The following is a 57,671-nucleotide window of genomic DNA, read 5'->3' as shown; positions in this document are numbered from 1 at the left end:
AACTTTTAGTGATGACTAAGGTGGCGATCGCCGCTGCTGTGAGTGTTGCAGGTTCCATAAACTAGCCCCGAAACCAAGATGACATTTAGTTATATCTACCACTTTATCTTGGAAGATTTCGGAAAATGACTAATAGGTTTGGAACCTCACCCTGCCCTGTCGGGCATCCCTCTCCTTGTTAAGGAGAGGGAAAGATTTTAGCGTAGCTAAAAGCGAGGGTGAGGTTCATAATTCGGAATATTTTTTATAAAAATCTGCTTTTTGTGGTATAAAAACCGTGCAAAAAGCAGATTTTGTTTCATAGGAAGGTCTTAGTGCAAGTTTTTCCAAACCACAAGTAACTACACCGTGGATAAGTACAGTTCCTGATATCGCAATCCTCTTTTTTTAGACCTTTATTAATGGTGATGCGTACTTAGTTTTCCCTTACACCCCTACAACGCCAGGTGCTTCAAGTCGGGAAACCCGCCCAACGCACTGGCTCCCCTTACCCCCTTACACCCTCCCACAACTGCTGGATCTCGTTGCGTAACTCCTGTATGTCATGCTGACAAGTTTGGCGGTAAAATTATCATCCATCCGGCATTTACCAACCTGTTGACGCCCATGCTTTGCGACTACCTTGTACAAATCCTGACTGCCCGCGTGTACGATGTTGCTCAAGAAACGCCCTTGGATTATGCTCCCAATCTATCCGCACGACTGAATAATAAACTCCTACTCAAGCGGGAAGATATGCAGTCAGTCTTTTCCTTTAAGCTGCGGGGTGCTTATAACAAGATGGCGCAACTACCGCCGGATTTACTGGTACAAGGTGTGATTGCTGCATCTGCGGGAAACCATGCCCAGGGCGTTGCTCTTGCTGCCCGTCACATCGGAACACGAGCAATTATTGTTATGCCGGTAACCACACCTCAGGTGAAGATAGATGCAGTCAGAGCTAGAGGTGGGGAGGTAGTATTGCATGGAGATACTTACGATGATGCCTATGCCTTAGCCCGTCAACTAGAGGCAGAAAAAGGTATGACTTTTATTCATCCCTTTGATGATCCGTATGTGATTGCTGGGCAGGGAACAATTGGGATGGAAATTCTGCGACAATATCAGCAACCCATCGACGCTATTTTTGTGGCGATTGGTGGAGGTGGACTGATTTCTGGGATTGCAGCATATGTGAAACGGTTGCGTCCTGAAATTAAAATTATTGGTGTTGAACCAGTGGATGCTGATGCTATGCATCAATCGCTGAAAGCAGGGAAGCGGGTGCGCTTACCTCAAGTAGGCTTATTTGCTGATGGGGTAGCAGTGCGGGAAGTCGGAGAAGAAACTTTCCGTTTGTGTCAGGAGTATGTGGATGACATCATTTTAGTTGATACAGATCATACTTGTGCTGCGATTAAAGACGTGTTTGAGGATACACGCTCGATTTTGGAACCAGCAGGTGCATTGGCGATCGCCGCTGCAAAAGCCTATGTCGAACGAGAACAAATCCAGGGACAAACGTTAATCGCCGTTGCCTGCGGTGCTAACATGAACTTTGATCGCCTCCGCTTTGTTGCTGAACGAGCAGAATTAGGTGAACGCCGCGAAGCCATTTTTGCTGTTGCGATTCCTGAAGAACGGGGCAGTCTTCGCAAGTTTTGTGAATGTATTGGCAGACGCAATCTAACTGAATTTAGCTATCGCATTGCTGGTGATAAAGAAGCACATATTTTTGTGGGAGTGCAAATTCAAAACCGTGCTGATGCAGCAAAGATGGTTAAAACCTTTGAAGCTAATGGGTTCAAAACCATAGACTTAACCGATGACGAACTGACAAAATTGCACTTGCGGCACATGGTTGGTGGACACTCTCACCTTGCTAAGAATGAGTTGCTCTACCGTTTTGAGTTTCCTGAACGTCCCGGTGCATTGATGAAATTCGTCAGTTCCATGAGTCCCGATTGGAATATCAGCCTCTTTCATTACCGCAACAATGGGGCAGATTACGGGCGAATTGTCGTGGGAATGCAGGTATCTCCCCACGAAATGGAGCAATGGCGAGCATTTCTTGATACGCTTGGTTACCGCTACTGGGATGAAAGCCAGAACCCAGCATACAAGTTGTTTTTGGGATAAGGCGATGCTCATCCTAAGTACACCACGCCCCATAACTAAGGGTTGAATATTAGAACTGTAATCTACTAAAATTAGATGAATCACAGGTAAAATTAACGAAAAATTATCTTAAATATTGTGTAAATAATCGCAAGGGAGTATTGCTATTTAAAAATTAGAAATAGGAGTATATTCGTGGTTTTGTAAGTACTTATTAACATTTAGATTGCTTGTTAATAAAAGGACAATAAACGTATCTGTAACATTGCAAATTATGAACAAGCTCACTTCATTTGTTCTATCAGCACTTTTGTTTAGTGGTGGTTTGACACAATTGACACAAGCATCCGCTAACAACAAAAAATGGCATACCAATCAGATTAGCATTACGCATATGGAAGATTTGTCGCCGGTTGACACTAAGGCTCCCACTATTGCTGGCAGAATTGTCCGCTATGATTCCCGTATTAACAGTATTGTTCCCGCTAATGCCAAATTAGAAAAATTGGCGGATGGATTTCGCTGGGCAGAAGGTCCCCTGTGGAATCGAAACGAGAATTATCTGCTGTTTTCGGATGTGCAAACCAATAAAATCTACAAATGGGAACCGGGGAAAGGGATCTCGACTTATTTGAGTCCCAGTGGATATACGGGGGACACTCCCTTTAACGGACTAGAACCCGGTTCTAATGGGTTAACCTTTGATAGCCAGGGGAGACTGGTGCTGTGTGAACATGGCGATCGTCGCGTTGCTCGGTTAGAGGACAGAGAGAACAACATCAAAACTACTCTGGCAGATCGGTATGACAATAAACGGTTGAACAGTCCCAATGACCTGGTTTACAAATCTAATGGGGACCTGTACTTTACCGATCCCCCCTATGGTTTGCCAACCCAAAGATTTGATGATCCACAGAAGGAACTCCCGTTCAGTGGCGTTTACCGCCTATCGTCCGATGGCAAGTTAACGCTATTGACTGATGAGATTCGTTCTCCCAATGGCATTGCATTTTCTCCAGATGAAAAGATTCTCTATATCGCCGATTCAACCACTAAACAATCGAGATGGCTGGCATACGACGTCGCACCGGACGGCACGCTTCAAAATGGTCGCACGTTTGCGGATGCCTGGAGATGGGAACGCAACCGCAAGGGTTTTGCCGATGGAATCAAGGTTGATCAGGCAGGTAATGTGTACGCTGCTGCACCCGAGGCAGTTTTCATTTTTGCTCCCGATGGGACGCTTCTGGGGAGTATTGAAACGGGTGATAAAACAAGCAATTTAGCCTGGGGAGAAGATGGTCACAGCCTCTTTATTACAGCCAACACAGCCATCTATCGCATTCGCTTGACTGCCACAGGCAAGGGATACGGGACTTAAGCAACTGGCACAAAGGGCGGGCGTGGCACAATCCCGCCCCACGGTAATTCAAATTACACCAAACACATATAAACGTCTGGATGTTTTAGTTGTTAATCTTAAACACAGATTCAACTGTTGATTTAATCGAATCCCCTGCGTCCTTTAGCCTTTGTACTATTGGCTGCTTACTCTGCAAAAAGACTCGCGCACAGTTGCGTCCTGGCATTCCTGAAATAGAACCGCCGGGATGAGTGCCTGCACCTGTCAAATACAAACCCGAAATAGGTGTTTGGTAGTTGGCAATCTCTGGCAAGGGACGGAAAAATACCATCTGATCTAAAGTCATATCAATATGGTAATAATTTCCTTTATACGCGCCTAATCTTTCTCCTAGTTCCGCTGGACTTTCCACACCACGGGCGATAATTGCGTCCTTCACATTTGGTGCGTAGTCTGCAAGCTTATCAATCACCTTGTCTGCGACTTTGTTTTTTAATTCATCAGTCCACCCTGTACCATTTAAACCAGTACCTTCTGCACCTGCGACTTGATACGGACAGAAAAACTCAATCCATGCGGTATGCTTACCAGGAGGTGCCATTGATGGATCTAGCACTGTTGGCACAACGACATACATTGAGGGGTCAGAATCTGGAATTTCTCCTAAACTACATCTGCTATGAGCCTGTTCTACATGAGTAACAGAATCTGCTATTAAAATAGACCCAATCAGGTATTCGTCCTTGTGTTCGTGGTGTTCAAACCGCAGTGGTTCGTTTAAAGCCAAGTCTATCTTGAGGATAGTTTCGTTGTTGTTGACAATGCGGCGTTCTAATCTTTCCCGTAAACCTGGATCAGCAGCATTTACATCGCTGGTATCCATTAATTGTAAAAATACACGCTTGGCATCAATGTTTGAAATCACTGCGTGCTTAGCACGGTATTCTATGCCATTAGCTACCCGCACACCAACAGCACGATTATCGTCAATCAAAATTTTCTTAACCTGCTGGTCTGTGAGGATAACGCCGCCTTTACTTGTCACCAAGTTTACCAAAGCTTGCGTTAATGCACCAGTACCGCCACGCGGTCTAGTCATCCCTGGATTATGACGCATTGCCATCATAATTGCACCAATACCAAGGGTTTTTTGGGAGGGAGGTGCACCAAGTTCTGATGCAAGTCTTGCCAGAGGTGCTTTGAGAAATTCTGAATCAAACCACTCGTTGACAATATCCTCACCGCTGGTTAGCATATTGCGAATAAAGTCCAGAGCCTTATTGGTAGAACCAATTACCGAAAATAAATCTTTCAGCTTTGTAATGTCGTAGTTGCCAAGAATATCTAAGACAGATTTGGGCGGTGCATTAAATATCGGAATCATTGCACCAATCGCCCGCTGCCAGTATTGTGTAAATTCTAGATATTTTTTGGCATCGCGTTCATTGTAACGCGCAATTTCGGCACTCGTTTTTTCTACTGATTTATGAGCTAAAAAATACTTGCCATCCGGATGCGGACAGAAAACAACAGGATCGCACTCCAGATATTGCAAACCGTATTTTTCCAGCTCTAATTCTTGTACAACTGGTCCTAGATGAATAAACTCGTGGTCAATAGCACACAAGTTAAACTTAAATCCAGGAGCTTCTTGTGGTAAATATTCTTCTGTTGTTGCTCCACCACCAGGAATAGGACGTTTTTCCAATAGTAGCACACTATAGCCAGCCTTGAGCAAATAAGCGGCACAAACTAAGCCGTTGTGTCCTGCTCCGATAATGACAACATCATACTCTTGCATAAATGAAAATTTGTGCCTATATGTTCCTTTACGAGGTTACAAATTATGACATCTAATTCCATCATTCGCCAGTTATAGAAATGAGAGAATAGAAACAAATTGGCTAACCACTAATTGTAAGAAAGAGGAGACAATTAGTAATTAGCTGTTGTATAATGTGCCCTATACTTTTACGATAGATCGTTATTCATAGAGTTTTTCTCAAGACTCGCTTGAAACCAAAGATTGTGCTTTGTGTGAACCTTTGGTTTCTGGTACCAACATCCAGAAAATAACAGTAGCAACAGCGGCGATCGCAGCCAAGCCCAAAAAAGCAGTATTGTAGCCAGCCTTTTCCACAACAAACCCAGCTATCAGATTACTCAGACCAGCACCTATACCAATAGCAGTATTTAATGCTCCTTGTGTGATATTAAACCGACCTGTGCCCTTAGTTAAATCCGCAACCATGAGTACAGAAAGTACTCCGAAAATACCGCCAGCAACTCCATCTAAAATCTGTACAGAAACCAAAAAATAAGGATTATCCGTTAGAGTATAAAGTACACCACGAATTGGCAACACAGCAAAGGCAAGCAAAAAGACAGGTTTTCTGGCAGTATGGGCCAAACGACCAGCCAAACTAGCAGAAGGAATCATCACCAACTGAGCTACGATGATGCAAGCTGACATATAAAGTGTAGCTCCTGTAGCTTTGCCTTCTGAGAGTCTTTGACCGACGAGTGGTAACATCGCCGCATTGGCAAAGTGAAACAGAATTACTGCAAGACAAAATAAAAGTATGCGGCGATCGCTAAACAACTGCATAAACCCAGAGACTTGATGCCCCTCTTTTTCTGGAGTGTCCTCATCCTCTGCTGCAGCCCCACGCGCTAATTCATGGTCAATTTCCTTTTCACGAATCCTCGAAACGGCGACTGCACTAGCCCCCGCCATTGCTGCAACCAGAAAAAAGATGCCTTTGCGAGTAATAAAATGACCTGCCACACCAGCCAAAACTGCTGCAAGTACATTACCCCCATGATTAAACGCCTCATTGCGACCAACTCGGCGATCAAATTTATTATGTCCTACTAGTCCTAAACTAATAGCGGCGATCGCCGGTGGAAACACAGCCGCTGCTAAACCAATTAAAATTTGACCACCAATAACTACCGGAAAACTCGGTAACAGTGCTATTACAATACAACCAATAGATACAAGCGTCGCACCCGCCACAATCAACATTCGTTTTTGACGCAATCTATCTACCAACCCACCTGCTGGTGTCTGTGCAATGACTGTTGCAACAGTTGAAGCGGACATTGCAATTCCAATATCGGCTGGATGCCAATTTTCTGAAGCTTTCAAAAAAATAGCTAAATATGGACCAACGCCATCACGTACATCTGATAGAAAAAGATTTAAGAAATCGAGTGCTTTTAAACTTTTCTGACTTGGTTCTCTACTTTTTTCATCCATAAATATAACTCGAGCAAACCAATCTTATTTCATCATTGAAATTTAGAGCTGTCTATATCTCTAAAAGTACACTTTTAGGTCTATTTTCCTATGCAGCAGTTAAGCAGATACAGCATATGCAAAGGTATTTACTTTTTACAACTTAGTTGATGTACGTCTTTTTCTGAATCAAAACTTCAAAAATATCAGAAGGATGGAATTGTTTTTAAACGAGCATCTACCAAAAGTATCATAATCTCTTTTTGTATTTCCATTTTTCTGATTTGTAACACGACATTTTCATATTTAAAACTTGGTAATTTTACCAATTCTTTCACTTTTTGCATTAACGCAACAACGACTTCAAGTGAAATTCCTTCTCCTTGAGTGCAGTTAAAATATTCTAAAATGATAGGTTTTTCGTCGGTACGTGGGGAATATTGTGCTGTAAAACTTAATGGACGAGTATTTCCATCCTCTGTTAATGTCACTTTTAACGCCACTGTCATTTTGTTATCCTCTAGTAGCTTCATTTGTATCTCCTCTGGATATAAAGATACAGTTTTACCATCGGCATTAAACTTAAAAGTTGGCATCTTGCTACGGATAAACTCGGAAATCATAGCACGGTTAATATCTTTTTCTGTCATGACAACACGAGTAGTGATATTAACTGGTTCATTCAGTTCAACTTGACCAAAGAGAACACTGAATGGATTAACTGCGACGTTATCTATTTGCAGCTTGATTTCCTGTATGCGAATATCTTGTTTGACCAGTCCCTGACCTTAAACAGAAACTCCATCTACCATACCCTGCAATAATTTCAGGAAATCAGTTTGTATATCTACGTCTATTTTGTCTGCTGTATCTAGCTGTTTAGAAAGTTGCTTCTCAGCTTCGCGGGAAAGCATTTTTTCTTCTATACGTTGATCTTCTGACATGAGTGAATGATTTCCTAGTATGGTGTCACTGCTTAATTCTGACGCCAACAACTGAGGAGTGTATCTACATCAGGATATAGAAGATATAAAAAAGCTGAATTTGCTAATTTTCGCTTAGGAGTTGCATTTGTCATCTGACATCAAATTGATATATTAGGAAGCCTGTTTGATTTTGTGAATTGATAAAGTGGAGGTATGCAAGGCTTAACACTTAACAGAAAATGTACCTAATTTTGTCAAAATTAAATATGAGTTCTATAGCAATCCGTCCAGAAGTTGTGAAATTACTCGTTGAGGTAGGAAACACTTAATAGAGAAGAATAATATACAAATGTACTTTCTTCTTTTTACAAGTGAAAGATTACTAATATATTTTTTACCTCAAAAGTTTAAAAAAACTATAATTTTATACTTATTTAGCTTCAGTTTCTACCAGATAATTATGATTGATAAATTCGATTCTAAATCGCCTGACGGGTGGTACTTCATTATCAAAGTAGTCTTCTAAAGGAGAGATAGCATTTAACCCAACAGCATCCTCGGAAAGTTCTGTTTTCGTAAGTGGCCATGGCATTGTACCAGGTGGATTTTCTTCATCGCGTCCACGTGCAACAATTAGTAACCTACCTTGCGGTCGAACAAAACTAGCTATTTTTTCTAGTGCAGATGTACGAATGTCAGGAGGTAAAACTTGTAAAGTATATGCTTCAATAACAAGATCAAACGACTGATTCCACTCAGTTGGAGGTTTAAGTAAATCTGCCGCAACATACTTCACTGATGATAATGGAAAGCGTTGCTGACACCACTTGATAGCCGTCAAAGAAATATCAAACGCAACTACATGACAACCAAGTTCAGCAAATTTTTCTGCATCATCTCCAAGTCCACATCCAACTACAAGAACTTGTAAACCCTGGAAAAAAGACGGTGCTTTTTTATCAATCCAAGCTAGTATATTCGGATTTGGCTTCATATCAGCCCAAGGAATTACATAAGGATTCTCATTAGCAGCTAAATATAGTGCTTCAAACCAACCTAAAGGATCACCACAATCAATGTAAATTTTCGCGAACTGTCTAGCGCTGTTTCTTGTTTCTGAAGGTTGATTATTCATGATGAGCTTAGGTTGGTACAAATCAAGTTAACGATGTTTTGGCAGTCATTAGTCATTTTCCTGGCGTCTTTTGGATTCCTTAACTTTTTTTAAGGAGCAACACCCACACTACGTTCATTCACCTTTAACGTAGTAGCTTTAATAACTTCCCCGTATTTATTGCGAGTACCAAAACCCTGCACTTGTACTTTGTCACCAACTTGAGCCGTATCAACAAGTTGATTGCCAATATGAGGTGGAAACTTCACTTGTACTCCTGAAGAGAGAATCACGCCATTGATTTCTCCTCGATGTCCAACCAACCATTTTTGGGCTTTTCCTTCGGCTGATAAACTGCTGTAATCAGTGGGAGTTGGTGCTGGGGGGGGTGCGTCAGCAATTGCTTTGTTTGTGATTGTCTGTTGGGTTTGACGATTCGTGATTTCCCTTGCTTTGATTTCTTGTCCAAAGGATGTGGACACGCCGGTTTTACCTGTGACGCTAATCTCAGTTCCTAGACTGACTTGTGCAACTAAATTTCTGTTCAGGTGTGGTGGAACTTTCACTTGCAGTCCATTGTTGAGCAATAACCCATCCACTCTACCTTCAGGGTTGAGGAGGTATTGCTGAATTTTACCTGTCAATGTGGTTGCATTATTGTCTAGAGGAACTGGTGGTGAATCTGGGGGCTGTGAAGTACTTGCAGTTAGCTGGTTAGCATTGCGAGGATTTGGTTGTACTGCATTGATTTCAGATGAGGTTGCACTCCAAGCTGGATTTCTAGTCATCGCAGTGTAAGCCCAGATACTACTGAGAGCAATCGCCACCCCCACAGCCCCACTACCAAGCATCAGCCGCAGCTTATCCCTTTGCGTCTGGTCTTCCATCTGTTTTGCCTGCATCAATTTTAATGCTTCCTGAAGAGCTTCTGGTGAAATATTTGCTTCTGCTGCTGCCTGCATCAATTCTGCAGTTGAGTAATCTTGATGTCGCTGCGCCTGCAACTTAGCAGCAAGAGCAAATGCATCAGCAGCCGTTTGACTAGATATACGATCATTGGGATGATTCATGGTAAAGTCTCCGTGAATAGATCAGAAGTGATTGTCAGGCATATATCTGCTACACAATGCCTGGTTCACAATTATGTTGTGCAAAAATCGTGCCAAAGATACAGGCTAGATGCATTTGAGTAAGGCAGGATAAGATATGTGACACTATTGACACAGATCACCCTTCAATGAACCCAATCTTTAATGAAACTCCGACGCTGGACATTGCGGCAACAGCTAACTATTTTAAGTATTCTATTTCTAGGTTTAAGCGGGGTGGCACTATTGCTGTTAGTGCAACTGTTTGAAAGTTTTGAAGGCGCAGTGGTGGCTCGTAATCAGCAAGAACTTGCCAGAGCCAACACGCATTTAATCAAACTGTTTTGGGAATCAGGTCTTTTTGAGATGGGAGTTCCCAAACGAAAAATAAATAGACCTTTACAAGAGCTTTCCACTGAAGTACTAGCGAACTTTGGGCGAGTTGAAGGTGGCTTTTACCTGTTAGAGCGAGATCAACTTCTGGGCTATGCTTATCCCACACACGGTGCACCTGTGCCCAAAAGCGATATTCCACCAGCAGAACGAGACACAATTCTCCAACTGGCACGACAGGCGACAAGTCAAGGATTGCCCCAAGAATTGGTGCTGCGTCCTAAGCTAGACGTTGTGCTGGTGCGCGCAGATCCTCTGTCAGCCTGGGGGGCAGTATGGACAATGAAACGGATACCTCGCACAAAAGACAGCCAGCAAAAAATTTTTAGCGTACCAGTTGTCTTGGGAATTTTGGTGGTGGGTTTTTGGACTTTTGCCATTGCGCTTCAGTTACAGTGGGGTGTGCAACGGCTACAACAAAGCATTAAGGCAATGGAAGCGAATCAGGCAAATGAAATTCCACCCCTACCTGCTGAGATGGGAATGTTGGGAGCGGCTATCAACACAATGCAAGCCCGTCGTCAAGAGTTGGAGCAGCGTTTGCATCGTGTAGAACGACTGGCTTCACTAGGACAGCTAGTCGCCGGTGTTGCTCACGAAATCCGCAATCCCCTTGCTAGTATGCGTCTCAATTTACAGTACACTGACCGTCAACTGCGAAAGCAAGGCTTAACCACATTGCCTATTGATAGTCTGCTAGAACAAGTAGACCGTCTGGAGCATCTTGTACAGAGACTGTTATATTTTGACAAAAATCAGCAGCAGGAAGCTTTAGTTCTGACATCCTTAGAAGAAATTGTCTTGGAATCCGTCTCGCTGTTGCGTCTCAAAGCCGAAGAACAAGGAGTAGATTTAGTCTACCAAACTCCCACTCACCCAATACCAGAAACTCCCTTGCGTCGCCGCGAACTCGGACAAGTGATGGTCAATTTGATTCTCAATGCCATTCAAGCTAGCCCTGAAGGACAACAAGTAACCGTGGGAGTGGAAAAGGAATCAGACGTTAAAAATCAGCAAAAAGATCGTTACTTTGTCGCTTGGGTAGAAGACAAAGGAGCAGGTTTACCACCACAAGAGCAAGAACGTATTTTTGATCCATTCTATTCCACCAAACCAGAAGGAACAGGACTGGGACTCTCAATCAGTCATGAGATTGTAACTCGACATGGGGGATACATCCAAGTGGAATCATCTCCAGGAAAAACACGATTTAGTATTTATTTACCTTAAAACTTACGCAAAAACTCTCTCAAACTTTTCTTTCTTTGCGTCCTTTGCGTCCTTCGCGGTTCGTTTTCTCTTCCAAATTTCTCAGCAAAATAGAAAATGGCTAAAATTCTGATTATTGATGATGAAAAAGCACTGCGGCAGGCGATCGCCCAAATTCTTCAAGACGAAGGCTATCAAGTCCTCCAAGCAGCAGATGGAGAACAGGGTTTAAAACTCCTCACTGACAACACAACTCATCCTGATTTAGTCTTCCTAGATTTAAAGATGCCCAAAACCCAAGGAATCACAGTCCTAAAAACTCTAGAACAAAGACTGTTTGAGTTACCTGTCATCGTCATGACTGCTTACGGTACAAGTCGTACAGCAATTGAAGCCATGCAGTTGGGTGCTTACGATTACCTAACCAAACCTTTTGATTTAGAAGACTTAGTTAATATCACCCAAAAGGCGCTTGCCCATCATCAAGAACCTGTGTATAAACTGGGAGAGTCAGACTTGCAGAGTTTGGATCAGTCGGATGAGTTATTGGGGCGATCGCCCGCCATGCAAGAAGTCTTCAAACTCATCGGACGCGTTGCTCCTGGAAACACCACTGTTCTTATCACCGGAGAGTCAGGCACTGGTAAAGAATTAGTCGCTTCCACACTCCATACTACCAGTCCCCGTCGTAAGGGACCATTGGTGAAAGTCAACTGTGCCGCCCTCCCAGAACATTTGCTAGAAGCTGAGTTATTCGGACATGAAAAAGGTGCTTTTACCGGAGCAAATCACCTGCGAATTGGTCGCTTTGAACAAGCAAACGGTGGTACAATCTTTCTGGATGAAGTCGGGGAGCTTAGCCCTGTGATTCAGGGTAAGTTGTTGCGTGTCTTACAAGACCACTCCTTTGAACGGCTGGGAAGTAACCAAACTCGTACTGTAGACGTGCGAATTCTCGCCGCTACTAATCGGAATTTAGAGCAGATGGTTAGGCATAACCAATTTCGCGAAGATTTATACTATCGTTTCAACGTAGTGCGGATTGATATGCCACCATTGCGCGATCGCCCTGAAGATCTGGAACAGCTAACCCAGTACTTTTTGAGCACCATTGCCTTACGTCGAGGACTCAAGCGTTTAGCACTCACAATAGCAGCAATGGAGAAACTCACAAGCTACCATTTTCCCGGAAATGTACGTGAATTGCAAAACACACTGGAACGTGCTGCAGTCCTTTCCGGTGGAAGAACAATATTACCAGATCATCTGATTTTGAGTCAAGAGTCACAACCACAATAGGAGCAGAAAATCATGTCTGCACTCATATCCACACCTTCGGTAGAAACCCACTTAGAGACTCAAGCAGTCCTTTATCCAAGCTTGCGCTATCTTGTGCATCTGCTGCCCTTGGATCATCGACGGGTTATTAAGCATGTTAGAAATGAAGTTGAACAAAATCCTTTTTTGCGCAGCACGACGAGTTCTGGCAATAAAGAAACTCTGGTGTCAGATGTTTTACCAGATTGGTACACTCCACCAGCGGCAGAACTTAGTCTTCAAGAACATCTGCAAGGACAAATTTCAGCCCTTAACCTATCTTCTCGGCAGCAAAAAGCCTTACTTTACTTGATTGAATGGTTATCTCCATCTGGCTACTTAGAAGAATCACCGCAAGTTTGGGCGGCGGGTAGTGGATTTTCTATTAGCGAACTAGAAGCCGTGATTCCTGATTTGCAAGGTTTGGATCCGCTGGGGATTGGTGCGCGATCGCTTCAAGAATGTCTCTTATTACAACTTCCAAATCAACCCGAAAATTTAGCAACACTATTAGTCAGGGATTACTTAGAGGAGATAGCAGCTTGTGTCAGCAATTCCACTGAGGCACAATGTCACCGAGAGGCGCTACTGCAAAAGCTGCGACAGACAAGATCTAGTCTTGATTCTGAAACACTCAAGAGTGCTATTCGCCAGATTCAAACGCTAGAACCTCGACCAGCCAGGAACTTTAGTCACAGCCCCGCACCAATTGTCACCCCCGATTTGAAAGCAGAACCTCATGCAGGCGGTTGGCAAGTTATGTTAGCTTACGAGGTGAGTCGAGATTTCTACCTGGATGAGGAAGCTGTTGCTGTTCTCAACCGCCCACATCGTAAAACCAAAGAAACTCAACGACTGGAAGTTCTGTTGCAGAAAGCTCGTTCTTTACTCACTGCATTGAACCAATGGCAAGATAATCTCTTGAAAGTGGGAGAGTTTTTGGTTGCTCGTCAGCAAGCTTTTCTTTCCAGTCGAGACGCGTTGGATCTTGTTCCTACACCACAACAAATGGTTGCTCAAGCGGTGGGACTCTCAAATGCAACTATCAGTCGGATTGTGCGCGAGCGATATCTGTTAATTGGTGGACAACCAAGCCAGATTGTACCGTTACAAAAGCTTTGCACACCTGCTCGTGTTGGTGGACACACCCCACAACAAATACAGCAGTTCATTCAGCAACTAATTCAAGAAGAATCTCCTGCAAAGCCTTATAGTGATGACCAATTGGCACAGTGGATTAAGTTGCGGTTTGGTCTACCCATCGCTCGCAGAACCGTGACCAAGTACCGCAAAATGGCAGGTGTTGATTCATCTAGTCGTCGTAAGATGCCCGTAGGGCAGGGTATAAGGGTGTAAGGGTGTAGGGGTCAAAATAGCTATCTGCGTGTCGCTCAGGGCTTGATACAAGGATTGATGGTATATTTTTATGTTCATTTCAGTAATTTTCCACTGAACACAAACCTAATTTAACCGGATAAGTTGGTTATAATCATGAATAATACGTAGAAATGCGATTATCTTGAATAAATACGATTGCTTATGCGCTCTCAAGAAATTAGCCGTCAACGATTAACTTCTCTTGAAGATATTTTAGAAATTTTATACGAAAAGCTTGGGGAATTTCAAAAGGAACTTGTTGTCACAGCCAGTACCCCTGCTAAAACCGAATTGAAGATGCGAATTAAACGAGAAATCTTACCGGATGTTCGCAAGTATGAGGTTGAATATGGAGAACTCCTTTATCAAAGGGCTGATGCTTATTTTATTTCGGATTTGCAAGCCGAAAATGCTTTGATGCGGGTTATGGAAGCTGTTGAACGTTTAGAAATGCAACGTTCAATTAACTACCCCGATGAGTTGCTGCGTTTGTTAACAGAAATTCGTACCAAGCTTGACGAACCAGGAAAAACGGCAAGTGCAAAGTTAAAAGTAGCTTTACCTATTGTTCCGGCTATTGCATCCTATGAGTTGGAAATGGATACAGAAGCTTTAATGGTTCGGTCATGGCAACAGGTAAAATCGCTGTTTAGAGGTAGAGGATGAAGCAAGAGGAGTTTGCTAGTTTAGAAAAAGCGCTTAATTCTTGGCGGGATAAGCGTGACTTTTTTGAGGTAGAAAAAGTTGAAACGGCAGACCCCGAACAAAAATATTCTCTTCACCGCAAGATTAAAGAATGTAATGAAAATATTAACAGATTAGAAGCAGAAATAAGCGAAAGGCAGAAAAAAGCTAATAATTCAACGTCTCTGCCTTTTCAAATACCTTTTATATTGCCACAAAAAGATGTCTCTAGTTTTACTGGTAGAGACGAAGAATTGCAGCAACTTCAAGAACTGCTGATTCATCGTCAAGGAACCAAACTGTGCAGCATCGCTGGTTTGGCTGGTACTGGGGGTATCGGCAAATCAGCGCTTGCTTGTCACTTCGCTACGTTACACAAAGCAGATTTTCCTGATGGTGTCATTGGTTTGCGGGTTGATGGTAAAGATGCAGACACCATCGCTCGTGATTTTGCTCGACGTTGTGGAGAAGAAGTAGAACCGGAAGATGAGCGAGACGCAAAAACCATCATGCAAGATGTGTTTGCTCATCGTCGGATACTGTTGATTTTCGATAATGCTGAAGATGCCAATATTATTAAGGAATTATATCCAGATGGCAACAGATGCGCGGTTATTATCACCACACGCGATCGCTTCTTGTCCATTTCGTTAGATATTCCCGATCAAGGTAGAATTGAAGTTAAACCGCTCTCGAAACCAGAATCATTACTCCTGCTGCAAAAGCTATTAGGCGAAAAGCGCGTCGCAGCCGAACCTGAAATATCTGAAGAAATTATCGAGTTAGCAGGCTATTTACCCCTAGCATTACAAATTATCGGCGCTGCGCTAAAATCGAACCTAAATCGTCGTCTGGCAGACTATGCAGCTTCATTGCGAGAAGAAAGACGACGATTGGAAAGATTAAGGGTTGCAAAAGATGAACATTGGGATGTTCGTGCTTGCTTCTCACTTAGTTTAAAAGAACTTCAGCCAGAGCAAATTGATTTTTTCTCCTGCTTAAGTGTTTGTGCTGAGGATGGATTTTCTCGACGTTCTGCAACAGCAACAGGTAATTATAGTGATGAGTATACGGCACAAGATGACCTCGATTGGTTATGTCGGTTTTCACTACTTAACTATGCTGAGGTAGGAGAGAATCGATTTGTTTTTCATCCGTTAATTCGTGCGTTTGCTCATGAGTTGGCAGTTGAACGCGGATTGCGAGATGATGCAGCAACTCGACACGCTGAATTTTTTATCAATTTAGTTAAATCCAGCGATGTTGGTTTTGTTGATAGTGCGATCGCAGAGGATATTAACGGTATTATTTTGGTTGCTGATTGGTTGCAACATCAACAAAGTCCTGACTATGAATTTGCATTTCGGCTGCAAGAATTTTTTGAAAAATATGGCTACTGGAAACAAGCAGTAGCATTCATGTTCCGGTTCCAACTTTTAGCGGAACGATTTGAGGATTGGGAATTGGTAGTTAAATTTCGCATTCAACAAGCAAAGTATCTTTCTCTGGAAAAACAATATTTGAATGCTGAGGTAGTACTTGCCCCTATTTCCGGAATACTGCAAAAAATCGAAATCCAGGCAACCCGTCACCGCTATCATGCAAAGTGGCTTACTACCCTTGGAAGTATACAATGGCGACAACACAAATTAGACCAGGCTGTAGATACTCTCAAACAAGCTTTAGCTATCCAAGAACTATTGGATGAACCAGATGGTTTGTCAATTGTGCTAAATAGCTTAGGAAGTGCTTTGCAAAAGCAAAGCAAACTTGCTGAAGCCGTCGATGCTTTTCATCGTCAAATTGAAATCAGCCAACAATTTGATGATTAACGCCAAGAAGCAAGAGGTTTAAACTGCTTAGCTGGTGTTTTGCAGCAGCAAAACAAACTCGATGAAGCCGTCGATGCTTTTCGCCGCAGTATTAAAATCAGTCAACAACTCGATGATAAACGCCAAGAAGCAAGAGATTTAAACTGCTTAGGTAATGTTTTACAGCAGCAAAACCAACTCGATGAAGCCGTCGATGCTTTTCGCCGTCAAATTGAAATCAGCCAACAACTCGATGACAAACGCCAAGAAGCAATCGGTTTAAACTGCTTAGCTGGTGTTTTACGGCAGCAAAATAAACTCGATCAAGCTGTCGAGGCTTTTCGCTGTCAAATTGAAATCAGCAAAGAACTTGATGATAAAGATTCTGAAGCAAGAGGTTTAAACTGCTTGGGTGGTGTTTTACAGCTGCAAAATAAACTCGATGAAGCTATCGATGCTTTTCATCGTAGTGTTGCCATTCAAGAACAGTTTGGCAACCAACGCGGCTTGACAATTACCCTAACAAGTCTAGCTGCTGTACTGCGTGAACAGGGTGATCTTGAAGAGGCGATAAAAATTCTTGAGCGTATTACTGATATTGAGCAACAGCTAGATAACAAACGTGGCATAGCGATGACACTAACGACTCTGAGTGCGGTACTGCGCGAACAGGGTGAAATTGAAAAAGCTATTTCGACTCTTGAGCGTATTATCGCTGTCGAAGAAGAATTAAACAACCAGGAGCATAAGTCAATAGCACTTACCTATTTAGCTGAGATGTTGCATAAAAAGGGTAACTTCTTGCTCGAACAAAAGCAACTAGATAAAGCGAGAGAAGCTTTTAAAAGCAGTTACGACATATCTGAAAAACTAGGAAACCAGAAAAGCTCGGCTATCTCATTAAATAATATAGGTATGATTCTAGAATTACAATATCAATGGAAAGAAGCTGAAGAAATGTTAAAGCGCAGTCAAGAGATTTATGCCGATTTAGATGAGATAAAACCTCTCTCAACTGCCCTTAACACTCTAAGCAGAGTACTAATGAAACAACAAAAATGGAATGAAGCAGAGAAAATTCTCCGACAATGTTATGACTTATCTAGAAAAGAGGAAGACCAACGTGGACAAGCAATAATTCTTAACAGTCTGGGTAGAGTATTACACAAACAGGGAGGAGAGGAAAAGTATAAATTAGCGCTGATGTTTTTCCAAGAAAGTATCAAATTAGGCGAGCAATTAGGCGACCAAGAACATCTAGCAAAAGTTTATACTGCAATGGGTCAAGCTTTACTTGCACATAAAAACTTAGAAGAAGCTGTTATTCAACTTATAAAAGGTTTTGAAATCGACAAAATTTTAAAAAATGAAAGAGGTTTGACCATCGTCACATCAGATTTAACTCACGCACTGTTAAAACTTGGCAAAGTTGATGAAGCAAGAATGTACTATAAAAAAGCACTGGCGGTCGCACCAAACCAACCAAAACTACTAAACTTGGCGCAGCATCTTACCCCGTCACCAAGACAAAATACTAAACCTATCCTAAAACGTTGCCCCGGTTCCCAAGCCCAGCCTGGGAACCACAGGTAACACTTCATCAATTACTATTGTGGTGCAGGAGGTGGAGGAGCTGCTTCATTACCACGTGCAGGAGGTGGAGGGGCTACTTCATTTCCACGTGCACGAGGTGGGGGCGGACCATTCCGTCCATCTGGTCTGGGAGCCTTTGCTGGCTCCTGATCTGGGCGAGGACCCTTCTTGTGTGGTCGTTTTCCTGGCTTCTGTGGAGGACGTGGTGCTTGAGCCTCGTAATAACGGTTATATGGAGGTTCCCTAAATATACTTGGTCGAGGATTTTGCACTCTTGGATTAACCTCTGCTGGGGGGACTGGTCGCGCTGCTGGTTCTGGTGGGGGTGGCGAAGAGCTATCTGGTGTAAAAATTTGTATGTCTTGGGGTTGTGGTTGAGCAAATGCGGGAGTTTCCACGGTGATCGCTAAACTACTCACAGCCAGAACTAAGAATACACCTAAACGACCTGACTGATATTTTGCTGGTTGAAACATTACATATTTTCCAACGTGTCTGATAATAATGTTTTGTGCAAAAATCGTGCCAATTTGATTTTTCAGCGTCGTTAAGATTTACTAACGAAAATCAGTCTTTTTAAGCAAAAATATTTAATTTAACTGTGTAACTTATTTAGTATCCACTAGAGTTTAAACAAAAAGTCAGCGATATGCTTTTCATCTTAAAAATTTAGTATATAAGTATACACACAATCTTTTTGTAGTACAAGACTATTTAATCAATATTCAAATTTGATATCAACTTTTCATCGTAGACCTTTGACAATCTAATATCAGAAATCTCAAATTCAGAGTTACTCTACCTCGTGTACCGCACTTGGTAACATCTTTACCTGGTTCTTGTGCGAAAGAGATAGTGGAACGCGATCGCGCTGTCACTTCTTGTTCCTACACCCCCGATTACCCCTTGGTTGTTAATCGAGGTGAGGGGTGTAGCCCGGTTCGCTCGATACACAAAATCCTGATTCATCTAAATATTTAATTACGCGGTACTGTACTAGCAAGTTGCATTAGTTTGATAAGTGGAGCGATCGCTCCACCCACCAAACAACAAAAGTGCTAGTGTTACTCTTCTTCGACTAGCTCTAAGTCCTCATCTTCTTCATCTTCACTTGTCTTGCTCACAGAGTTAGCAGAAACAACAGCTCCCATTTCTAGTTTTTCACGCACCAGCTGCTTAATTTTTTCAGCAAATTCAGGCTTGTCTTCTAGGTACTTAATGGCATTGTCTCGTCCTTGAGAGATGTTTTCACCGTTGTAGCTGTACCAAGCTCCCTTGCGCAGCAAGATACCAGTTTCTTCTGCCAAATCGACAAGACAACCTAAAGTAGAAATACCTTTACCAAAGATAATGTCAAATTCCGCGACTCTAAAAGGTGGTGCTACTTTATTCTTTGCAACTTTGACTTTCACACGGTTACCAAATTCCTCTGTACCTTTTTTCAAGGTTTGAATCCGGCGAATGTCTAAGCGTACTGAAGCATAATACTTGAGAGCGTTACCACCAGTTGTTGTTTCTGGGTTACCGTAGCTGACACCAATTTTTTGGCGCAGCTGGTTGAGAAAAATCACTGAGCAACCAGATTTACCAATATTACCAGTAATTTTACGTAAAGCTTGACTCATCAATCTCGCTTGAAGACCAACGTGAGCATCTCCCATCTCGCCTTCAATTTCAGCACGGGGCACGAGCGCCGCCACTGAGTCAATAACGACAATGTCTACTGCAGCAGAACGGACAAGTTGATCAACAATTTCTAAAGCAGCTTCCCCAGTGTCAGGTTGCGAAATGAACAGATTTTCAGTGTCAACACCCAACGCTGCAGCGTAGGCGGGATCAAGGGCGTGTTCAGCATCAACGTAGGCAGCTATACCACCATTTTTTTGTATTTCAGCAACTGCGTGCAGTGCTAGTGTGGTCTTACCAGAACTTTCTGGACCATAAATCTCAATCACCCGTCCTTTGGGTAAACCGCCACCTAGCGCCAAATCCAGGGTGAGTGCTCCACTAGAAATTGTCTCTACCCGCATCCGGGTAGCGTCACCCAAGCGCATGATTGTTCCTTTACCAAAAGTACGCTCAATTTGATTGAGTACCATGTTGAGCGCTTTTTGCTTGCCGGCATTATCTGTGGTGTTAACAGCCATTCGATCCCTCTATGTATCTCTATCTATATATTTGTGGATTTGTTTATGGATTTAGAAGTGGGGTTTGGAAGCTTTATAAGTACTAATGTACTATTCATCTATTTAAACACACTTTATGAAGTACCCACCACCAAATCGGACTACCGACTTGGGCTACTTCCCGGCGGCATGGTGAAAAAGGGAAGTGTGACAATATCCTAACGCAAGAGTGGTCTGGTTTGGATAAGTAAAAATAACTATGTAACCTAAGTTACCAGTTCTTCATGTAAGTGACCGATTTGTTTTATTGAGTGGGCGTGATAGTGATATAAACTAGTGATTATACTGAATATTTGGCAATTTTTTTCTCTTATTCATGTAAGCTTAATGCCGAGGGGGTGCATGGGTACGCGCAAGGACGCATGTCGTATGAATCGACGAGTAAAAAACCAGCCGAAATTTCATAACCCAAATTGCGGGCTATGCAGTCACAGCTGATTGCCATAAAAATAGATTTTGTGGACTTCCAAATAAGTCAACCCTTTGGGGCTAGACTTTCGTGACTACTTCACGCACACGATAGATGGGGCGTCCTTGGGATTCATGGTAAGTACGCATCAGTAATTCTGCCAACAAACCGAAGCAAAACAACTGTACCCCCGTTACTAGCAAAAGAACTGCCAGAATTAGTAAAGGGCGATCGCCAATATTTTGATGAAAAGCAAATTTGACAAAGGTCAAGTAAATTCCAATCGCCCCACCACAAGCCATTGAAACCAATCCCCACAACCCAAAAACGTGCATTGGGCGTGTAAGGAACTTTTTCATAAATAAAATTGTTAACAAATCCATCAACACTCGGAACGTCCGCCATATCCCATATTTGCTGCGACCAAAGCGACGGGCATGATGACGCACGGGCATTTCTGTAATTCTAGCTCCTTCAATATACGCTAAAGCCGGAAGAAAGCGGTGCAGTTCTCCATAAAGGTTCATATCTGCCACGAGTTCGGCGCGGTAGGCTTTGAGCGAACAACCATAGTCATGAATATACACACTCGTGCTTCGCCTAATTAACCAGTTGGCAATTTTGGAAGGAAGTAATCGATTCACAGCACCATCTTGGCGATTTTTCCGCCAACCGCTGACCAAATCGTAGCCTTCCTCCAACTTTGCTAATAGCATAGGGATATCAGCAGGATCATTTTGAAGGTCAGCATCTAAAGTGACAATTGCTTTACCAAGTGCGTAGTTAAACCCAGCAGCCATCGCCGCAGTTTGACCATAATTGCGACGCAAAATCACGGCTTTCAAATCGTTGCGGATTTGCGCTTGTTCTCTAAGAAACTCTGCTGAACCATCTGTGGAACCGTCATCTACACAAATGATTTCATAACTCAACTCAGTTGCGGATAAAGTGAAGGCGATCGCCTCAAGCAAATGAGGCAAACTTTCCACTTCATCATGCACAGGCACCACAACCGAAACATCTGGAACAACTGAGGATATCGCCTCATCTTGTCCAGCAAGTCTATCAGAAACCAGTCCACTCCTCATATTTCTCTTTCCCTCAGCGTCTTTGTGGTTCGTAATTCCTGACCACTCTTCCTGCACCGCGCAGTTGCTGATAATATGACTGACTAACCTTCTCTCCTTGTTCCGAAAGACGATCTATGCCAATTCCATTACGTCCTATTTCTTTGCCGGAACTATGGATATAGCAGCCATCTTTCAAATAGAGTCCCACATGAGTCGCTTTTTGGGAAGTTCCGAAGAAAACAAGGTCACCTGGTTGTAATTCTGCCATAGAAATGGCTTGGGTGAAACCTTCCTGCTGATAGGCATCTCTGGGTATACGAATACCTACCGAGGCGAACGCCGCTTGCATCAATCCCGAACAGTCGTAATTTGGTCCTACCGTACCACCCCAGAGGTAATAATTTGGTTGTTGCATAGCTTGTTGGGTAAACCCAATCACCTCTGGCAGGTGTTTTTTTATCTGTGATTCCGAAAATCTTTTCGCTTTATAAGGTACAGTGCATGATTGTAATAAACCCAAATCGGATAGTGATAGCCATCCTGGATAGTCATCTTCGGACAAACACACCTCAACTGCACAATCTTGATAGTTTGATGTTACCCACAAATATCGCCCAGTTGCAGCTTGAGTTGCCAGTCGTTGACAACTAGGAGAATCATATATGTTTACGTTAGTTAGGCACTGGTACTCAGCTGATTTGAGAGTTTGGATTTGAGATTCTAGGTTAAAGGACATTGGTGAAACAACAATGAATTTCTTCTTTAATAAAGACGATCAACTAGAAAAACTTGGGTTAGGCATTTTAGAAGCAACTTGGGCTGCATTTCCAACTTTAGCCCGCAACCAAATTGCTTTGACTTGGATTGTCTACGATCCGCCAGTACTAATGAACACAGGTGGTGCATTAACTCCAGATGATTTTTGGAACTACCCGATTCGTGGTTTCACTTATCGCGGAGTGGAACGAATTTACCCTGCAAGTGTGGTGAAGTTGTTTTACTTGGTCGCAGTCAACGAATGGCTGCACAAAAACATGGTTTCCAATTCTTTAGAAGTGGAAAGAGCTATACGCGATATGATTGTTGATTCTAGCAATGATGCGACAAGTTTAGTTGTAGATATCTTAAGTGGAACTACTTCTGGACCAGAATTATCACTTGGACCATTTGAAACTTGGAAACAGCAGCGCAATATTGTCAACCGCTATTTCCAGTCTTTTGGGTGGTCAGATATGGAAACGATTAATGTTTGCCAAAAACCCTGGTGTGATGGACCTTACGGACGCGAACGGGCTTTTGTAGGAGAGTTGCTAGAGAATCGGAATATGCTGACAACAAATGCTACCGCCAGGTTGCTACACAGTATTATTGGTGGTGTGGCGGTGTCTAGTGGGCGATCGCAATCCATGATGAGTTTGCTCAAACGCAGTCTTAACCCGAATGACTTGCCAAAAGATGTTGAAGAAGACCAAGTGACAGGTTTTTTAGGCGCTGGACTTCCTCAAGAAGCAAAAATTTGGTCAAAAGCAGGTTGGACGAGTCAAGTCCGTCATGATGCTGCTTATATAGAGTTAAACGAAAAACGCCCTTATCTGCTTGTTGTGTTTACTGAAGGCAAAACAAATGCTAAGAACCGCGAAATTTTGCCTTTCGTCTCGAAGCTGGTGAGGGAAGCAGTTGAGGGTTTAGGTTAGTAGGACTTACGCAGAAGAGATCCCCCTACACAGTTAAAAAGGGGGCTTTTAAGATTCCCCCTTTTTAAGGGAAAATCAAGGTTTCGGGTTTTGAGTGCGTAAGTCCTGAATTAATTAAAAACTCATAGTTCTATTGAGACATTTGGCAAATGTTTTTATATCTCTCTAAATTGCTACCATTATTTTTCTATCCTCTGGGACTCGCTTGCTTGTGCTTATTGGTAGCATTTTTTATGTTATGGAAACGACCACGCACAGCAGCACTTGCAATTGCATTCGCGCTGATGCTATTGCTACTTACTAGTAATGGCTGGGTTTCTCGATTACTTGTCCAGTCTTTAGAATGGCAACATCTTCCACTGACTGAAATACCAACGGCAGAAGCTATCGTAGTTTTGGGTGGTGCGACTAAATCAGCTTTGCCACCACGACCATCGGTAGATTTAAATGAAGCAGGCGATCGCGTCATTTACGCTGCTCAACTCTACCGCCAGAAAAAAGCCCCTATAATCATTTTGAGTGGTGGTCGCATTGAATGGAAGGGAGGCGGTTCATCAGAGTCAGCGGATATGGCTAGTATTCTCACTGCTATTGGTATCCCAAAAGAAGCTATTGTACAGGAACCCGATTCCCTCAATACTTACCAAAATGCGGTGAATGTCAATAAAATTCTCAAATCTCGTGGAATTCGCCGTGTTTTGCTAGTTACTTCCGCAATTCATATGCCGCGATCGCTTCTTATCTTCCAACATCAAGGTATTGATGTTATTCCAACGCCTACTGACTTTCTCGTTAGTCGCAGTGATTTGCAAGAACTAACTAGCACCCCAAAAGCAGCGTTGCTAAATGTGTTACCTGATGTTGATAATTTACACATGTTTACGTCAGCTTTGAAAGAATACGTTGGTATTCTCGCTTATCGCTTGCGGGGATGGCTGTAAGTCATAATAAATAAAGATTTGTAAAATAAGTTCGACTTTCAACTTTTAACTTCTAACTTAAATTAGTCAGTATGTCTCAAGAGTTATCGCAAATCATACCTTCTCCTCAATCCGAAGTTGAGGATACATTTTCTGCATACCAAACAACTCATCAGTTTTACACAGAAGTTCAGACGCGCTCAGAGTTCAAGCAATATTGTGAACGTTATTATATTACAGCAGAGCGCAATCGTCAAGATTTAGAAAAAATGCGGGGCGAGCTAAATATCATGCGGTGGTTTCGTAAAACTCGGTAGGCGTATTCTAACGTTTCACTAGTTCTTCCTTTGGGAATAATGTAAGAGTCATTAGATATAGTAAAGTATGGCCTCCTGCCAAAAGGAGGCTACTTATTTTCAAAAATGATACTCACTAAATGCAGTCGTTGACCACAAATAAGTTAGATAACTTCTAACTCTGCTTCACGCAAGTGAGCCTTAAATTTTTTACTAAATTGGACATAAATCGGTAAATTAGCACTGACAGGTCTACCTTGCCATTGATTAATTATACTTATCACTTCACCTTCTGTGCCTTTGATGTCAAAAGGTTGACCGCGATGCTCATTATGATGGTAGACTATGACGGATTCTTTAACGCGGACGCGATCGCCAATTTTCATATTAGTATTTACACTTAGTTTTTGTTCCATAAGTGTCTCCACAGCCATCCCTCACTGAACTTGCTTTTTTGAAAAGTAGACTGCTTGCACATTTTATTGCTGTTGGTAGTTAGTTTGCACCAGACACGCCACATTTACGCCTCTGTAGCTACTAGACAAACAAAGCCTGCCCTTGCAGGCTTTATTATTCAATGATTAGCTATAGTCCTTGCCTGCTTGTCCTTCCAATCAAGAAAGAGATAAACAGGGGTATGGCAACATCAAAGTCGCCTCGGACTTCGGCAAGAGGTCTAATCCTTATTATCTTTACTCTTGGATGTTCCCAAGGTCAACTGCTTGCTTAAGATTCCGAAATCATGACTTTATAAGAGATAGGCTAAAAACCCCCGAGGAACAGTTGCGCAGCAACGTATTCTGTGCTATTTCCGAAGGAGCACGCTACGCGAACAGACCGGAGGATGCGCAATTGTCACAAATCAAATAGGATTGCTATATTTACTGTTCTCGATTCCCTATTCCTTATTCCCGGCGATGCACTGAGCTTGCGCTGCCCTGAGCTTTGTCGTAAAGCCGTGCCGCAGGCTCAGGACTCAGGGTCGAAGTGTTCCCTGTTCCCTCACTAAACCAGATTTTTATATGCACCGGATTTTCCGACTGTAGTAGGGAAAAGTTATGAATTGTAGAGACGCTGCAAATAGTTAGAAATTATGAGTTATCAACAGTATGAATTAACAATTGGTTGGCTGTATCCAAAGCTGATGAGTACGTACGGTGACAGGGGTAATGTCATCTGTATAGAACGGCGAAGTCAATGGCGGGGATACAGTGTCAAAGTTTTACCATTAGATCAAAGCGCGACAGCTGCTGATATTCGTTCAGTAGATGTGATTGTTGGTGGTGGTGCACAAGATCGTCAGCAAGAAATTGTCATGCGCGATTTGCAAGGTGCTAAAGCGGAAGCAATGCGCGAAAAAATTGAAAATGGAACTCCTGGTGTGTTTACCTGTGGTTCACCCCAGTTGTTAGGACATTATTATGAACCAGGTTTTGGAGAGCGTATTCAAGGTTTAGGCATATTAGATCTGGTGTCCGTGCATCCAGTGGAAAATGTCCGCCGCTGTATTGGGAATTTGGTCATAGAAGTGACAGCAACTCGTCTGGCGCGGGACTTGGAAGAGATGACAGGTAGCAAAGCTTATTTGATTGGTTTTGAAAATCATGGCGGACGCACCAAACTAGGAAAAGTGGAAGCACTCGGACGCGTAGTGCACGGTTTAGGTAACAATGGCGAGGATGGGACAGAAGGAGCATTTTATCAGAATGCGATCGCGACATATTCTCACGGTCCCCTGTTACCAAAGAACCCCTTTGTCGCTGACTGGCTGATTCAAACAGCGTTGCGGTTGAAGTATCAACAGCCGATCACTTTGCCACACATGGATAATACCTTAGCCTTGGAAGCGCGAGAAGCAATGTTTAAGCGGTTGAAGGTTAGTATTCCAAGCGTTACGGCTGCGAAAGTTTGAATTTGAAGTTAATTGTAGGGTGCGTTAGCGCTTTTTGTAACGCACCACTTTATCATGACGCAATATTTGTGATTTCAAAAGACGAATTAAGTTACCCTAATAAACGCTTTAATCGTTTGTACACATCATCATCATTACGCTTGCCTACTAAAATGATTTCTACTAAATCCTGCTCTGGAAAAAACCTGTAAACAATCCGATACTCACCACTATCTACTCGATAGATTTTCGTAGGTTGGGTTGAGGAACGAAACCCAACATCTGAGCATTATGTTGGGTTTCACTCCGTTCAACCCAACCTACAGTTAAAATTTTCAACTGCAAACCATTGAGAAAATCAAGAACAGTTGCTAAGCCATCAAGTCTCGCCATCAGCTAAACGCTCCAGTGCAGATGTAAAAGTCTCTGTACCAACCATTTTTGATTGACTAAGAGCAGCTTTGGCAGCTTGACCTAAAAGCATATCCTCCAATTGTGTCAGTCGATTAATCAATTGCTCGTAGCTTTCTGCTGACATAATGACATGGCTAGGTCGTGATTGCTTTGTTAGTAAAACTGGTTCAACAGTAGCCTTGTCAAAAACTTCACCATGTTTGTTGCGAGCATCTGTGAGAGTGTAGATGTGCATAATAAAAGTTGTTTTTGACTATTTTAGACATTTTGACTATATTTTAACAGATGCGTAGACGAGTTACCAGCCAGTAGAGGTGAATGCTGCGATCTGCCTTTGGCAGCAAGCTAGCGCCGATAGGCGTAGCCGTGCCGCAGGCATAGGGCGCGCTACGCAAACGCTTATCGCCTAAAGAGCGGCTTCCAAAGGCAGCATCGCGGAGCGTGTCCTATCCCTTCCAGAAAATCCGACTTTTTCTCGTTCCCTGGCTCTTGCATCAATATAATTGAGAGGCAGAGCCTCCTTTTTGGCATTCCCACGCGGAGCATGGGAACCAGAGATCAACCTTCCAGAAAATCCCCTACTCTCTCCATTGGTTGCAAAAAACGAAACCAAAATAAATTTAAGTGACATTACCCATAAAATAACAATAAGTTTTGCAGAATTTATTTGAAGATAACTAAATAATTAGGACTTACGCATTGACAAAAAATCCTATTCATGAATGCTAAGCAGCACAAGTATTGGTAAGATTTTCTACAATATAATCACGCAAGACTAAAGTGAATAAATTTCGTTGCAATCCATACCAATTAGAAATTATATTTTGAGAGCGCATTTTTTCTAAACCAACAAATGCTTGAATCGCACAAAATATGTGTGTTTTGATTGCTTGGGCAACTTAAACCCTTACGGGTTCCCCCCGTTGTAGCGACTGCGAACCCGAAGGGTGGCCGAGCGCTCGCACTCTCGTGTTTTTTAGAGGTATCCTGAACAGCGCTCGGTCAACAACTGGTAGCATCGGTCAATATGGTCGTTTTTCAAAACCTTACGAAGAGCGACTTTTTGGGAACTTTTATCCTTTCTCTTTTTAACAGATGAAATGTGGATTGGTTCTACCTTGATTTGATCACACAATTGAGAGTATTTGTCAATGCGTAAGTCCTATTTACTACTTACCCCCAAACAAGAGTGATTATCATTCTTGTTTGGGTGATTTTATTGCTTGGAAGTCCCTAATCTTGAACACACTCAATCCATGTCTATCTTCATGCCTTTAGAACAACTTTTTTCTCAAAAACCGGATTTGGCTCAACCGGATTTGGCAATTGACCCCAAAGTAGGAGTGCAGATTATCGAAACTCTGATTTCATTTCTGGATAAATATATTTTCCCAGAAGTGGCTCAAAGAATGAAATCCCAGTTCAGGACTCACTTGCAAAATGGAAATTATGCTGACATCACAAGCGCGATCAAATTAGCAGAAGTTTTGACTCAACAAATGCAAACAATTAGCTCTGATCGGCATCTGCAAGTGTTTTACAGCTATAAACCATTGCCTTCGCTTAATGAGCAAGGAAAGCCAACAGCACCAGAGGAGCAACAAAGAAAACGCCGCTATGCCAGATGGCAAAATTTTGGGTTTTATAAAGTTGAACGGTTAGCAGGCAATATTGGCTATCTTGATTTGCGGGCATTTGTCCCACCAGAACTGTCTGGAGAAACGGCGATCGCAGCTATGAATTTTTTGAGTAACACCGAAGCTTTAATCATCGATTTACGACAGAATGGCGGTGGTTCACCCGATACAGTTGCCCTGATTTCAACCTATTTATTCGATCATCAACTTGTGCATCTCAATAATTTACACTGGCGAGAACAAGATGCGAACGGAGTCTATTATGAGCGGGTTCAACAGTACTGGACACTGCCCTATGTTCCTGGACAAAGATATCTCGATAAAGATGTTTATGTGTTGACCAGTTCCTTTAGTTTTTCAGCCGCAGAAGAATTTGCTAATAATTTAAAGCAACTCAAACGCGCCACCATCGTTGGTGAAGTAACAGGTGGAGGAGCGCACCCCGGTGACTTTCTGCTTCTAAGCGATCATTTTGATGTATTTATTCCCACAGGTCGCTCCGTCAATCCAATCACACAAAGAAATTGGGAAGGAACAGGTGTGGAACCCGATATCAAAGTTCCGGGAGAACAAGCCTTGAAAATGGCTCACTTGGCAGCACTGAAGGAACTGCTAACTAAAACAACTGAACCTGAATTTATTAGTGAATTGCAGCAGGCGATGCTCCAGCAGGGAGCCACCCAAAGGGTGATCGCAACTTTAGAGCAAGATTGAGCATCATTACTATCGTATGATCGCTAAAAAATAGCTTTTCAATAACGAGTTACTTTTTATTAACCCCCACGGGTGTATCCCAAGGGGGTTAAGTTTTGAAACGAAAGATTCGTATTGTTTCTTTTATTCCGAGAGAGAAAAGAAAGATTCTTGTATGTAAACCATAAGGGGGGTCTGCCGAGATACCTGTAGTCCGGGGACACCTTGTAAAGTAAAGAAAGCACTAATTTAATTACGTAAGAATCAAAATATATGTAATAAATCTACACACTTATATTGATGTAGCTGGGAGAAGTATAGAATGTTAATTTCCTAAAAATTATCAAACTATGCAATTTCAGCAGAAAAATAAATTAGCAAGATTGATTCTGACAATTTCTCTTTACTGTTTACCCTTATTAGCTTGTAACCAGCCACAACCAATCATTCCAAACAATCAAACACCAAAAGCCACAGAAACCCCAGCAATCCCTACAGCGAAACCTCTATCTCTACAAACATCATTACCACCAGATAAAAATTATTTTCTCGATAATCAAATCTGGGGCAACCCTAGAGATAAACAAAATTTAATTCAAGCCATTGACAATAGTTTAAATTATCTAAAAACTTCAGAAGCCAAAACAGCTTATGAGAACTATACTCCTCCCGAAATTACCAATAAAAGAGTAGAAAAAAGCCTGAAAAGATTTCGAGAATTAGTCAGTAATTCCCAAAATTCCCAAGAATTACAAGCCAGTGTCAACAAAGAATTTGTCTTTTACAAATCTATTGGTACCGATAACCAAGGAACTATTGTTTTCACAGGTTATTACAAACCCATTTACCAGGCAAGTCGCAAGCCAACCGCCGAATATCGTTATCCTATCTACCGCTTACCTGAGGATTTTTCCACCTGGAGTAAACCACATCCCACCCGTTTAGAATTAGAAGGGTCAGACGCTTTACAAGCTGATAAGGGTAAGCTCAAAGGTTTGGAATTATTTTGGTTAAAATCGCGGTTAGATGCTTTTATTGCCCAAGTTCAAGGTTCTGCCGTTTTACAATTTGCAGATGGAACTAAAACCACAATTAACTATGCTGGAAATACCGAACATGATTATGTTAGTTTAGGTAAGGAATTAATTAAAGATGGGAAATTAGATAAAGAAGGAATTACTTTAGAAAAGGTTATTAACTATTTAGAAAAAAATCCCGCCAGCCAAAATATTTACTTACCTCGTAACCCCAGATTTATCTTCTTTAAAGATACAAAAAACGCCCCAACTATTGGCATTCTTAACGTTCCAGTCACCCCCGAAAGGTCAATTGCCACAGATAAATCCTTAATGCCTCCCGGTGCATTAGCTATTATTCGCGCTCCCTTCCCTTTCATCAATCAAGGGAAAATTGAACAGCGTCTTGTCAGTCGTTACGTTCTCGACCAAGATACAGGAGGTGCAATCAAAACTCCGGGTAGAGTTGATTACTATATCGGTGTTGGCAAACAAGCTGGCGAGCGCGCTGGTTCTATTGTTAATAAAGGTGAGCTATATTATCTCCTATTGAAAGATTAATTTAGTCCTCAAAGTATTCAGGGCAAATGCCTAAATACCTTTGCAATCGATTCCCTTTGCCGCATTAACTGAATCAGGAAAATCACCTGCTTCTTCCAATTATCAACCTTTAATCGTCAACCATGAAATAGTCAATCTACCTTCAGCATCAACCATTGCCTTTCAAAGACAAGAACTCAAAGGACGCAAAACCGCACCCAAAACTCTCGCCATCTTAGCAGATCCCGTATTCGCAGCAGATGACGATCGCCTGACTGGCAAACCAAAGGGACTTGGTCCTGAACTGGATTTGAGGAGTCAACTACAACAGTCTGCCCTTAAGCAAGCAGCAAGAAATTTCAACCGCAACGGGTGGGGGCGACTTCCAGCTACAGCTCAAGAGGCAAAGGCTATATTGAAACTTGTACCAACATCAAATCACCTGGAAGCCTTTAATTTTGACGCTAACTACAATTGGGCAACTAACAAACAACTCTCGCAATATCGGTTCCTGCATTTTGCCACCCACGGCTTTGCAGATCCCAACAACCCAGAATTATCAGGAATTGTTCTCTCGCTTGTAGACAAAGCTGGTAAACCGATTCAAGGTTATCTGCAGTTGGGTGATATCTTCAACCTCCATTTTTCCGCTGATTTAGTCGTACTGAGTGCCTGCGAAACCTGATTGGGCAAGGATGTCAATGGTGAAGGATTAGTGGGGTTGACAAGAGGCTTGATATATGCAGTAAGTGAAAGGGTGGCTGTGTCTCTGTGGAAAGTTGATGACGAGGGCACATCACAATTGATGCAGGAATTTTATAAGCAAATCTTACAGCAAGGAAAGTCACCTAGTGCTGCTTTACGTGCCGCACAACTGAAACTGTTGCAAGACTCGAAATTGAATATGAATAAACCTTCATATTGGGCGGCGTTCACTTTGCAGGGCGAGTGGAGATGAGGAGTTGATTTTTTTATATGTAATTTTGACATCTTTTTATCTAAATTGCCATGTTTTGAAGTTAGGCGACAAAGACTGAAAACTTTATCTAGTAAGAGTTACAAGACTGAAAAATAACATATGAAACTAAAATTATCGAGTTATAGGCAAGATTTTTCTACCATCTCAAGGGCTATATGATAGTTAGCTAGAGCCATATGGAAAGTTAATCCCAAATTGCTCCTAGTGTTTTGCTCAGGAAACTTGTCAGGGTAAAGGAGAAAGATGTCTTATTTTTTTTTACCCTTTCCCCAACCCACACCCAAGTTTTGGTTGGCAGACTACTAACCTATGGCGTCAAGAACATCCAATGATGAAGGAAAAAATAAATCATGATTGACTTCAGCCTCACTCTTGAACAGCGGATGTTGCAGTCGAAAGCGCTTGAGTTTGCCCAAACAGAAATTAAACCAATTGTTCAAATCATCGAGGAATCTGATAATCCAGAAATAGAACCTTGGGATTTCTGTCAGAGTCTGTTCCGCAAAGGAACTGAACTAGGATTCACGTCATTATTACTCCCAAAAGAGTACGGTGGTTTGGGTGGAAAGTGCGTAGATCTGGTTTTGGTTCTCGAAGAACTAGGTGCAGTTGATGTCAGTATTGCGTCTAGTTACTTTAATCTGACTGCTGCAATGTCCCTTTTCGTGACTAGGGCTGGAACGAGTGAACAGCAAAAGCGAATATTGTCGCATGTTCGTTCCGGGGAACCTCACTTGTATAGTGCTGCAGAAAGTGAGCCAAACGTCGCCACCTCAGATTTGTTTTGTCCAATACCAGATCCTAACATCGGACTTAAGACCTTTGCACAACGCGATGGTGATGCATACATCCTCAACGGGAAAAAGTCATCGTTAGTCACAAATGCTGGGATTGCAGATGCATATTTCATCATTGCACGCACCGCTCTCGATAAGCCTTTGGGCGAGAGTATGTCTATATTCTACATTCCAGCAAATACCCCCGGTCTGAAATTTGGTAACAGAACCGAGATGATTGGTTGGAAACCTTCTCATCATGCAGAAATTCATCTTGACAACGTGCGAGTACCTACAGAGAATCTTCTTGGCAAAGAGGGGGAGGGGGCAAAACTTCTCATGTTGCTTCCTGAAGTGGCTATTGGACTTGCGGCTTGCTACGTTGGTTTGGCTCGCGCTGCATATGAGTATGCTTTAGATTATGCCAAAAAGCGGGTTAGCTGGGGGCGTCCAATTATCCAGCATCAGTCAGTCGCCTTGAAACTTGCTGATATGATGATAAATACCCAGGCTGCGCGATTAACGGTATGGGAGGCAGCAAATACTGCAGACACTAACCTCCAACTCGCTGGAATGGTGAAGGCACCAGCAGCTAAGACTTTTGCTGTGGATGTGGCAATTAAAAACGCCCAAACAGCACTTGAGATTCTTGGTGGCTATGGAGTTACTAAGCAGGCTCAAACAGGTAAGTTTCTTGCCGACGCCTCTATTGGATATTCATGTGACTTCACAAGGGAAGTTCTGCGTCTTGGACTTGTTAACTGTTTGTAGGTTGGTACGGCATTTCACCGTTAGGCTTTTCTTTTCTTGTGCCTGTTGTTCTTGGGGCGAGTAAAAATTGAAATTCAAAATTATTCTTGTTTTTTAAATTATTGTAAGGATTCAGGTCACTCAAGTTTAGACCTGAATCCTTACTTTTCTGTTATATTAAATTACCTTGGCTCAACCTGACTTCTCATCAACCTTTGTACACTCACCAAAGCACGATTCAACTCATAACCCTGCTTCTGGGGATTTTCCAAAACTTTGGGCATGACTTTGGGCAGCTTGGGAAACAACAGACATAAATTGAGACATCCTCGCTATTGTTAGAATGTATCGCAAATTTTCGTAATATTCCCCTTGACTACTTAAGGAGCTTAAAATGATCAGGCACACAAGCTATAAAGTAGTCTAGATGAAACAATTATGCTGTTGAGACAAAAATCTGTATGACAAGCTACCAATCCAATCCAGAAACGCTTGAGAGTGAATCCACATCCACTGATGAACTCATCAATGAGATTATCGAAGAAACAAACGACATTAACTATGTGGAGATCATCGAAAACGTTATCGACACGCTAGAACAAGATGACAGCGCAATGGTGAGTCAGCCTTCAGAAGGTGGTTACCGTTGGAAGTTCAAGTACGGCACAGTGGAAGTGTATGTCCAACTGACTGGAAGAACTGATGAAGATACTTTAACAGTTTGGTCTGCAGTGCTCAAATTACCTGCCAAAGATGAACCTAAGTTAATGCGACAGTTGTTAGAGATGAATGCATCTAGCACCTTTGAATCGCGTTTCGCCTTCATTGAAAACCAAGTTGTCGTACTTGCAACACGCACTCTGGCAGATTTGTCTGCTGGTGAGGCTTCCCGCTTAATTACTATCGTGGCAACGATCGCCGATAACAACGACGAAATATTACAATCTGAATTTGGTGTGGCTTGACTGTAGTGTGGCGATTCATTCCGTTGCTAGAAGCCTCTGGTGATGTGCAGATGGCGATTGACAGCTGGTTGTTAAAACAGCATCAGTCGGGACATCCTCCTGCTTTGCGATTTTACACTTGGTCGCCACCTGCCATTTCTTTAGGCTACCATCAACATAAATATCCTGAACATTGGCAGCATCTGGTTTGGCAAGGTGAGAAAGTGGATTTAGTGCGGCGTCCTACAGGAGGACGTGCAGTGTTACATCAAGGTGATTTAACCTACGCTGTTGTCACATCTGATGTCACATCTGGAATTGTGGGGAGTCGCGTTCAGGTGTACCAAAAAATTTGTGAGTTTTTGATTCAGGGGTGGCGATCGCTCGGCATAGAATTACAATACGGTACAGCTGGACGCGGTTACATCCACAACCCCAACTGTTTTGGCACTGCAACTGGTGCAGATTTAATTTTGCCAGATGGTACTAAACTGATCGGTAGCGCGCAACTGCGACGAGGTGGAACTATTTTACAACATGGTTCTATGCGTTTGCACCCTTCAGCTGAGTTATTTACTCAAGTATTTGGTACAGAATCTTTTTCTCCTGTCCATTTTCCCCAGAACTTAGATATTGAGAAGATTATTGCCGCTTTAATTGCTGCTGCTGAAGATTGTTTTGGTATGGAGTTCAAAGTGCAACCACTCTCTGAGTCTGAGTGGGAAGCAATTTTGAGCTAGTTAGGCGCTATTGGCTCAAATACCTGTTGGGCAGGGGCAAGCTTCACGAAAACTCCAAGGAATGCGCCACTTTCCTACAACGCTGAGGAACCACTACTAGATGTAAGTCCACCCTTAACATTATAAACCGAGGTAGGGCATTGGACGAAACTGATTTTATACCTACTTTTGTGCGTCAAAAAACATAATTACGAATAATTCTGAATTCTTATCAAAAAATGGTGCCAAAAAATCAGAGAAAGTTTCGTGTCATAGGAATTGCGTTTTTGTCCACAGTTTGTATTTGGTTTTTTGGTTCATACCGGGTGATTGCAAATGAATTTGAAAGTCTGCACTTTCAGACATCACGAATTATAAAAGTTTCCTTAAAACAGCCCAATAATCAACAATTATGTAGCCAGTCTCAAAATATAGCTAGGCAACTTGAGCCTATAGGCAATCAAGTATTATCTGGTTCAAAAATATTATTTAAGACTTTTGCAGATGACAAAGTGTTATCAATACCCGCCGAGCCTTTACCAACAATACACCAAGCTGCAAAGAAAGCTAAAGTACCTGTAATTATGTATCACGATATTATCTCAAACAAGAAAGTCATTTATGATATAACACCCCAAGAATTAGAGAAACATTTTGAACTGATTAAATCGACTCAGATGACTCCTATTAGCTTAAATCGACTTTTTGCTCACTTGCGAACAGGAAGCCCATTACCAAAAAAACCTATCTTGTTGACTTTTGATGATGGTTATGGTGGGCACTATGAATATGCTTATCCTCTATTAAAAAAATATGGTTATCCGGCTGTTTTTGCTATTCATACGAGCGGTGTAGGAGTTAATGCTGGTCGTACTCATGTGACTTGGGAACAATTAAGAATTATGGCTAATGACCCACTCATTACAATATCTTCCCATAGCAGAACTCATCCTGCCCTCACAAAAATATCAGATCAACAGCTTTACAAAGAAGTTGTGGAATCTAAGCAGATACTTGAAGCTCAATTAAATCGTTCTATTATTTATTTTACTTATCCTTACGGTAACTATGATTCCAGGGTCAAGAAAATAGTTGCAGAAGCCGGATATTTGGCAGCACTTACAATCGGCGATCCAACTGAGATGTTTGCAAACCAGTCAAAGGATTTATTTGCGATCAGTCGTTTTGAGAAATCTCGTCTAGAAAAAGTTATTCCCCAAGCTTGGGGCAGCCCAAATCTGGCACAGTGTAATTCTTGAAGGGGCGTTATACCGCCCCCCTTGTCTTTTTGAGATGTGTCATTTTGCTGGAGTACTTGCAGGAGCATCTTTAAGATAACCAGCTGCTATACAATCTTCAATCAGTTGCTGCACAAAAGACCAAAGTTCTGGTGTTCCCGTCTCCACAGGCGCTACCCGTTTCATCACCTGATCGCGTGTAACACTATGAATGCGCCAAGTACCCCCTTGAGTTTGCTGGTTGTGCAGCAAAGGTTGTATGCGATCTAGGGCTGCTGCAAACTTAGCAGTGGGTGTTTGCAGTGTTTCAAACTCTTCCCAAACAGAACGTAACTCACTTGCTTGATCTGCTGGCAAAAGTCCAAATAGACGCAACGCTGCTTGAGCTTCTCGCTCTTGATTGCTTTCGTTACCCTGCACATCATAACAGAAGGTATCACCTGCATCAATTTCTACCAAATCGTGAATCAGCAGCATCTTGATGGCACGGGATAAGTCAACTCCTTCTGGAGCATATTCTGCTAATACTACAGCCATTATTGCCAAATGCCAGGAGTGTTCTGCACTATTTTCCTGACGTGAACCATCAGTCAACAGAGTTTGGCGGAGGATTTGTTTTAGTTTGTCGATTTCGATAATGAATTGTATTTGTTGAGTGAGTCGGCTGATTTGCACTTTCTTGTCCTGCTAAAGAGATTTACAAATATCGGTAGACCGAAAAGTTCTGCTTACTGAAATTGGAAACCACTATAAGTTACACTTTTTCAATCTAAATACGATAGAAACAGTAATCTCAGAAGTAGCGATCGCTCATGGGAGTGCGGCATGACTAAAGGGTGCGATCCTCGAACTGCCCTGCAAGCGCGATCGCCCCTAAGGAGCGACTCCTCCGGAGTATCGTCTTTACAAAGATTTACAATAAATGTAGAGCCTTTGCGATTCCTCATAGTTCTTCTTGGCTCACTCCTGTTGCTTGCTCCCATTAGAGCCAATTCCCCACTAATACAAAAGGTGCCCAAAAATATGGACTTTTCTGTTGGGCAAAAACAGCTAGTTGAGCACGCTGGAGTGCTTCGGCTTTATTAACTCCTGCTTTCAATTCTTTGTAAAACCAACTCATCAAATTGGCGGTAGCTTCATCATCTACAGACCACAATGTTGCAAGTGTACTACGTGCGCCTGCCTGTACAGCTACTCCAGCAAGTCCCAAAGCGGCTCGCTTGTCTCCAACAGCTGTTTTACAAGCACTCAGCACAAGCAATTCGATAGCACTCGACGTTTTTGTGTCCCTGAATCGCAGTAAGTGATCAAATTCTTTCACCTTAAGTAACTTATCCCAGGTGAGAACAAAAGTTTTTTCTGGATCGGAACTAAACTCACCGTGAGTCGCCAGATGAACTACAGAAAAGGGAGCTGATTGCAATTCTTTTTGGAGATTATGTTCGGTAAACTTTTGATTTAAAAGTTCTTCAGTTTTGGGTACCTCAGACTGGATTTGTTGCAGTTCCTGGGGTACATTTTGGAGCGGAGGAAACTTGCGGTTTTCAATAGTCCGTTCTGCAGCTACTCCAGCAATAATGGTATTTAACTTGACTTTTTGCAATGGTTTGGGATCTAGCAGTTGTAATCCAGGGACGATCGCGATCGCATACTTTTCAACCAGATATTTCTCATGTTGTTTGTCATAGAGAACTGACATTGGTATGTTACGCAACGCTCCATCTAGGACAAACACTAGGGTTTTGATCCCACTTTTGCTTAACTCTGCTTCAGCAGGTTGAATTAACCAGTCGTATATTTGTTGGGATAGCTGTTTGACTTGAGAAGTTCTGGTGACATCGCGTAAATATTCTGTGAGATTTTCTACAACACGTTCTACCTTATTTTCAGCAATGACAGTTTTGTAGTGCCGCAAGTTCTGATTAGGCAATTTGAGAATAACATCTAAACGGTCTGGTAAAATGATTGGATAGAGAACTGCTGAGCGTGAGTCTTTTTTATCAACAATTAGATCAAGTTTCTGCTTTGCAGTTAAACATGCTGAGCGAAAGAAATTATCTAATTCTGCAATTTGCAGTGCTTCTATTACAAAACGAGCTTGCTGCAGATTTTTTTGGTTTTCTGACTTTTGGCTTTCTTGATGTTGGATACTCTCGTTCTCTGTTTGCAATAGCAATGCGACTAACTCCCGATACACAGGTTCCACACTTTCACGGAAGGAAAACTGAATGTCTGGATTGATAGCAACTAAATCACTACGTAAAGTTTGGAGAGTGTTAAAAGCTTCAGAGTAGTAAGCAATTGCAGTTTTTTGATTTCCCTGCTGCTTGTATATACGTCCTAGTTGCCATTGCCATTGATAAACTATATCTAATGCATGAAGATTTTGAGCTATAACTAAAGCTTTCTGAGTGAGCTTTTGGGCATCCGTAAACTGCTGATTGATTTGATACAAATTCCCAAGAGTCCCGAGGGCATAAGATTCTGCTCGGTTGTCTTGTAAACTTTGCGCCTGCTGAACAGCATTAGCGAGTATCTGGGCTGAAGTTTCTAGCACAGAAGGGGATGAGGGAGATGTAGCACGATTCTCCATGAGCAATGTCGCCCGCCCAGAACTGAAGTTCCGGGGTAATAATCCAAGTCCATTAAAATTGACTAAAAACTTTGATGAGTCGGTATTTTGTTCTGTTGAGAAGACTTTTGCTACTCGCGGGGTGTTTCCAACCCTTGGCGGAATCGTCTTACAACTGGTGCAAGAGTTTAGTTTCATCAAACTTTGGGCAAAGTTTATTTTTGCCTCAACTACCATCCGACTTGCCGGCAAGTTGTTGATTTCAGATTCGATTTGGGACGATAATGCTGATGCATCTGCAAATTGCTTTGTCTCAACAAGTAGGCTTAGTCGATTCAGATGTGCCTGAGTACGTGTAGTTGAATCAGTTGAAGCACTTGCAGCTTGCTGGTAATAATCCAATGCCTTTTTTTTATCATACTGGGCACGGGCAGTGTTTCCCAAGCTAAAGAGAGTTTCAGCGATTATTTGATCAGACGACGTCGCTTTTGCAAGTGCTAAACTTTGCTGCAATACCTGCTGAGATTCCTTTAAATCACCAACGACTTGCATAATGTTGCCAAGACTCAATAGTCCCGATGCTTTTGTTGATGAGTCGCTTTGGTTTTGAAAAGTTTGCGAAACTTCAGTTAAAATTTTCTTTGCTTGACGGTATCGTCCTAAAACTTGTAGAGCTTGAGCCGAGTTAATCTGGTTACGGGTGAATGCAGCAGTGTCTTTGATTTGCTGATAAATCCCAGCAGCTTGTTGCCAAGTGGTCAATGCTGCTTCAGATTGTCCCCGCGATAATTGTAAGCGTCCTTGCACATCGAGGGCTTGTGCTAGGATATTAGAACTTTCTTGGGAATTCTTTAAACTTTTTAATAAATTGAGACTTTGAGCGATCGCTTTTTCAGCTTGGTTCCATAAACTGAGTTGTTGAAAAGCTAAACAGAGATTGCTCAAAGTTACAGCTTCCCGTAAATAATCTCCCTGAGTTCTAAAAGCAGCAGAAGCCTCTTGCAACACTTTAACAGCAAGGGTAAACTGTCCAGCCTCGTAAAGTTTTTTACCCTGTTGCACAAGGTCTTGTGTTTTACCCTCGCTAATTGTAAATTGATGAACAGTAGAATTGACAAGAGGAGCTTGTGCCAACACTGGTGATATGAGCACGCAGACAAACATCGCAATTGCTGCGAGTATTGGTTGAGCTATCCAACTTCTACCTGGGTATTTAAATGAAACAATGGATTTTATAATACGGAAAAATACAGGCTTTTTTCCCGCCATGCTCTTTCCCCTTGATTACAATTCAAAGTCTTCTTTCACCTTTCTATTTTCTCCTAAACTTAACTCAACACTAAAGCGTTTTCCTGATTCCCCTTTGAAAAATTTTAGTTGAATGTAGTTATCTTGCAACCTCGAAGTGACTTCCTGAAGGGTTTTTCCTGCTTTAGACAGCAAAGTCAATTTCAGATCAGGCGGCAAATATCTTTCTCCACCCGTGGGATGTACCTGGATCAAAACACCTAATTTTTCATCGCTTTCCTCTGTGATATTTACCAAAAGAGCCACAGTTTTGTAACCGAGTTGCACCCCCAAGTCAATCAGTTTAGCTTTTTTAGCACCTCTTTGTGTAATTCTAGTACTAAGAGCTAAATTTGCCTCTGGATTTATCAGGGTGTCAATTGTTTGCCAGCTTTGTTCAAACACTCCCTCTAACCATTCACTCAACTTGGTTATGGTATTATTCAAAGACCTCTGGAGTGAGACTAAAGAAGATTGAGCGGAAGTTACAGGTAAAGGAATAGCTAAAGGTTCCGAGAAATAGTAGTAGAACAATAAGTGATTGAGTTCGGTATCAAATAAAGACAGCGGTACTTGGTAATAACCATCCCGAAGCTCTAAATTGAATTGATTACGATAATTCATCAGTTCGTCGTAGCGCAAAACTCCTCTAATAATTACTTGTTCTTCCTCTTCTAACACCTCAACAACGACATAAAAATGAACAGCTGCAGAACTTGGGATTTTAACAACTTCATCCAGCAAATGTTCTATCGCAATTGGACAAATTTTATAATCTCCTAAATGTAGATGATAAATATCCTCAAGAACATTCGTCTCTTTACAAATCACTTTTTGTGGTATGCGTGTACTTAGCCATTTTTCACAACCAATGCTTGCCAGTGTATTTAGATAAGTTTGCCATTGTTGTGCTTCGCTATTTACGAATTTGCTGTTATCGATTGCGTTGTCAAAGTCTTCTAGCTCTAGCCAAATAACTTCTGAGAGCAAAAGTCTTATATCATTTGAATTAACCGGATAATTAAGCATGATTGTATTCCTGATTTGTGTTTTATATTTAAGATTTTCCTGGGTTCACTTCAAGACAAGGATTTGAGGATATGAGCGTAAGTTGTATGCACGTTATTCTATATATTTGCGAATTTGCTGAGCATATAAGCTATTCATCGAACGGCCTTTTCCAACTCTGATTTCTTCTGCCGCTTCTCTAAAGATTTCCTCATCGGCAAAAGCTTCAATCTCTTCGGCTAATTTTTTGACATATTCTGGTTCAGCAGGAATTTTGGTTAAACCTTTTTCCTCAGCCTTGCTTAAAACACTATCAAGAACTTGTTTCACTGTTCTGGTACGTATTTTACTGAGCAATTCTCCTGGATTCAACACTCGTCGAGCTTGATCCCAACTTGTCATTCCCAATTGTGGTGCAATATCCTTAAGAGATAAACTCTGACAGTAATATAACTGTAAACCAGGAATAAATTGTTCAGCGAAAATACTATAATGCTTGCTTTTTTTTAAATAGTTTATGCGATCGCCTATTTCTTGCATAATCGCATTACTCAAGGTTAAGCTAAGTTGATCGTGCAAAAAATCCAAGATTTCCTGCTCTTCTATATCCACTTCATTAAAATTGTTAATGGGTAAATCTGTTCTATATGTATAACCTCCTGTATTAGAATCGTGGACTTCTAAAGATTCTCGACAACTCCATATATCATAGTGTCTGAGTTGTCGAACAACCTGTTTGAGTTCAGTCATTAACTCAAAAGTTGAATTGATAATAATATCTCTTTTTTGCAATTCATTGAGCATTTCTTCCATCTGAGGACTTGATGGTTCTGGACATTTTCTGACTCCCTTTGAATTTTTTTGAACTCTGTCACGACGATAGACAGCATGAAAAACTTCTACCAAGTGGCGATCGCGCTTTGATAAACTTTCCAATTGTTTTACTCTAACTCTATTCAGAAGCGCCCAATCACTGAAGTGCTGAAATCCAAACTCAGCTAAAAAATCTTTTAATTCGGGGTTTTGTGTAGTTTTCAAGAATGCCCAATTGTCTAAGCTCATCTTAGACTTTATGTCGGCATTAAATGTTTGCAAAATCTGGAGCGAAAAAAAGTTGTAACTTCTTGTCCTACTTTCCCCATTCTTATCCAGCTTGAGTTGAGTTTTTCCATCTCCATCTACAATAATTAAAGTTTCTCCATCGTCATCCAAGACAAACCTAAGCAAATCCTCATAGGTGAAAAACTTGTCACCACCGAATAAATTGTCAATTTTTTGACACGCTCTTAAGATGGGTTGAGAAACATAAGATCGTAAACAAAGTCCTGCTTTGGCGCGACTTGTAACATCAACTACAGAATTTTCACCGCCAAAATAGGATAGCAAATCAGCTTGGATATTAGCTGGAGCGAGATTGTGAATCTGTTGGATAAACTCCTGTGCAGCAGGAACTGAACGATGTTCGTATCCAACTCTTTGACTGGTACTTATTCTATAAATTTTCCAGTATCTAGATAATACATCCATGGCGAGTGCATACTCCAGGATAACCAATCCCATATAGTTGCACTCTATATATAAGTGCCCGTGTTTTTAACTTATGCAGTTCTCCCAGTCTCCTTAACTGTGAACAAACACGCTTAACGCTTAACAGGCAAGAAGGGAGATGGTCTACAATCCTAAATCTACGGCAATGCGATGGGCGCAGGCAAACCCAGAAAACGCCACTGCATTTAAACCCTGACCTGGAAACGTACTATCTCCCACACAATAAAGTCCTGGGATAGATGTTTTATTAAACGACATCCCCAGTAACCCCCGTAACTTCCGGCGCGGAATCGGTCCGTAAGTTCCATCCTGACGACCTAAAAAGCGGCGATGAGTTAATGGCGTCCCCACCTCCAGATAATCCAACCCCGCATTCAAACCAGGAAAAATCTTCTCCAGACGGTCAATAATTCGCCAAGCTGCTTCTTCCTTCTTCACCTGGTATTCCTTTGCACAGAGTCCTTGCCATTCATCAATCCAGTGAGGTGTAAAGGCGTGAATAATGTGATGTCCTGCTGGCGCTAAATCTGCGTCAAGCAACGTCGGGATAGACACAAATAAAGTCCCTTCCGGTTCTGTCATCTTTTCCCAATCTTCTAACACGATATGATGACACTCCGTCCCCTTTGGCAAAATTTCTGCCTTCACTCCCATGTGTAAACTGAGAAAACTGGGTGATTTTTGATAGCGTTGCTGCCAGTTTGTTTCACCAAAAGAAAATTGTTCTTGAGTCAGTAATTTTTCAAATGTATCCCAACGTGTTGCATTGGACACGATGCGCTTCGCACGGTGCGTCTTACCGTTAGCGAGTTGTACTCCCACAGCTTGTCTGTTTTCTATAATAATTTTTGTTACCCTAGCTTGGTACTGAATCTGACTACCTGCTTTGACAAGCCCCTCTACTAATTTTTGGGCAATTTGTCCGACGCCCCCTTTAGGGTAGTTAACTCCTCCATAGTGCCTGTCAGAAAATACCATTCCAGCATTTATCATTGGTGTCATCTCAGCTGGTACGACCGACCAGCAATAACACTCCATATCTATAAATTTCAACAACTGAGAGTCTTGAATATAGCGTCGGGCTATATCTCCAGCATTTTGGGGCAGATACTTTACCAAACCAAGACATGCCAAAGGATGCTGAAAAAATAGACGCATTAAATACCGGGGTTCTTCTAGGGACAGCAAGTCCATGCTGTTAAGACAATCAAAGACTTTCCAGCATTCGTCATAAAATCGACGAATCCCTTGGCTTTCATTAGGAAAATACGCAGTCACATTTTGTAAAAATTTTTCATACACTTTATCAACCTTTAGGTTTAAGCCATTAGGCAGATGATAGTGAATTTGTACTGGATCGGGAATCACTTCTAAGCTAACGTTAACAGCTTGCAAAGCACGAGTGAGTAAGTTGGTGGTACCGTTCTGCCCAAACCCAAAAATCATCGACGCCCCAACATCAAAGCGATAGCCTTGCCGTTGAAAGTAACCCGCACTACCTCCTGGGATCAGATAACGTTCTAGTACGAGTACCTTAGCACCTTTTGCCGCCAGCTGAGTTGCTGTCACTAAGCCACCAATTCCAGATCCAATGACGATAACATCACTCTGCATGCATTTTTTTGTTATTTGTCGCTTGTCCTTTGTTTTAGTAAATCATGATAAGACTCGTATTTGATTTTTGCGAAGCTTCGTACAGTTTATCTTAAGCGTTAAGCGTTCCCTATAACAAAAAAGAGGGAAAAGCCTGCTACCGCTGGCCAATCCCGTCTGCCGATCCTTAAAGAGAGGAGAACACTGAAAATACAATATAACCTTGATTGAGAATCTATGTCAACTACTAATGAAAAATTGTTTCAATAAATTTTTTCGTGCTAATTATAGCAGTGAGTTGCATACAAAAAAAAGTATTATGATGTTTCAGTTGTTATACCATATAGAAAAAGCCCATTTCTGGCTATGACGCTACAATTGCGTGTTTATGTCCCGCCCCACCCCCTAATCAAGCACTGGTTAGCAGTTGCCCGTGATGCTGCCACACCCTCCGTATTATTTCGCAGTGCGATGACTGAGTTAGGACGTTGGTTGACTTACGAAGCTGCTAGAGAGTGGTTGCCAACTCAAGAAGCGACAGTGCAAACCCCTTTGGATGTCAGCCCAGCAACTTTAATAGATCCAACGGTTCCAATGGCAGTGGTACCGATTCTGCGAGCTGGGCTAGGATTACTAGAGGGAGCACAAACAGTGTTACCTTTGGCGTCGATTTATCATCTTGGTTTAGTGCGAGATGAAAAAACACTCCAACCCTCTACTTACTTAAACAAATTGCCAGAAAAATTCCAACCGCAAACGCGAGTGTTAGTCACCGATCCAATGTTAGCCACTGGAGGGTCGATGATGAATGCAATGGCAGAATTAACACAACGGGGTATTGATCCAGCCCTAACGCGGATTGTATCTGTGGTAGCAGCTCCACCAGCTTTACAAAAACTGAATGATGCTTATCCAGGTTTAATTGTTTACACAGCGACTATTGACGCAACAGTCAACAATCAAGGATTTATCATACCAGGATTAGGAGATGCAGGCGATCGCATCTTTGGAACATAAGCTAATATGCACATTCGACAGCATGAGGTGCAAAAACAACCCAACAGGTGCAGCGTTTCTTCAAGGCAGTAAAATTATGAGTCAGCAAGATAGTTTTGCAAGTGGTTTTTTTGCCGGAGCAATTTTCGGTGGTGTGGTTGGTGGTATTATCGGTACGCTTGTTGCCACAAGACGTGATCCAGAACAAATCCTAGAGGAAGAGCCTCAAACAACCACCAACTTAACAGAAGCTAAAAAAGCAGCCAAAAGACGTCAGATGAGAGCTTCGGAAAATGAGAATATGGAAATGGAAGTGGCACGGCGATCACTTGAAGATAAAATCGCCCAGCTCAATGCCACAATAGACGAAGTCCGACAGCAGCTAGGGAATGTGAATGCCAATTCAGAGCAGCTGATTCACGAACGTTCTTCGTCGCGTAGCCAGGAGTTACGCTAATTAGCGAGCATTAGCAGATCGCAAATGCTAACTACAAATGGTGAGAAACCGCAGAGTATTTATCATGGAGACATGCAGAATCTGCAACCGCCATTTGACTTAGCCTCATTTAAAATCGAAGATAAGACCGCTTTTGACACTTCGTAGGAAATTAACCAATCCATGGATTTACTGATTGACACACTGAGCAAATTCATACAAATTTATAGTCTTCTACTGATTATTAGAGTCCTGTTAACATGGTTTCCCAGCATCAACTGGTATAATCAACCGTTTGCAGCGTTAAGCCAAATAAGCGACCCCTATCTGAATCTGTTCCGTTCAATTATTCCCCCATTGGGCGGTATTGATGTTTCACCGATATTGGCTTTTCTATTACTCAACGTATTAGGCGGTTTGCTCTCTTATCTAAGCGCCAATCCATTAGTTGGTTAAGTCTAAAGTTGAGAAATATGAACCTTTGTAGAGACGGAGGTTGACAACGTCTCTACATATTCATATTGTTCAACTACTTACGGACTTGAGCGCTAAATCCAGCCGCCTTGAACTTCTTCAACTTCAAAGGTTCAGGCTGGTTTGCTGCTACAGAAATCCTCAATTCAAAATCACTAACACCCGGTGGAATTTCCTTGATAGAACCAAGACGGTTACGGTTTTCCATGGCAGAATTATTGTTAGCATCATAAATGCGCCCAAAAATATCTGCATCGTAGACAGTTTTGTTCGTGCCATTTTGAGCTTTGCCTGTGACTATAAAGCAATTTGCTGCCATAGTCGTACCACTTGTCACAGATCCTTTTCCTATTTCTGATGGACATTTGTGATAGGAAAGCTCAGAGAGTTTTATCTGTGTCAGCGCTAGAGCACTTGGCGTAAACACCCACGATACAATTCCTATGACACAGGAAACCAAAATCACCTTCAAGACTATTGAGTACTGAATCCTCAATCTTGAGTAATTCTTTGTAAATAAGGGCACAGAATTTAAGAACGATACTAAGCTATTTTTCTTTTGCATATCTCCAACAACAAGAATAACAAAACAATGCACCGATAAAAAGGCTGCGACTAACTCAGCACAGATAAAAAGCACCATTGCGGTATATTTCAACCTCAGCTTACCTGAAATTAGCTCTCAAGCGATTGGATAGTTGTTTTGAAGTTTTGTAATAATTATGATAGATAATACTCTTAATTGCTATATAGCGTATGAGTCCAGATGAGATAAAAGCAGTTTTGCAAGCAGCGTTTGATCGTTGTGATGTCGCAAGCTGTCCCCTCTCTGATATGCAGAAAGGAATATTACTGCAAATCTTAGAGCAAATCAAGGGGTCTCAAACTGGTGTGTCTGATAGCGCTAATCCTCTAGACGAACTAACAAAACAAGAATTGCAAGCATTTTTAGAGTTCTTCAAAGCACAAGAACAACAAGACGGCTCATGGAAAGCGCAATTGCTCAACGACTGGCTAAATGAAAATGACTCCGGTGCAGTACAATTCATTCGCGATCGCTACGGGTTATCCTGGCTAAATCGTATTGAGCCATATCACTTTGACAAGTACTTTACTAAAGATGTCCTCAAGCTGAAAGTGGGCGATGCTCCAGCAGGGAGCCTTACGATTGGTGATCGCATTGAAATTTGCAACGCTCTTTGGGAATGGGTACAAGATAATGGTCCTTGCACCCCAGAATGGTATCCCTGTATTGTCATTAATGTTAATCAAATAAGCGATGGCGATTCTTCCTCAACCGACTGCATCGTCCGCTTCTACAACGGTGCTGAATTTGAAATTCAAGGTATGTACGAGTGGAATCGCGTTCATTGGCGAAGAGGGAGTTAATAGACATCTCCGGAAATTAATGATGCGTTACCTGAAACCCTTGTAGAGACGTTACATGTAACGTCTCTACATTCTTTTTCGGAGATGTCTAATAACAATTCAAAATTCAAAATTCATGGTTGCTGAGCGCAGTCGAAGCAAAATTCAACATTTGGAATCTCCCCCAGATCACCTCATCACCCCATTAATCTTCTAAACCCAAATGCTGTCTCAAAGCTTGGCGCATCACGTCTACGGGAACAGTATCTTGTTGTAACCAGATTTTTAATGCTGCTGCGCCTTGTTGAACAAGCATTTCCAGTCCATCAATTGCAATAGCGCCCACCTGCTGCGCTTGTTTGAGAAATTTTGTTGGGTTGGGGGTGTATATCAAATCGTAGGCGATCGCCCCTACAGGTAAATTCCCCATTTCCTCTGCACTTAAAGGTGATTCTTCAACCTTGGGATACATCCCGATCGGGGTTGTGTTTACTAATAGGTTTGCTTGTGGAATAAGTTTTGGTAAAGAATCCCAAGTGTGGACGTGTAAATTATGCGACTCCTGAAAATCACCCCAACTCTTCTGGAATTCTTCTAACTTTTGGGCGTTGCGCCCAACAACATAAATCTTCTCACAACCTAATTCCGCACAACCTGCAACAACTGCTCTTGCTGCACCACCATTGCCTAAAATCACAGCTACTGTTTGGCTCCAATGCTGATGATATGTTGTTCGCAAAGGAGCGAGAAACCCTTCACAGTCAGTGTTTGTACCAATCCATTTGTTCTCTTTACGACTTACTGTATTGACTGCTCCTATAGCTTTGGCGATCGGTGAAACTTCGCAGAGCAAAGGCAATATTGTCTGTTTATGGGGAATTGTAATGCTAAAACCGACAACATCTACAGCAGCAAAGCCTTGAACAGCGATTTCTAAATTCTGTGGTTCTATTGGAAAAGGAACATAGACGTAATTAAGTCCCAAGTGGGTAAGTGCAGCATTGTGCATCACTGGTGAGAGTGAATGTTCCACCGGATATCCAATCACTCCAAGTAGTTTAGTTTTGCCTGTAATCATGAGTTTGTCATCGGTTATTTATTATTAGTCATTATTAACTTTCATGACCAAGAAAGGAGTGTACGGTTTTGCGGGTGTAAGGGTGTAGAATGCCACTGGAGAATTTTCCAGCGTTGTACCTACACCCCTAAACAAACGGCAACCCGGTCCCCACGCTTATCTTTGATGAGCTTGGTCAATAAAATGGTGGTCGATCCTGTGCCCTCACCAATTACTGCCCCTACATCCTTACACCCCTAATTATTGACACCCATGAAAGCAAACGAATATAAATCTACACACGTTTTTTGAACTGTTCCTCAGAAACCCAAGCACCGTGGAACCCATAAGGTATACGCTGAGGAATCATCACTCGTGCTATTGGTTCATCAGTGATATCCTCAGCACTAACTACCACGAATTCAGAAGTTTCCTCTACGGTGTCGTAAACATAAGTCACAAGCCAGCCGTCATCTTCTGCTTTTGCATTAGGACGTGGTACAAACACAGCTTCACCACCATAACGTCCTTTTCCAAATTCATGGGTTTCGGACTTGCCACTGTTCAAGTCATACTTAATCAAACCATCGAACACAGGCATGGAACTTTTCGCCATTTTCGCAGTGTAGCCGTATCGTGTTTTTTGCCCCAAGAAATTCTCATTCACACGAGGAAATTCAGAAGGGACATCATCCAGCATCTCTTCGCTGACTTTGCCCGTTTTCAAGTTAAACCGCCAGCGATGCAAACGAGGGATATCTCCTTGAGAATCGACGTGTGTGTCTTGCGGCACATCCAAAACCGTGGTGGAATTCATCCGACAAGCAATCAGAACTACCTCATCTCCTTCCTCGTAAGCGTTGAGAGTGTGGAAGACGTAGCAAGCGGGAGTCTCAAACCATACAATGTTACTGTTATTGCCATAACGTGGAACAATACCAAAGCGACTCGGTTTGTCGTGCTCAAACTTCATCATAGGTTCGCCGCGTTTTTGCCTTTCCATATTGAAAGTCAGCGGCAAATCCATAAAAATTGTGTAGTCTTCAGTGATGGCAAAATCATGCATCATCACGCCTGTTGGTATGTCAATAGGTTCCGTCTGCAAAAGTTCGCCTTGTGGTGAAACCACACTGTATTGCAGATAGGGCGGTGCGAAGCTGTAACCAAAAAACATCATCTCACCCGTCACTGGATCTACTTTGGGATGAGCAGTCACGGGTGAGACAAGTTTACCATTGTAAGTATGTTCACCCAGAGTCTTTAACTCAGGAAGTTTGATAGCGTGAGGCGCACCTCCTTCCCACAAGGCCAAAAGTTGACCTGCATGCCACACAAGAGCAGTATTCGCTGTATTCTTGCTTAGTCCGTGAGGATTGTCAATTTGTGGTGGTTCTAGGAACCCACTCCAGACAGCTTTACCTGCTTCGTTCTCAATTTTCCATGCTTTTGTGCGCACATAGCGGTTGCGATAGGCAGCTTTACCGTTAATAATTCGCACCCCATGCAACATTCCATCCCCATCAAACCAATGGTACTCCCCAATCGGCTTCCATTGAGGATTAGGACCATTGCGCACGAACATTCCTGATAAGTCATGAGGGAGTTCACCTATGACTTTTAGGGAGTTTGTGGAGATTTCCTCGCGTATTGGCGCAAAGTTACCATCGAGATAAGGGTTGACTTGTGTTATTGCCATAATTCCTGTCCCAAGCACAAATAGAATATGTTATCGGCACTTCGTTATCTTAGCCATAGCCTCTAATATAGATAACAATCACAGAGACTTGAAACAGAGAATATATTTGTAGGGATATCAGTACGAACTGGTGTGGAGGTGTAAAGGTGTAATACCCTTTCACAAAAATCCTGATACATTTGACTCCCCCTACTCCCCTTACTTCCCTACACCCTGTCTTTAGGCATTGACTAATGACTAGTAACTAGTGACTAATGACTAGTGAGCAATCTAAAATCCCAATTGGTATTGGAATTTGGTATTGGAATTATGAGTCTAACTGTTTATTTGCTCCGTCACGGACAGACAGAATACAGCCGCAGTAATTTTTTCTGTGGTTCGCTAGATCCAGAACTTACCACAGATGGCTTGGAAATGGCAAAAGCTTTTGCGACTGCATACAGTTCTAAACCTTGGACGGCAATTTTTTGTAGTCCAATGGGACGAACCATAGCTACCGCAAAACCCTTATGTGACGAAATCGGTATCCAACCAGAATTGCGGGATGGCTTAAAGGAAATTAACTATGGCAAATGGGAAGGCAAAACACCAGAGACGGTGAATCTAGAGTTTCATGATGATCATATCCGCTGGCTAGCAGATCCGGCTTGGTATGCACCTAGTGGAGGGGAAATGGCGATCGCCATAGCATCTCGTGCTACCCAAGTTATTGAAGAAATCAAGCATCGTTACAGCAGTGGCAATGTCTTAATTGTTTCCCATAAAGCAACCATTAGAATTATGCTGTGCAGCTTGTTGGGAATTGATGTCGGGCGTTTTCGTTATCGTTTAGGATGCCCTGTTGGTTCAGTAAGTATTGTAGAATTTAGCTCACATGGTCCTTTACTTAAGGCATTAGCTGACCGTATTCATCTGGACGAGCGGTTACGTAATTTACCAGGAACTTAACAGTTACCAGTGAACAGTTATCAGTTGTTACTGTTCACTGTTCCCTATTCCCTGTTAAGCCTTCCCTGTGCTGACTTTGTTAGTTCACCAAATTAAACCGGATTCCTATAGGTAAACATCTTGTTTGTCCCATAGCATAAAGATTAATATCATTTTTATTTGGAATTACTTATGCTGCCGGTTGTTTCTACTATTCCTCTGCGTCACATGGCTTCAGGTGATGTCTTATCCCTGCAAGTCTACAAATTCATTGGCGCTCAACCGGGCAAAAAAGTTTACATCCAATCCAATTTACATGGTGCGGAAATTGCTGGCAATGGTGTTATTTATGAACTGATTGAATTTTTGCAGACGATAAATGATACAGACTTATTTGGCGAAATTTGGTTAGTTCCTGTTTGTAACCCAATGTCAACCAATGAGCGATCGCACATTTTTTCCTCTGGACAATACTGTAGTTATGAAGGAAAAGATTGGAATCGTATATTTTGGGACTACGAAAAGCACGCTGACGATTTATTGGAATTTGCAAAATCTCAAATCAATTTTGAACCAGAGGTGGTAAGAAAAAACTACCTGGCTAAAATTCAGCAAAGTTTTGTTAAAAATTTAGAAAAAATTAACTCACCTAGTGGAGTTCCTTACACGGAACGATTTAGCTACAGACTGCAATCTCTGAGTTTAGATGCAGATTATTTAATTGACTTACATAGTCACGCGAATCAAGCATTAAACTACCTTTATCTCTACCGTAATAGAGAAGAAAGTGCAAAATATTTTTTACTCCCATTTGGAATTAAATTTGTTGAATTTAGATGCGATGAAGATGGTTTTGATAAAACCTTTATCCAACCTTGGTTAGCTTTGGAAGAGCATTTCAAACAGCTTGGTAGAGAAATTAGGTTTGATATAGAGGCTTGGACACTTGAACTTGGTACAGGAATGCAAATGAACCCAGATTCAGTGGAGAAAGGTCTTCGAGGTGTGAAAAACTATTTAGCATACAAAGGGGTTTTGCAAATCTCTGGGTTTCCTTTCAAGGGAAGCGAATCTCATAACATGAATTTGAAACTAAGAACTCAAATGAAAAGATATTATGCCCCAACAGGTGGAATGATTCAATCAAGAGTAGAATTGGGAAGTTATGTAAAAACTGGAGAGCGAATTTATCAAATTTTGAGTTTTCATAAGGACGGTACATTACCAACAGTGATTGATGTGAGTGCAGAACAAGATGGATTAGTTTTTGATGTCTCAAGCAATCAGGCAGTTAACGAAGGTGAGGTTGTGTTAGGAATTATTGGAGAACTTGTTCTAACTTCAAATTGAAAATGAATAACATCAAAGGGAGCATCCCTATTTTGCGAAAACGTGTTTATCCGCAGGTGTAGCCGTAAATTTTAAATGAGCTAATTACTTATGCTTCCTGTTGTATCTACCATTCCTCTGCGTCACATGGCTTCAGGTGATGTCTTATCCCTGCAAGTCTACAAATTCATTGGCGCTCAACCGGGCAAAAAAGTTTACATCCAATCCAATTTACATGGTGCGGAAATTGCTGGCAATGGTGTTATTTATGAACTGATTGAATTTTTGCAGACGATAAATGATACAGACTTATTTGGCGAAATTTGGTTAGTTCCTGTTTGTAACCCAATGTCAACCAATCAGCGGTCGCACATTTTTTCCTCAGGACGATTCTGTAGTTACGAAGGAAAAGATTGGAACCGTATTTTTTGGGACTACGAAAAGCACGCTGACAATTTATTGGAATTTGCAAAATCTCAAATAAATTTTGAACTAGAGGTTGTCAGAAAGAATTACCTTAATGTTATTATACAAAAATTTGCTCAGATTTTAGAAAAGATTAATTCTTCAAGTGGAATTCCTTACACTGAACTATTTAGCTATAAACTACAATCTCTGAGTTTAGATGCAGATTATTTGATTGACTTACACAGTCACACATCTCAAGGATTAAACTACCTTTATGTCTTTCGTAACCGAGAAGAAAGTGCAAAATATTTCTTGCTCGATTTCGGAATTCGATTTGATAAATATGATGGTGATGCTTTTGATGAGGCTTTTATCAAACCTTGGCTCGCTTTGGAAGATTGCTTCAAACAACTTGGTAGAGAAATTAGGTTTGACGTCGAGGCTTGGACACTGGAACTTGGTACAGGCATGCAAATGAATCCAGTTTCAGTGGAGAAAGGTCTTCGAGGCGTGAAAAACTATTTGGCAGAAAAAGAAGTTTTGCGAATTGATGAATTTCCTCTAAATAAAAATACATTGAATCAAATGAGTTTTAAACGAAGAAGTATGAGCAAAAAATATTTTGCTCCAACAGGTGGAATGATTCAAAAACGAGTAGAGTTAGGAAGTGTTGTGAAAGCTGGAGAACGAATTTATCAAATTTTGAAATTTAATAAAGAAGGTAAGTTACCGAGCGTGATTCATGTGATAGCAGAACAAGATGGATTAGTTTATGATATCTCAAGCAATCAGGCAGTCAATGAAGGTGAGTTGGTGCTACGAATTATTGGATAGTCTGTTCTGACTTTAGTATAGGACTCGTATGTTATTTTTGCGAAGCTAGGTACACTTTTATCAGTTCTCAGTTATCAGTTACCAGTGATCAATTGTTCACTGTTCACTGTTAAGCGTCTCTACTTTGTGATTCACCAAAGAAAATCGGATTGCGATAGATTGTACGTAAGCGAAATCAGCTATAGTAGTAATTTCAGGGTAGTTTTCTATTTGATTTGTGTTTGTACAAAAAGTTACTTAATCCTAAAAGTAAAATATGACGGTAGAGCCAGGGGTAAATAGTAGTCAAAATGATATCTTCTCTCTTTCAGGAGAAGTGGTAATTCCGCAGGCTCCTCCTGAATATAAGTCAGGTTTTGTCGGCATTATTGGTCGTCCCAATGTCGGTAAATCTACGTTAATGAATCAATTAGTTGGACAAAAAATTGCGATAACATCACCAGTAGCACAAACAACACGCAATCGGTTACGAGGTATTCTCACCACTCCAGAAGCGCAGATGATTTTTGTGGATACGCCAGGAATTCATAAACCTCATCATCAATTGGGGGAAGTGCTGGTGAAAAATGCCAAACTAGCCATTGAATCGGTAGATATGGTTTTGTTTGTGGTGGATGGATCGACGAATTGTGGGACAGGGGATCGCTATGTTGCTGATTTACTTGCTCACAGTACAACACCAGTGATTTTAGGCTTAAACAAAATTGACGAACAGCCTTCAAATTTCCAGACAATAGACAATAGTTACACCGAATTGGCAAGGGAACATAGGTGGCAAACAAGAAAATTTTCTGCCAAAACTGGTGTCGGATTACCTGAACTGCAACAATCATTAATTGAACAGTTAGAACTAGGACCATTATATTATCCACCAGACTTAGTAACAGACCAGCCAGAACGCTTTATTATGGGCGAATTGATTCGAGAACAGATTTTGCTGTTAACTCGTGAAGAAGTACCCCATTCAGTTGCGATCGCCATTGACTTGGTGGAAGAAACACCAGCTATTACCCGTGTACTTGCGACTATACACGTTGAGCGCGATTCCCAAAAAGGAATTCTCATCGGTAAAGGCGGAGCAATGTTAAAAGCTGTTGGTAGTGCAGCGCGCGAACAAATGCAAAAGTTGATTGCAGGAAAAGTTTACCTAGAATTGTTCGTCAAAGTGCAACCAAAATGGCGTCAGTCTCGGACACGTTTGGCAGAGTTGGGGTATCGCGTGGAAGAATAGAATAATGTTTCAAAATAATACCTTGCGCTTAAATCTACCAGCTAATACTTCTGTGCTGCGAATTTTGATTGTAGAAGATGATCCGATGATGCAACTGGGATTGGAACAGTCATTAATGGCTCATCCCCAGTTGGAAATTGTCGGACAAGCAGAAGATGGCTACTTGGGTGTGCAAGCAGCACTGAAATTAAAACCGGATTTGGTAGTGATGGATATTGGGTTACCCCGGTTGGATGGAATTGCTGCAACACAGCAAATTAAAGCAGCATTACCAGAAACTCATGTTGTGATGCTGACATCGCATCAAACAGATACGGAAATTATTGCGGCGTTGTCTAGCGGTGCAGATGCATATTGTATCAAAGGGGCGAGTGTAGAGCGACTGTTGAGTGCGATCGCCGCCGCAGTTGAAGGTGCAACCTACCTCGATCCCCAAGTTGCCAGACGAGTGATTGATAATCTCAAACCTCCTTCTCCCAGTGGAAACGCCGCAAATTTATCTGGGCGCGAGTTAGAAGTTTTGAAACTGATGGTAGAAGGCTTAAGTAATCCAGAAATTGCACAAAAGCTTTATTTGAGTCCCAATACTGTCAAAACTCATGTTCGGGGGATTATGAATAAGTTATCTGTAGACGATCGCGTGCAAGCTGCAGTTGTCGCGCTGCGTTCTGGGTTGGTGTGAAAAAATATCCAACTTACGATATGTCATTGCGAGTGGAACGAAGTAAAGGGAGTACCAAAAAATAAATTATCCATTATGTAGGGTGGGTTAGGCGCACGACAGTTGAGGTTTTACATGATAATTAAAAGTGCGCCGTAGCCCACCATTGTTTCCTGCGTCACTAGAAATTAGTGTTACTTGCCTAATCGCCTCTGACTCTTGTTTGCCAATACATTCATTTCAGCGATTGGCAAAACAAGTTTATCTGCTCAAGTATTCTGCAAGTTTCTCGTGATTTCAACAATCACTGCTTTTAAAGGTGGCAATCCTTCATGAACCGTTGCCCAGACAACATTTACATCAATTCCCCAATACTCATGCACTAACACATCTCGCATACCAGCCAACGCTTTCCAAGGAATTTGAGGGTACTGGCTGCGGATGTCGTCGGGAATTCGCTTGACTGCCTCTCCTAAGATTTCGATTGACTTCACAACAGCTAAAATTTTCTCACGGTTAACTCGAAATGTCTCAAAATCAATCCCGTCTGTAAACGCTTCAATGTCCGCAATAGCATCCAATATGTCTTGGAGAAATTCTGAAAGTTGTCGCTTAGTCATATATAAACGACTTCCGATAACACTCGCTCCCGGATTCTTGGCTTTAAACCGTTTTGCGTTACTATATCAACCTTCATACCGATCGCATTACTGAGATAGTCGCGTAGCTCTACCAGCTTAAATAAGGTAGGCGCTCGATCATAGTCAATGAGTACATCAACATCGCTCTCCTGTGTCTGTTCACCACGAGCGTAAGAACCAAAGATGCCTAGCTGCGTGATCTGATACTGCTCCTGCAACAGCGGTTTACTCTGTCTGAGAATTTGCTTAATTTCCTCCAACGTTTTCATCTTCAAAAGTTTTACTCCAAAGTTATCAAAAGTTGTGTTCAGATCAATTTTGCTGATGGGGATTAAATCAAGAAGTCTTTTTATGTTCTAGCAAATTAGGTTGAATGGATGAAGTAGAATTGTAAATGTTGAGGGCTGGTTTATCAACGTTAACGAATTTACTGCTGTCGCTGGATATTAGCAGGATTATTCACGCTAGGTGAAACTGTGAAGCGAACTAAAGCAAAGATGCATAGCCCTAAGAACAAGTACAAAGCAACTTGCCACCAACGATATTGAGCAGATCTCATTGCTGATTTCATATTAGAGCGAGGATGCCAAGCTTGATAAAAATCTGAGTAGGACATATTTTGGGCGCAATGCCAGATGACTTTGTAACGCTCTTTGTTTGGTTTGGAGTTATCCCTCAAGGCAGTGACAACTTTCGCCATCTGATCTGTTGTCAAAATCTTTTCTAAGCTTTCTGCCGCTTGCCTACGGGTGAATTCATCCTGAGAGGTGTCGATTAACTTTACCAAAGCTGCGATCGCACCTTCGTTGCCAACAGCTATTTTCCGTAAGCTATCTGCCGCTCGCCAACGGGTGTATTCATACTGTGAGGTGTCGATTAACTTTACCAAAGCAGTGATCGCACGTTCGTTGCCAGGATCTATTTTCCCTAAGCTATATGCCGCTAGCCTACGGGTGAATTCAGACTGTGAGGTATCGATTAACTTTACCAAAGCTGTGATCGCAGCTTCGTTGCCAACAGCTATTTTCCGTAAGCTTTCTGCCGCTCGCCAACGGGTGTGTTCATCCTCAGAGGTGTCGATTAACTTTACCAAAGCTGCGATCGCACTTTCGTTGCCAACAGCTATTTTCCGTAAGCTATCTGCCGCTCGCCAACGGGTGTGTTTATCCTCAGAGGTGTCGATTAACTTTACCAAAGCTGCGATCGCACTTTCGTTGCCA

General features: G+C 42.0%; 51 protein-coding genes and 6 pseudogenes (1 of these 57 running past the window's edge). 30 read left to right on the top strand and 27 right to left on the bottom strand.

Translation table 11 applies throughout. The features are described from left to right. Positions 1-58 carry the 5' end (the start) of a hypothetical protein gene (locus tag AC5590_RS17680; RefSeq protein WP_169264827.1) on the bottom strand. The gene continues 320 nt to the left of window position 1, outside the view, so only the first 58 of its 378 coding nucleotides appear in the window; the start codon lies at positions 56-58; its stop codon lies off the left edge, out of view. 548 nt (positions 59-606) lie between these two features. On the opposite strand from AC5590_RS17680, the gene ilvA reads away from it, so the two are divergent. Both ilvA and AC5590_RS17670 read left to right on the top strand, forming a co-directional pair. After that, a complete protein-coding gene (ilvA, locus tag AC5590_RS17675) occupies positions 607-2,118 on the top strand; it encodes a threonine ammonia-lyase, biosynthetic (protein WP_169264826.1) in 1,512 nt (503 codons plus the stop codon). Positions 2,119-2,371: 253 nt separating this feature from the next. Beyond that, positions 2,372-3,478, top strand: coding sequence for an SMP-30/gluconolactonase/LRE family protein (locus AC5590_RS17670; protein ID WP_211178414.1), 1,107 nt, complete (start codon positions 2,372-2,374; stop codon positions 3,476-3,478). An 85-nt stretch (positions 3,479-3,563) separates the two neighbouring features. Here AC5590_RS17670 and crtO read toward each other — a convergent pair whose 3' ends face one another. The 5 genes and pseudogenes from crtO to AC5590_RS17645 all read right to left on the bottom strand — a co-directional run bounded on the left by crtO (position 3,564) and on the right by AC5590_RS17645 (position 9,811). Further along, positions 3,564-5,261 carry a beta-carotene ketolase CrtO gene (gene crtO / locus AC5590_RS17665; protein WP_169264825.1) on the bottom strand — a complete coding sequence of 566 codons (1,698 nt, stop codon included), beginning with the start codon at positions 5,259-5,261 and terminating at the stop codon, positions 3,564-3,566. A gap of 201 nt (positions 5,262-5,462) precedes the next feature. Next, a complete protein-coding gene (locus AC5590_RS17660; RefSeq protein ID WP_169264824.1) occupies positions 5,463-6,722 on the bottom strand; it encodes an MFS transporter in 1,260 nt (419 codons plus the stop codon). Between the two features lie 185 nt (positions 6,723-6,907). Continuing rightward, a pseudogene (locus AC5590_RS17655) lies at positions 6,908-7,645 on the bottom strand (LmeA family phospholipid-binding protein). A gap of 412 nt (positions 7,646-8,057) precedes the next feature. Further along, complete coding sequence (locus tag AC5590_RS17650; RefSeq protein WP_169264823.1) at positions 8,058-8,762, bottom strand: class I SAM-dependent methyltransferase; 705 nt, start codon at positions 8,760-8,762, stop codon at positions 8,058-8,060. An 89-nt stretch (positions 8,763-8,851) separates the two neighbouring features. Continuing rightward, on the bottom strand, positions 8,852-9,811 hold the full coding sequence (locus tag AC5590_RS17645; protein ID WP_169264822.1) for a hypothetical protein: 960 nt from the start codon (positions 9,809-9,811) through the stop codon (positions 8,852-8,854). A gap of 183 nt (positions 9,812-9,994) precedes the next feature. Here AC5590_RS17645 and AC5590_RS17640 point away from each other — a divergent pair, with 183 nt between their 5' ends. The 7 genes and pseudogenes from AC5590_RS17640 (at position 9,995) to AC5590_RS17610 (ending at position 18,213) form a co-directional block, all read left to right on the top strand. Continuing rightward, complete coding sequence (locus AC5590_RS17640; protein WP_169264821.1) at positions 9,995-11,452, top strand: sensor histidine kinase; 1,458 nt, start codon at positions 9,995-9,997, stop codon at positions 11,450-11,452. A gap of 96 nt (positions 11,453-11,548) precedes the next feature. Beyond that, entirely contained in the window at positions 11,549-12,730 is a 1,182-nt protein-coding gene (locus AC5590_RS17635) for a sigma-54-dependent transcriptional regulator (protein WP_169264820.1), read from the top strand. Between the two features lie 12 nt (positions 12,731-12,742). After that, positions 12,743-14,104 (top strand): RNA polymerase factor sigma-54, encoded by a 1,362-nt coding sequence (locus AC5590_RS17630; protein WP_169264819.1) that lies wholly within the window; start codon positions 12,743-12,745, stop codon positions 14,102-14,104. Between the two features lie 183 nt (positions 14,105-14,287). Further along, a complete protein-coding gene (locus AC5590_RS17625) occupies positions 14,288-14,791 on the top strand; it encodes a hypothetical protein (protein WP_169264818.1) in 504 nt (167 codons plus the stop codon). Next, the gene (locus AC5590_RS17620; RefSeq protein WP_169264817.1) at positions 14,788-16,641 is read left to right on the top strand and encodes a tetratricopeptide repeat protein; all 1,854 of its coding nucleotides are present in this window, start codon (positions 14,788-14,790) and stop codon (positions 16,639-16,641) included. The genes AC5590_RS17625 and AC5590_RS17620 overlap by 4 nt, the downstream gene beginning before the upstream one ends. A 21-nt stretch (positions 16,642-16,662) precedes the next feature. Continuing rightward, positions 16,663-17,328 (top strand): annotated as a pseudogene (locus AC5590_RS17615) (tetratricopeptide repeat protein); the annotation flags it as partial. A 69-nt stretch (positions 17,329-17,397) separates the two neighbouring features. Further along, positions 17,398-18,213 (top strand): tetratricopeptide repeat protein, encoded by an 816-nt coding sequence (locus AC5590_RS17610; RefSeq protein ID WP_370460712.1) that lies wholly within the window; start codon positions 17,398-17,400, stop codon positions 18,211-18,213. A gap of 14 nt (positions 18,214-18,227) precedes the next feature. Here AC5590_RS17610 and AC5590_RS17605 read toward each other — a convergent pair whose 3' ends face one another. Further along, entirely contained in the window at positions 18,228-18,689 is a 462-nt protein-coding gene (locus AC5590_RS17605) for a hypothetical protein (protein WP_169264815.1), read from the bottom strand. 295 nt (positions 18,690-18,984) lie between these two features. On the opposite strand from AC5590_RS17605, the pseudogene AC5590_RS17600 reads away from it, so the two are divergent. Next, a pseudogene (locus AC5590_RS17600) lies at positions 18,985-19,146 on the top strand (aspartate aminotransferase family protein); the annotation flags it as partial. A gap of 131 nt (positions 19,147-19,277) precedes the next feature. On the opposite strand, the gene recA reads toward AC5590_RS17600, so the two are convergent. From recA to AC5590_RS17585, 3 genes are all read right to left on the bottom strand, one after another. Further along, entirely contained in the window at positions 19,278-20,360 is a 1,083-nt protein-coding gene (recA, locus tag AC5590_RS17595) for a recombinase RecA (protein ID WP_169264814.1), read from the bottom strand. A gap of 528 nt (positions 20,361-20,888) precedes the next feature. After that, the gene (locus tag AC5590_RS17590) at positions 20,889-21,896 is read right to left on the bottom strand and encodes a glycosyltransferase family 2 protein (protein ID WP_169264813.1); all 1,008 of its coding nucleotides are present in this window, start codon (positions 21,894-21,896) and stop codon (positions 20,889-20,891) included. Positions 21,897-21,909: 13 nt separating this feature from the next. After that, a complete protein-coding gene (locus AC5590_RS17585; RefSeq protein ID WP_169264812.1) occupies positions 21,910-22,614 on the bottom strand; it encodes a C40 family peptidase in 705 nt (234 codons plus the stop codon). Between the two features lie 13 nt (positions 22,615-22,627). On the opposite strand from AC5590_RS17585, the gene AC5590_RS17580 reads away from it, so the two are divergent. From AC5590_RS17580 to AC5590_RS17570, 3 genes are all read left to right on the top strand, one after another. Beyond that, entirely contained in the window at positions 22,628-23,572 is a 945-nt protein-coding gene (locus tag AC5590_RS17580) for a serine hydrolase (protein ID WP_169264811.1), read from the top strand. Between the two features lie 149 nt (positions 23,573-23,721). Next, positions 23,722-24,513 (top strand): YdcF family protein, encoded by a 792-nt coding sequence (locus AC5590_RS17575; RefSeq protein WP_169264810.1) that lies wholly within the window; start codon positions 23,722-23,724, stop codon positions 24,511-24,513. Positions 24,514-24,584: 71 nt separating this feature from the next. Next, positions 24,585-24,809 carry a hypothetical protein gene (locus AC5590_RS17570; protein ID WP_169264809.1) on the top strand — a complete coding sequence of 75 codons (225 nt, stop codon included), beginning with the start codon at positions 24,585-24,587 and terminating at the stop codon, positions 24,807-24,809. A 143-nt stretch (positions 24,810-24,952) separates the two neighbouring features. Here the strand turns inward: AC5590_RS17570 and AC5590_RS17565 are convergent, their stop codons facing one another. Beyond that, positions 24,953-25,222, bottom strand: a complete 270-nt coding sequence (locus tag AC5590_RS17565) for a ferredoxin-thioredoxin reductase variable chain (RefSeq protein WP_169264808.1) — start codon at positions 25,220-25,222, stop codon at positions 24,953-24,955. A 659-nt stretch (positions 25,223-25,881) separates the two neighbouring features. On the opposite strand from AC5590_RS17565, the gene AC5590_RS17560 reads away from it, so the two are divergent. After that, a complete protein-coding gene (locus AC5590_RS17560; RefSeq protein ID WP_169264807.1) occupies positions 25,882-26,700 on the top strand; it encodes a type 1 glutamine amidotransferase in 819 nt (272 codons plus the stop codon). A 91-nt stretch (positions 26,701-26,791) separates the two neighbouring features. On the opposite strand, the pseudogene AC5590_RS17555 reads toward AC5590_RS17560, so the two are convergent. The 4 genes and pseudogenes from AC5590_RS17555 to AC5590_RS17540 form a co-directional block, all read right to left on the bottom strand. After that, positions 26,792-26,926 (bottom strand): annotated as a pseudogene (locus AC5590_RS17555) (type II toxin-antitoxin system RelE family toxin); the annotation flags it as partial. After that, entirely contained in the window at positions 26,914-27,072 is a 159-nt protein-coding gene (locus AC5590_RS17550; RefSeq protein WP_248277213.1) for a hypothetical protein, read from the bottom strand. The pseudogene AC5590_RS17555 and the gene AC5590_RS17550, both read right to left, overlap by 13 nt. Further along, entirely contained in the window at positions 27,059-27,328 is a 270-nt protein-coding gene (locus AC5590_RS17545) for a type II toxin-antitoxin system Phd/YefM family antitoxin (protein WP_169264806.1), read from the bottom strand. Before AC5590_RS17545 ends, AC5590_RS17550 begins: the two co-directional genes overlap by 14 nt. 490 nt (positions 27,329-27,818) lie before the next feature. After that, positions 27,819-27,989 (bottom strand): annotated as a pseudogene (locus AC5590_RS17540) (IS701 family transposase); the annotation flags it as partial. A gap of 360 nt (positions 27,990-28,349) precedes the next feature. On the opposite strand from AC5590_RS17540, the gene AC5590_RS17535 reads away from it, so the two are divergent. The 7 genes and pseudogenes from AC5590_RS17535 (at position 28,350) to AC5590_RS17505 (ending at position 36,406) form a co-directional block, all read left to right on the top strand. Then, positions 28,350-29,444 (top strand): S41 family peptidase, encoded by a 1,095-nt coding sequence (locus AC5590_RS17535; RefSeq protein WP_169264805.1) that lies wholly within the window; start codon positions 28,350-28,352, stop codon positions 29,442-29,444. Between the two features lie 329 nt (positions 29,445-29,773). Continuing rightward, positions 29,774-31,000 carry a murein transglycosylase A gene (gene mltA / locus AC5590_RS17530; protein WP_171976519.1) on the top strand — a complete coding sequence of 409 codons (1,227 nt, stop codon included), beginning with the start codon at positions 29,774-29,776 and terminating at the stop codon, positions 30,998-31,000. A gap of 40 nt (positions 31,001-31,040) precedes the next feature. Then, a pseudogene (locus AC5590_RS17525) lies at positions 31,041-31,937 on the top strand (CHAT domain-containing protein). Positions 31,938-32,308: 371 nt separating this feature from the next. After that, positions 32,309-33,505: an acyl-CoA dehydrogenase family protein gene (locus AC5590_RS17520; protein WP_169264804.1), complete on the top strand. Its 1,197-nt coding sequence runs from the start codon at positions 32,309-32,311 to the stop codon at positions 33,503-33,505. Positions 33,506-33,945: 440 nt separating this feature from the next. Continuing rightward, on the top strand, positions 33,946-34,449 hold the full coding sequence (locus AC5590_RS17515) for a YbjN domain-containing protein (protein ID WP_169264803.1): 504 nt from the start codon (positions 33,946-33,948) through the stop codon (positions 34,447-34,449). Between the two features lie 50 nt (positions 34,450-34,499). After that, the gene (locus AC5590_RS17510) at positions 34,500-35,168 is read left to right on the top strand and encodes a lipoyl protein ligase domain-containing protein (RefSeq protein WP_169264833.1); all 669 of its coding nucleotides are present in this window, start codon (positions 34,500-34,502) and stop codon (positions 35,166-35,168) included. A 218-nt stretch (positions 35,169-35,386) separates the two neighbouring features. Then, positions 35,387-36,406 carry a polysaccharide deacetylase family protein gene (locus AC5590_RS17505; protein WP_169264802.1) on the top strand — a complete coding sequence of 340 codons (1,020 nt, stop codon included), beginning with the start codon at positions 35,387-35,389 and terminating at the stop codon, positions 36,404-36,406. A 39-nt stretch (positions 36,407-36,445) separates the two neighbouring features. On the opposite strand, the gene AC5590_RS17500 is transcribed toward AC5590_RS17505, so the two are convergent. From AC5590_RS17500 to crtH, 6 genes are all read right to left on the bottom strand, one after another. Next, positions 36,446-37,060 carry an HD domain-containing protein gene (locus AC5590_RS17500; RefSeq protein WP_169264801.1) on the bottom strand — a complete coding sequence of 205 codons (615 nt, stop codon included), beginning with the start codon at positions 37,058-37,060 and terminating at the stop codon, positions 36,446-36,448. 89 nt (positions 37,061-37,149) lie between these two features. Beyond that, complete coding sequence (locus tag AC5590_RS17495; protein WP_169264800.1) at positions 37,150-37,332, bottom strand: hypothetical protein; 183 nt, start codon at positions 37,330-37,332, stop codon at positions 37,150-37,152. 35 nt (positions 37,333-37,367) lie between these two features. Further along, complete coding sequence (locus AC5590_RS17490) at positions 37,368-40,226, bottom strand: CHAT domain-containing protein (RefSeq protein WP_169264799.1); 2,859 nt, start codon at positions 40,224-40,226, stop codon at positions 37,368-37,370. A 15-nt stretch (positions 40,227-40,241) separates the two neighbouring features. Further along, positions 40,242-41,273: a DUF1822 family protein gene (locus AC5590_RS17485; RefSeq protein ID WP_169264798.1), complete on the bottom strand. Its 1,032-nt coding sequence runs from the start codon at positions 41,271-41,273 to the stop codon at positions 40,242-40,244. 93 nt (positions 41,274-41,366) lie between these two features. Continuing rightward, positions 41,367-42,779 carry a hypothetical protein gene (locus tag AC5590_RS17480; protein ID WP_169264832.1) on the bottom strand — a complete coding sequence of 471 codons (1,413 nt, stop codon included), beginning with the start codon at positions 42,777-42,779 and terminating at the stop codon, positions 41,367-41,369. Between the two features lie 144 nt (positions 42,780-42,923). Beyond that, positions 42,924-44,414: a carotenoid isomerase gene (gene crtH / locus AC5590_RS17475; protein WP_169264797.1), complete on the bottom strand. Its 1,491-nt coding sequence runs from the start codon at positions 44,412-44,414 to the stop codon at positions 42,924-42,926. A 345-nt stretch (positions 44,415-44,759) separates the two neighbouring features. Between crtH and upp the strand changes: the two genes are divergently transcribed. The 3 genes from upp to AC5590_RS17460 all read left to right on the top strand — a co-directional run bounded on the left by upp (position 44,760) and on the right by AC5590_RS17460 (position 46,281). Next, complete coding sequence (gene upp, locus AC5590_RS17470; RefSeq protein ID WP_169264796.1) at positions 44,760-45,410, top strand: uracil phosphoribosyltransferase; 651 nt, start codon at positions 44,760-44,762, stop codon at positions 45,408-45,410. Positions 45,411-45,486: 76 nt separating this feature from the next. Continuing rightward, a complete protein-coding gene (locus AC5590_RS17465) occupies positions 45,487-45,846 on the top strand; it encodes a ssl2009 family thylakoid membrane protein (RefSeq protein WP_169264795.1) in 360 nt (119 codons plus the stop codon). Positions 45,847-46,008: 162 nt separating this feature from the next. Beyond that, the gene (locus AC5590_RS17460; RefSeq protein ID WP_169264794.1) at positions 46,009-46,281 is read left to right on the top strand and encodes a YggT family protein; all 273 of its coding nucleotides are present in this window, start codon (positions 46,009-46,011) and stop codon (positions 46,279-46,281) included. Positions 46,282-46,354: 73 nt separating this feature from the next. Here the strand turns inward: AC5590_RS17460 and AC5590_RS17455 are convergent, their stop codons facing one another. Continuing rightward, a complete protein-coding gene (locus tag AC5590_RS17455) occupies positions 46,355-46,864 on the bottom strand; it encodes a hypothetical protein (RefSeq protein ID WP_246163204.1) in 510 nt (169 codons plus the stop codon). 191 nt (positions 46,865-47,055) lie between these two features. Between AC5590_RS17455 and AC5590_RS17450 the strand changes: the two genes are divergently transcribed. Then, positions 47,056-47,688: a hypothetical protein gene (locus tag AC5590_RS17450; RefSeq protein ID WP_169264793.1), complete on the top strand. Its 633-nt coding sequence runs from the start codon at positions 47,056-47,058 to the stop codon at positions 47,686-47,688. A gap of 184 nt (positions 47,689-47,872) precedes the next feature. Here the strand turns inward: AC5590_RS17450 and AC5590_RS17445 are convergent, their stop codons facing one another. After that, on the bottom strand, positions 47,873-48,745 hold the full coding sequence (locus AC5590_RS17445) for a shikimate dehydrogenase (RefSeq protein ID WP_169264792.1): 873 nt from the start codon (positions 48,743-48,745) through the stop codon (positions 47,873-47,875). A 274-nt stretch (positions 48,746-49,019) separates the two neighbouring features. Then, positions 49,020-50,420: a carotenoid oxygenase family protein gene (locus tag AC5590_RS17440; protein WP_169264791.1), complete on the bottom strand. Its 1,401-nt coding sequence runs from the start codon at positions 50,418-50,420 to the stop codon at positions 49,020-49,022. Positions 50,421-50,729: 309 nt separating this feature from the next. Here AC5590_RS17440 and AC5590_RS17435 point away from each other — a divergent pair, with 309 nt between their 5' ends. The 5 genes from AC5590_RS17435 (at position 50,730) to AC5590_RS17415 (ending at position 55,831) form a co-directional block, all read left to right on the top strand. Continuing rightward, positions 50,730-51,368 carry a histidine phosphatase family protein gene (locus AC5590_RS17435; protein ID WP_169264830.1) on the top strand — a complete coding sequence of 213 codons (639 nt, stop codon included), beginning with the start codon at positions 50,730-50,732 and terminating at the stop codon, positions 51,366-51,368. Between the two features lie 171 nt (positions 51,369-51,539). Next, the gene (locus AC5590_RS17430; protein WP_169264790.1) at positions 51,540-52,697 is read left to right on the top strand and encodes a succinylglutamate desuccinylase/aspartoacylase family protein; all 1,158 of its coding nucleotides are present in this window, start codon (positions 51,540-51,542) and stop codon (positions 52,695-52,697) included. Between the two features lie 90 nt (positions 52,698-52,787). Beyond that, the gene (locus AC5590_RS17425) at positions 52,788-53,918 is read left to right on the top strand and encodes a succinylglutamate desuccinylase/aspartoacylase family protein (protein ID WP_169264789.1); all 1,131 of its coding nucleotides are present in this window, start codon (positions 52,788-52,790) and stop codon (positions 53,916-53,918) included. Between the two features lie 256 nt (positions 53,919-54,174). Next, positions 54,175-55,149, top strand: a complete 975-nt coding sequence (gene era, locus AC5590_RS17420; RefSeq protein WP_169264788.1) for a GTPase Era — start codon at positions 54,175-54,177, stop codon at positions 55,147-55,149. Positions 55,150-55,153: 4 nt separating this feature from the next. Further along, positions 55,154-55,831, top strand: coding sequence for a response regulator (locus AC5590_RS17415; protein ID WP_169264787.1), 678 nt, complete (start codon positions 55,154-55,156; stop codon positions 55,829-55,831). Positions 55,832-56,079: 248 nt separating this feature from the next. On the opposite strand, the gene AC5590_RS17410 is transcribed toward AC5590_RS17415, so the two are convergent. The 3 genes from AC5590_RS17410 to AC5590_RS17400 form a co-directional block, all read right to left on the bottom strand. Then, positions 56,080-56,430, bottom strand: a complete 351-nt coding sequence (locus tag AC5590_RS17410; RefSeq protein WP_169264786.1) for a HepT-like ribonuclease domain-containing protein — start codon at positions 56,428-56,430, stop codon at positions 56,080-56,082. After that, positions 56,427-56,720, bottom strand: coding sequence for a nucleotidyltransferase family protein (locus AC5590_RS17405; protein ID WP_169264829.1), 294 nt, complete (start codon positions 56,718-56,720; stop codon positions 56,427-56,429). The genes AC5590_RS17410 and AC5590_RS17405 overlap by 4 nt, the downstream gene beginning before the upstream one ends. Before the next feature lie 158 nt (positions 56,721-56,878). After that, a partial coding sequence (locus AC5590_RS17400) for a HEAT repeat domain-containing protein (protein ID WP_169264785.1) occupies positions 56,879-57,671 on the bottom strand: 793 nt, incomplete at its 5' end.

Origin of the sequence: Brasilonema octagenarum UFV-OR1 (assembly GCF_963888615.1) — a bacterium.
GTDB lineage: Bacteria > Cyanobacteriota > Cyanobacteriia > Cyanobacteriales > Nostocaceae > Brasilonema > Brasilonema sennae.
The sequence above is the reverse complement of the archived record's forward strand: the minus strand, read 5'-3'. Positions and strand labels throughout refer to the sequence as shown.

What these genes read in the sequence shown, in the direction of transcription:
- AC5590_RS17440 (WP_169264791.1), bottom strand. Translation starts at nt 50,420, where the DNA reads ATGGCAATAACACAAGTCAACCCTTATCTCGATGGTAACTTTGCGCCA.
- AC5590_RS17545 (WP_169264806.1), bottom strand. Translation starts at nt 27,328, where the DNA reads ATGCACATCTACACTCTCACAGATGCTCGCAACAAACATGGTGAAGTT.
- AC5590_RS17630 (WP_169264819.1), top strand. Translation starts at nt 12,743, where the DNA reads ATGTCTGCACTCATATCCACACCTTCGGTAGAAACCCACTTAGAGACT.
- AC5590_RS17405 (WP_169264829.1), bottom strand. Translation starts at nt 56,720, where the DNA reads ATGAAAACGTTGGAGGAAATTAAGCAAATTCTCAGACAGAGTAAACCG.
- mltA (WP_171976519.1), top strand. Translation starts at nt 29,774, where the DNA reads ATGCAATTTCAGCAGAAAAATAAATTAGCAAGATTGATTCTGACAATT.
- AC5590_RS17490 (WP_169264799.1), bottom strand. Translation starts at nt 40,226, where the DNA reads ATGGCGGGAAAAAAGCCTGTATTTTTCCGTATTATAAAATCCATTGTT.
- AC5590_RS17550 (WP_248277213.1), bottom strand. Translation starts at nt 27,072, where the DNA reads ATGGCGAGACTTGATGGCTTAGCAACTGTTCTTGATTTTCTCAATGGT.
- AC5590_RS17605 (WP_169264815.1), bottom strand. Translation starts at nt 18,689, where the DNA reads ATGTTTCAACCAGCAAAATATCAGTCAGGTCGTTTAGGTGTATTCTTA.
- AC5590_RS17570 (WP_169264809.1), top strand. Translation starts at nt 24,585, where the DNA reads ATGTCTCAAGAGTTATCGCAAATCATACCTTCTCCTCAATCCGAAGTT.
- AC5590_RS17410 (WP_169264786.1), bottom strand. Translation starts at nt 56,430, where the DNA reads ATGACTAAGCGACAACTTTCAGAATTTCTCCAAGACATATTGGATGCT.
- AC5590_RS17460 (WP_169264794.1), top strand. Translation starts at nt 46,009, where the DNA reads ATGGATTTACTGATTGACACACTGAGCAAATTCATACAAATTTATAGT.
- AC5590_RS17650 (WP_169264823.1), bottom strand. Translation starts at nt 8,762, where the DNA reads ATGAATAATCAACCTTCAGAAACAAGAAACAGCGCTAGACAGTTCGCG.
- crtO (WP_169264825.1), bottom strand. Translation starts at nt 5,261, where the DNA reads ATGCAAGAGTATGATGTTGTCATTATCGGAGCAGGACACAACGGCTTA.
- era (WP_169264788.1), top strand. Translation starts at nt 54,175, where the DNA reads ATGACGGTAGAGCCAGGGGTAAATAGTAGTCAAAATGATATCTTCTCT.
- AC5590_RS17425 (WP_169264789.1), top strand. Translation starts at nt 52,788, where the DNA reads ATGCTTCCTGTTGTATCTACCATTCCTCTGCGTCACATGGCTTCAGGT.
- AC5590_RS17480 (WP_169264832.1), bottom strand. Translation starts at nt 42,779, where the DNA reads ATGGATGTATTATCTAGATACTGGAAAATTTATAGAATAAGTACCAGT.
- AC5590_RS17625 (WP_169264818.1), top strand. Translation starts at nt 14,288, where the DNA reads ATGCGCTCTCAAGAAATTAGCCGTCAACGATTAACTTCTCTTGAAGAT.
- AC5590_RS17585 (WP_169264812.1), bottom strand. Translation starts at nt 22,614, where the DNA reads ATGTCCTTTAACCTAGAATCTCAAATCCAAACTCTCAAATCAGCTGAG.
- ilvA (WP_169264826.1), top strand. Translation starts at nt 607, where the DNA reads ATGCTTTGCGACTACCTTGTACAAATCCTGACTGCCCGCGTGTACGAT.
- AC5590_RS17565 (WP_169264808.1), bottom strand. Translation starts at nt 25,222, where the DNA reads ATGGCTGTGGAGACACTTATGGAACAAAAACTAAGTGTAAATACTAAT.
- recA (WP_169264814.1), bottom strand. Translation starts at nt 20,360, where the DNA reads ATGGCTGTTAACACCACAGATAATGCCGGCAAGCAAAAAGCGCTCAAC.
- AC5590_RS17450 (WP_169264793.1), top strand. Translation starts at nt 47,056, where the DNA reads ATGAGTCCAGATGAGATAAAAGCAGTTTTGCAAGCAGCGTTTGATCGT.
- AC5590_RS17520 (WP_169264804.1), top strand. Translation starts at nt 32,309, where the DNA reads ATGATTGACTTCAGCCTCACTCTTGAACAGCGGATGTTGCAGTCGAAA.
- AC5590_RS17510 (WP_169264833.1), top strand. Translation starts at nt 34,500, where the DNA reads ATGGCGATTGACAGCTGGTTGTTAAAACAGCATCAGTCGGGACATCCT.
- AC5590_RS17455 (WP_246163204.1), bottom strand. Translation starts at nt 46,864, where the DNA reads ATGCAAAAGAAAAATAGCTTAGTATCGTTCTTAAATTCTGTGCCCTTA.
- AC5590_RS17535 (WP_169264805.1), top strand. Translation starts at nt 28,350, where the DNA reads ATGTCTATCTTCATGCCTTTAGAACAACTTTTTTCTCAAAAACCGGAT.
- AC5590_RS17415 (WP_169264787.1), top strand. Translation starts at nt 55,154, where the DNA reads ATGTTTCAAAATAATACCTTGCGCTTAAATCTACCAGCTAATACTTCT.
- AC5590_RS17635 (WP_169264820.1), top strand. Translation starts at nt 11,549, where the DNA reads ATGGCTAAAATTCTGATTATTGATGATGAAAAAGCACTGCGGCAGGCG.
- AC5590_RS17575 (WP_169264810.1), top strand. Translation starts at nt 23,722, where the DNA reads ATGTTTTTATATCTCTCTAAATTGCTACCATTATTTTTCTATCCTCTG.
- AC5590_RS17495 (WP_169264800.1), bottom strand. Translation starts at nt 37,332, where the DNA reads ATGAGGAATCGCAAAGGCTCTACATTTATTGTAAATCTTTGTAAAGAC.
- AC5590_RS17610 (WP_370460712.1), top strand. Translation starts at nt 17,398, where the DNA reads ATGTTGCATAAAAAGGGTAACTTCTTGCTCGAACAAAAGCAACTAGAT.
- AC5590_RS17435 (WP_169264830.1), top strand. Translation starts at nt 50,730, where the DNA reads ATGAGTCTAACTGTTTATTTGCTCCGTCACGGACAGACAGAATACAGC.
- AC5590_RS17560 (WP_169264807.1), top strand. Translation starts at nt 25,882, where the DNA reads ATGAGTTATCAACAGTATGAATTAACAATTGGTTGGCTGTATCCAAAG.
- AC5590_RS17620 (WP_169264817.1), top strand. Translation starts at nt 14,788, where the DNA reads ATGAAGCAAGAGGAGTTTGCTAGTTTAGAAAAAGCGCTTAATTCTTGG.
- crtH (WP_169264797.1), bottom strand. Translation starts at nt 44,414, where the DNA reads ATGCAGAGTGATGTTATCGTCATTGGATCTGGAATTGGTGGCTTAGTG.
- AC5590_RS17515 (WP_169264803.1), top strand. Translation starts at nt 33,946, where the DNA reads ATGACAAGCTACCAATCCAATCCAGAAACGCTTGAGAGTGAATCCACA.
- AC5590_RS17465 (WP_169264795.1), top strand. Translation starts at nt 45,487, where the DNA reads ATGAGTCAGCAAGATAGTTTTGCAAGTGGTTTTTTTGCCGGAGCAATT.
- AC5590_RS17660 (WP_169264824.1), bottom strand. Translation starts at nt 6,722, where the DNA reads ATGGATGAAAAAAGTAGAGAACCAAGTCAGAAAAGTTTAAAAGCACTC.
- AC5590_RS17430 (WP_169264790.1), top strand. Translation starts at nt 51,540, where the DNA reads ATGCTGCCGGTTGTTTCTACTATTCCTCTGCGTCACATGGCTTCAGGT.
- AC5590_RS17485 (WP_169264798.1), bottom strand. Translation starts at nt 41,273, where the DNA reads ATGCTTAATTATCCGGTTAATTCAAATGATATAAGACTTTTGCTCTCA.
- upp (WP_169264796.1), top strand. Translation starts at nt 44,760, where the DNA reads ATGACGCTACAATTGCGTGTTTATGTCCCGCCCCACCCCCTAATCAAG.
- AC5590_RS17640 (WP_169264821.1), top strand. Translation starts at nt 9,995, where the DNA reads ATGAAACTCCGACGCTGGACATTGCGGCAACAGCTAACTATTTTAAGT.
- AC5590_RS17580 (WP_169264811.1), top strand. Translation starts at nt 22,628, where the DNA reads ATGAATTTCTTCTTTAATAAAGACGATCAACTAGAAAAACTTGGGTTA.
- AC5590_RS17505 (WP_169264802.1), top strand. Translation starts at nt 35,387, where the DNA reads ATGGTGCCAAAAAATCAGAGAAAGTTTCGTGTCATAGGAATTGCGTTT.
- AC5590_RS17590 (WP_169264813.1), bottom strand. Translation starts at nt 21,896, where the DNA reads ATGAGGAGTGGACTGGTTTCTGATAGACTTGCTGGACAAGATGAGGCG.
- AC5590_RS17645 (WP_169264822.1), bottom strand. Translation starts at nt 9,811, where the DNA reads ATGAATCATCCCAATGATCGTATATCTAGTCAAACGGCTGCTGATGCA.
- AC5590_RS17445 (WP_169264792.1), bottom strand. Translation starts at nt 48,745, where the DNA reads ATGATTACAGGCAAAACTAAACTACTTGGAGTGATTGGATATCCGGTG.
- AC5590_RS17670 (WP_211178414.1), top strand. Translation starts at nt 2,372, where the DNA reads ATGAACAAGCTCACTTCATTTGTTCTATCAGCACTTTTGTTTAGTGGT.